The 57671-nt window shown below is 45.5% G+C and carries 52 protein-coding genes and 1 pseudogene (2 of these 53 cut by a window edge); 28 read left to right on the forward strand and 25 right to left on the reverse strand.

What is annotated here, in order from left to right; all coding sequences use genetic code 11:
- The 9 genes from HGH90_RS25815 to HGH90_RS25855 form a co-directional block, all read left to right on the forward strand.
- On the forward strand, positions 1–485 hold the 3' end of the coding sequence (locus tag HGH90_RS25815) for a glycoside hydrolase family 3 C-terminal domain-containing protein (protein ID WP_168762641.1). It extends 1699 nt beyond the left edge of the window; 485 of the gene's 2184 nt are visible here — the last part of the coding sequence; its start codon lies beyond the left edge, outside the window; it ends in the stop codon at positions 483–485.
- A 22-nt stretch (positions 486–507) separates the two neighbouring features.
- The gene (locus tag HGH90_RS25820; RefSeq protein ID WP_211172683.1) at positions 508–2595 is read left to right on the forward strand and encodes a beta-galactosidase; all 2088 of its coding nucleotides are present in this window, start codon (positions 508–510) and stop codon (positions 2593–2595) included.
- A gap of 23 nt (positions 2596–2618) precedes the next feature.
- Positions 2619–3521 (forward strand): alpha/beta hydrolase, encoded by a 903-nt coding sequence (locus tag HGH90_RS25825; protein WP_211172684.1) that lies wholly within the window; start codon positions 2619–2621, stop codon positions 3519–3521.
- 24 nt (positions 3522–3545) lie between these two features.
- Complete coding sequence (locus tag HGH90_RS25830; RefSeq protein WP_168762643.1) at positions 3546–5135, forward strand: GH39 family glycosyl hydrolase; 1590 nt, start codon at positions 3546–3548, stop codon at positions 5133–5135.
- A gap of 210 nt (positions 5136–5345) precedes the next feature.
- On the forward strand, positions 5346–7193 hold the full coding sequence (locus HGH90_RS25835; RefSeq protein ID WP_248277065.1) for a sialate O-acetylesterase: 1848 nt from the start codon (positions 5346–5348) through the stop codon (positions 7191–7193).
- 269 nt (positions 7194–7462) lie between these two features.
- Complete coding sequence (locus tag HGH90_RS25840) at positions 7463–8797, forward strand: family 43 glycosylhydrolase (RefSeq protein ID WP_169192212.1); 1335 nt, start codon at positions 7463–7465, stop codon at positions 8795–8797.
- 15 nt (positions 8798–8812) lie between these two features.
- Positions 8813–10411, forward strand: coding sequence for a glycoside hydrolase 43 family protein (locus HGH90_RS25845; protein WP_169192213.1), 1599 nt, complete (start codon positions 8813–8815; stop codon positions 10409–10411).
- 86 nt (positions 10412–10497) lie between these two features.
- Positions 10498–11712: an alginate lyase family protein gene (locus HGH90_RS25850; protein WP_168762647.1), complete on the forward strand. Its 1215-nt coding sequence runs from the start codon at positions 10498–10500 to the stop codon at positions 11710–11712.
- Between the two features lie 225 nt (positions 11713–11937).
- Positions 11938–14262, forward strand: a complete 2325-nt coding sequence (locus HGH90_RS25855) for a glycoside hydrolase family 127 protein (protein WP_169192214.1) — start codon at positions 11938–11940, stop codon at positions 14260–14262.
- Between the two features lie 180 nt (positions 14263–14442).
- Here HGH90_RS25855 and HGH90_RS25860 read toward each other — a convergent pair whose 3' ends face one another.
- On the reverse strand, positions 14443–14955 hold the full coding sequence (locus HGH90_RS25860; protein WP_211092885.1) for a lipocalin-like domain-containing protein: 513 nt from the start codon (positions 14953–14955) through the stop codon (positions 14443–14445).
- A 6-nt stretch (positions 14956–14961) separates the two neighbouring features.
- A complete protein-coding gene (locus HGH90_RS25865) occupies positions 14962–15528 on the reverse strand; it encodes a short chain dehydrogenase (RefSeq protein WP_169192215.1) in 567 nt (188 codons plus the stop codon).
- A gap of 50 nt (positions 15529–15578) precedes the next feature.
- On the opposite strand from HGH90_RS25865, the gene HGH90_RS25870 reads away from it, so the two are divergent.
- Positions 15579–16457 (forward strand): AraC family transcriptional regulator, encoded by an 879-nt coding sequence (locus tag HGH90_RS25870; protein ID WP_248277066.1) that lies wholly within the window; start codon positions 15579–15581, stop codon positions 16455–16457.
- An 88-nt stretch (positions 16458–16545) separates the two neighbouring features.
- Here the strand turns inward: HGH90_RS25870 and HGH90_RS25875 are convergent, their stop codons facing one another.
- Positions 16546–18204: a RagB/SusD family nutrient uptake outer membrane protein gene (locus HGH90_RS25875; protein WP_168762651.1), complete on the reverse strand. Its 1659-nt coding sequence runs from the start codon at positions 18202–18204 to the stop codon at positions 16546–16548.
- Positions 18205–18215: 11 nt separating this feature from the next.
- A complete protein-coding gene (locus HGH90_RS25880; RefSeq protein WP_168762652.1) occupies positions 18216–21383 on the reverse strand; it encodes a SusC/RagA family TonB-linked outer membrane protein in 3168 nt (1055 codons plus the stop codon).
- Between the two features lie 303 nt (positions 21384–21686).
- On the opposite strand from HGH90_RS25880, the gene HGH90_RS25885 reads away from it, so the two are divergent.
- Entirely contained in the window at positions 21687–22436 is a 750-nt protein-coding gene (locus HGH90_RS25885; RefSeq protein ID WP_168762653.1) for a DeoR/GlpR family DNA-binding transcription regulator, read from the forward strand.
- Here the strand turns inward: HGH90_RS25885 and HGH90_RS25890 are convergent.
- The 7 genes from HGH90_RS25890 to HGH90_RS25920 all read right to left on the reverse strand — a co-directional run bounded on the left by HGH90_RS25890 (position 22433) and on the right by HGH90_RS25920 (position 31899).
- Positions 22433–23308, reverse strand: a complete 876-nt coding sequence (locus HGH90_RS25890) for an AraC family transcriptional regulator (RefSeq protein WP_168762654.1) — start codon at positions 23306–23308, stop codon at positions 22433–22435. The two genes, HGH90_RS25885 and HGH90_RS25890, sit on opposite strands and share 4 nt — an antisense overlap.
- Positions 23309–23423: 115 nt before the next feature.
- The gene (locus tag HGH90_RS25895) at positions 23424–25019 is read right to left on the reverse strand and encodes a RagB/SusD family nutrient uptake outer membrane protein (RefSeq protein ID WP_168762655.1); all 1596 of its coding nucleotides are present in this window, start codon (positions 25017–25019) and stop codon (positions 23424–23426) included.
- Positions 25020–25037: 18 nt separating this feature from the next.
- Complete coding sequence (locus HGH90_RS25900) at positions 25038–28352, reverse strand: SusC/RagA family TonB-linked outer membrane protein (protein ID WP_169192216.1); 3315 nt, start codon at positions 28350–28352, stop codon at positions 25038–25040.
- Positions 28353–28572: 220 nt separating this feature from the next.
- Positions 28573–29751: a FecR family protein gene (locus HGH90_RS25905; protein WP_168762657.1), complete on the reverse strand. Its 1179-nt coding sequence runs from the start codon at positions 29749–29751 to the stop codon at positions 28573–28575.
- Between the two features lie 91 nt (positions 29752–29842).
- Entirely contained in the window at positions 29843–30448 is a 606-nt protein-coding gene (locus HGH90_RS25910; protein WP_168762658.1) for an RNA polymerase sigma factor, read from the reverse strand.
- Between the two features lie 381 nt (positions 30449–30829).
- On the reverse strand, positions 30830–31600 hold the full coding sequence (locus HGH90_RS25915) for an SDR family oxidoreductase (RefSeq protein ID WP_169192217.1): 771 nt from the start codon (positions 31598–31600) through the stop codon (positions 30830–30832).
- A 35-nt stretch (positions 31601–31635) separates the two neighbouring features.
- A complete protein-coding gene (locus tag HGH90_RS25920; protein ID WP_248277067.1) occupies positions 31636–31899 on the reverse strand; it encodes an SDR family oxidoreductase in 264 nt (87 codons plus the stop codon).
- Positions 31900–32016: 117 nt separating this feature from the next.
- Here HGH90_RS25920 and HGH90_RS25925 point away from each other — a divergent pair, with 117 nt between their 5' ends.
- From HGH90_RS25925 to HGH90_RS25935, 3 genes are all read left to right on the forward strand, one after another.
- Entirely contained in the window at positions 32017–32367 is a 351-nt protein-coding gene (locus HGH90_RS25925) for a winged helix-turn-helix transcriptional regulator (RefSeq protein ID WP_169192218.1), read from the forward strand.
- An 85-nt stretch (positions 32368–32452) separates the two neighbouring features.
- Complete coding sequence (locus HGH90_RS25930; RefSeq protein WP_247679811.1) at positions 32453–32782, forward strand: nuclear transport factor 2 family protein; 330 nt, start codon at positions 32453–32455, stop codon at positions 32780–32782.
- 41 nt (positions 32783–32823) lie between these two features.
- Positions 32824–33462 (forward strand): class I SAM-dependent methyltransferase, encoded by a 639-nt coding sequence (locus tag HGH90_RS25935; protein ID WP_168762662.1) that lies wholly within the window; start codon positions 32824–32826, stop codon positions 33460–33462.
- Positions 33463–33470: 8 nt separating this feature from the next.
- Here the strand turns inward: HGH90_RS25935 and HGH90_RS25940 are convergent, their stop codons facing one another.
- From HGH90_RS25940 to HGH90_RS25950, 3 genes are all read right to left on the reverse strand, one after another.
- A complete protein-coding gene (locus HGH90_RS25940; RefSeq protein WP_168762663.1) occupies positions 33471–34088 on the reverse strand; it encodes a class I SAM-dependent methyltransferase in 618 nt (205 codons plus the stop codon).
- Between the two features lie 78 nt (positions 34089–34166).
- Complete coding sequence (locus HGH90_RS25945; protein WP_168762664.1) at positions 34167–35027, reverse strand: helix-turn-helix domain-containing protein; 861 nt, start codon at positions 35025–35027, stop codon at positions 34167–34169.
- A gap of 84 nt (positions 35028–35111) precedes the next feature.
- Positions 35112–36086 carry an NmrA/HSCARG family protein gene (locus HGH90_RS25950; protein ID WP_169192219.1) on the reverse strand — a complete coding sequence of 325 codons (975 nt, stop codon included), beginning with the start codon at positions 36084–36086 and terminating at the stop codon, positions 35112–35114.
- A gap of 105 nt (positions 36087–36191) precedes the next feature.
- On the opposite strand from HGH90_RS25950, the gene HGH90_RS25955 reads away from it, so the two are divergent.
- The 9 genes from HGH90_RS25955 (at position 36192) to HGH90_RS25995 (ending at position 42327) form a co-directional block, all read left to right on the forward strand.
- Positions 36192–36569, forward strand: coding sequence for a winged helix-turn-helix transcriptional regulator (locus HGH90_RS25955; protein WP_211172685.1), 378 nt, complete (start codon positions 36192–36194; stop codon positions 36567–36569).
- A 183-nt stretch (positions 36570–36752) separates the two neighbouring features.
- Positions 36753–37175 carry a ubiquinol-cytochrome c reductase iron-sulfur subunit gene (locus HGH90_RS25960; RefSeq protein ID WP_169192220.1) on the forward strand — a complete coding sequence of 141 codons (423 nt, stop codon included), beginning with the start codon at positions 36753–36755 and terminating at the stop codon, positions 37173–37175.
- Positions 37176–37187: 12 nt separating this feature from the next.
- Positions 37188–37619, forward strand: a complete 432-nt coding sequence (locus HGH90_RS25965) for a thioredoxin family protein (protein ID WP_168762667.1) — start codon at positions 37188–37190, stop codon at positions 37617–37619.
- On the forward strand, positions 37612–38568 hold the full coding sequence (locus HGH90_RS25970; RefSeq protein WP_211172686.1) for an FAD:protein FMN transferase: 957 nt from the start codon (positions 37612–37614) through the stop codon (positions 38566–38568). The genes HGH90_RS25965 and HGH90_RS25970 overlap by 8 nt, the downstream gene beginning before the upstream one ends.
- Position 38569: 1 nt before the next feature.
- Entirely contained in the window at positions 38570–38791 is a 222-nt protein-coding gene (locus tag HGH90_RS25975) for a DUF4266 domain-containing protein (RefSeq protein WP_168762668.1), read from the forward strand.
- A gap of 16 nt (positions 38792–38807) precedes the next feature.
- Positions 38808–40028, forward strand: a complete 1221-nt coding sequence (locus HGH90_RS25980) for a DUF3570 domain-containing protein (protein ID WP_168762669.1) — start codon at positions 38808–38810, stop codon at positions 40026–40028.
- A 291-nt stretch (positions 40029–40319) separates the two neighbouring features.
- Positions 40320–41168, forward strand: coding sequence for a universal stress protein (locus HGH90_RS25985; protein WP_168762670.1), 849 nt, complete (start codon positions 40320–40322; stop codon positions 41166–41168).
- Positions 41169–41191: 23 nt separating this feature from the next.
- A complete protein-coding gene (locus tag HGH90_RS25990) occupies positions 41192–41488 on the forward strand; it encodes a zinc ribbon domain-containing protein (RefSeq protein ID WP_168762671.1) in 297 nt (98 codons plus the stop codon).
- Positions 41489–41505: 17 nt separating this feature from the next.
- Positions 41506–42327 (forward strand): universal stress protein, encoded by an 822-nt coding sequence (locus HGH90_RS25995; RefSeq protein ID WP_168762672.1) that lies wholly within the window; start codon positions 41506–41508, stop codon positions 42325–42327.
- Between the two features lie 7 nt (positions 42328–42334).
- Here the strand turns inward: HGH90_RS25995 and HGH90_RS26000 are convergent, their stop codons facing one another.
- The 4 genes and pseudogenes from HGH90_RS26000 to HGH90_RS26010 form a co-directional block, all read right to left on the reverse strand.
- Positions 42335–44701, reverse strand: a complete 2367-nt coding sequence (locus tag HGH90_RS26000; RefSeq protein ID WP_248277068.1) for a cation-translocating P-type ATPase — start codon at positions 44699–44701, stop codon at positions 42335–42337.
- A 111-nt stretch (positions 44702–44812) separates the two neighbouring features.
- A pseudogene (locus HGH90_RS32310) lies at positions 44813–45040 on the reverse strand (cation-transporting P-type ATPase); the annotation flags it as partial.
- A 26-nt stretch (positions 45041–45066) separates the two neighbouring features.
- A complete protein-coding gene (locus tag HGH90_RS26005) occupies positions 45067–45453 on the reverse strand; it encodes a DUF302 domain-containing protein (RefSeq protein ID WP_168762674.1) in 387 nt (128 codons plus the stop codon).
- 159 nt (positions 45454–45612) lie between these two features.
- Entirely contained in the window at positions 45613–46446 is an 834-nt protein-coding gene (locus tag HGH90_RS26010; protein WP_168762675.1) for a hypothetical protein, read from the reverse strand.
- A gap of 302 nt (positions 46447–46748) precedes the next feature.
- Here HGH90_RS26010 and HGH90_RS26015 point away from each other — a divergent pair, with 302 nt between their 5' ends.
- Genes HGH90_RS26015 through HGH90_RS26030 form a run of 4 tightly spaced genes read left to right on the forward strand, consistent with a single transcriptional unit; the run spans position 46749 to position 49759 of the window.
- Positions 46749–47144, forward strand: a complete 396-nt coding sequence (locus tag HGH90_RS26015; RefSeq protein ID WP_168762676.1) for a group III truncated hemoglobin — start codon at positions 46749–46751, stop codon at positions 47142–47144.
- Positions 47145–47186: 42 nt separating this feature from the next.
- Positions 47187–47906: an iron-sulfur cluster repair di-iron protein gene (gene ric, locus HGH90_RS26020; RefSeq protein WP_168762677.1), complete on the forward strand. Its 720-nt coding sequence runs from the start codon at positions 47187–47189 to the stop codon at positions 47904–47906.
- Between the two features lie 46 nt (positions 47907–47952).
- Positions 47953–48546 (forward strand): Crp/Fnr family transcriptional regulator, encoded by a 594-nt coding sequence (locus tag HGH90_RS26025; protein ID WP_168762678.1) that lies wholly within the window; start codon positions 47953–47955, stop codon positions 48544–48546.
- Position 48547: 1 nt separating this feature from the next.
- The gene (locus HGH90_RS26030) at positions 48548–49759 is read left to right on the forward strand and encodes a hypothetical protein (RefSeq protein ID WP_168762679.1); all 1212 of its coding nucleotides are present in this window, start codon (positions 48548–48550) and stop codon (positions 49757–49759) included.
- 6 nt (positions 49760–49765) lie between these two features.
- Here the strand turns inward: HGH90_RS26030 and HGH90_RS26035 are convergent, their stop codons facing one another.
- The 7 genes from HGH90_RS26035 to HGH90_RS26065 all read right to left on the reverse strand — a co-directional run bounded on the left by HGH90_RS26035 (position 49766) and on the right by HGH90_RS26065 (position 56596).
- Positions 49766–50131, reverse strand: a complete 366-nt coding sequence (locus HGH90_RS26035; RefSeq protein ID WP_169192222.1) for a group III truncated hemoglobin — start codon at positions 50129–50131, stop codon at positions 49766–49768.
- Between the two features lie 27 nt (positions 50132–50158).
- On the reverse strand, positions 50159–50926 hold the full coding sequence (locus tag HGH90_RS26040) for an ABC transporter permease subunit (RefSeq protein WP_168762681.1): 768 nt from the start codon (positions 50924–50926) through the stop codon (positions 50159–50161).
- Positions 50923–51633, reverse strand: coding sequence for an ABC transporter ATP-binding protein (locus HGH90_RS26045; protein ID WP_169192223.1), 711 nt, complete (start codon positions 51631–51633; stop codon positions 50923–50925). Before HGH90_RS26045 ends, HGH90_RS26040 begins: the two co-directional genes overlap by 4 nt.
- Positions 51630–52880: a nitrous oxide reductase family maturation protein NosD gene (locus HGH90_RS26050; protein WP_211172687.1), complete on the reverse strand. Its 1251-nt coding sequence runs from the start codon at positions 52878–52880 to the stop codon at positions 51630–51632. The genes HGH90_RS26045 and HGH90_RS26050 overlap by 4 nt, the downstream gene beginning before the upstream one ends.
- Positions 52870–53919 carry a nitrous oxide reductase accessory protein NosL gene (locus HGH90_RS26055; RefSeq protein ID WP_168762683.1) on the reverse strand — a complete coding sequence of 350 codons (1050 nt, stop codon included), beginning with the start codon at positions 53917–53919 and terminating at the stop codon, positions 52870–52872. Before HGH90_RS26055 ends, HGH90_RS26050 begins: the two co-directional genes overlap by 11 nt.
- 130 nt (positions 53920–54049) lie before the next feature.
- Positions 54050–56038 carry a Sec-dependent nitrous-oxide reductase gene (gene nosZ / locus HGH90_RS26060; RefSeq protein WP_169192224.1) on the reverse strand — a complete coding sequence of 663 codons (1989 nt, stop codon included), beginning with the start codon at positions 56036–56038 and terminating at the stop codon, positions 54050–54052.
- 60 nt (positions 56039–56098) lie between these two features.
- Entirely contained in the window at positions 56099–56596 is a 498-nt protein-coding gene (locus tag HGH90_RS26065; RefSeq protein ID WP_168762685.1) for a c-type cytochrome, read from the reverse strand.
- Positions 56597–56894: 298 nt separating this feature from the next.
- Here HGH90_RS26065 and HGH90_RS26070 point away from each other — a divergent pair, with 298 nt between their 5' ends.
- Positions 56895–57671, forward strand: partial view of an ABC transporter permease gene (locus HGH90_RS26070; protein ID WP_168762686.1) — the start only. The gene runs 1623 nt beyond the window's last position; the window shows 777 of its 2400 coding nt (coding positions 1–777); it begins with the start codon at positions 56895–56897; its stop codon lies off the right edge, out of view.

Raw genomic sequence — 57671 nt, forward strand, 5'->3', positions numbered from 1 at the left:
CCCTGGGTAATTTCCCAGGCAGAAACCTGCGTGTAAATTATGAAGAAGATATTTTGGTAGGCTATCGCTGGTTTGATACAAAGAAAATCGTTCCCCAGTTTCCATTTGGATATGGCCTTTCTTATACGGGATTTTCTATTGGTAATTTTTCTGCCGATAAAACCAGTTATGGAAAGGAGGAAACGATCCACGCAAAATGTACGGTAACAAATACAGGTTCCCGGGAAGGAGCAGAGGTAGTGCAGTTATATGCCAGCGATCCGCAGTGTGCTGTGCTGCGCCCGGAGAAAGAATTAAAGGCGTTTGAGAAGATTTTTCTCCGGCCTGGCGAAACAAAGACGATTGAGCTTTCAGTAAAAGTGGCTGACCTTGCATTTTATGACGAGGCAAAAAGATCCTGGAATGTAGAAGCAGGCGATTTTATTTTACATATTGGCAATTCATCACGCAATATTTCATCATCCGTGAATATTTTGGTGAAGTGAAATAATGAAGACAATCATACAAATGAGTAAGCGTATCATACTTGTTCTTGTAACAATTTTACTGCCGGGATGGAAAGCGCGCGCACAGCAAGCTGACCAATTTTTTCCTGCGAAAAACCTGGTTACTACCGGTATTTATTATTACCCCGAGCATTGGAATGAAAGCCAATGGGAGCGCGATATAAAGAAGATCGCTGATATGGGCTTTGAGTTTGTGCACCTTGCCGAATTTGCCTGGTTTAAAATGGAACCTGCGGAGGGGAAGTTCGACTTTGTATGGCTTGATAGGGTGGTGGCCCTCTGCGCAAAATATAATCTCAAAGTACTGATGTGCACTCCTTCAGCCACTACGCCTGCGTGGATGAGGACTAACTACCCGGAAACCTTCATCATGGATGGCCACTATATACGCGGAGAGCAGGGTACACGCGGCCTGGGGTCGATAGTGAACCCTGCCTACCGAAAGTTTGTAAAGACCATTGTAACGGAAATGGGCAAACGTTATGGGGCTAATAAAAATGTGGTGGGCTGGCAACTGGATAATGAGCCGGATGCAAAGCCTGACTATAGCCCTTCTTCACAAGAGGCATTCAGACAATGGCTGCAGCATAAGTATAAAACCGTCGAAGCGCTGAACACCGCCTGGGGAACGGCCTTCTGGAGTCAATGGTACAATAACTTCGACCAGGTGATCATTCCAAATACGAACCTGGTCGGCTGGTGGGGCAATAATCCCCATGCCCTGCTGGATTTTAAAAGGTATTGTGCAGATGTGCAAGGCGCATTTCTCGATTTTCAGGCGGATATATTACGGGAAAATATCTCGAAGGATCAATATATCACGACTAACTATACGGCGGTTTCTACAGGGGCTGATCCCCGGCGGACGAACAAGCTCGATTTTGCTACCTACACAGCGTATCCAAACGGAGGCACAAACAATATCGGGGAGCTGGGCTTTCGTTTGGGAAATAGTAAAGTAATTCTCTTTGCAGCGGAATATTATAAGTCAGTCGGCGGACTTTCTGGCGTGATGGAAATCCAGCCAGGCCCGGTCAACTGGGGCAGTTACAATCCGCTACTGCTGCCAGGCGCCGTGCGTTTGTGGCTTTATCACACCTTTGCAGCAGGAGGGCGACTGGCCAGCTCTTACCGGTTTCGCCAGATCAACTACAGTGCCGAGCAATATCATGCCGGTGTGATGCAAACAGATGGCATAACGCCTTCTCCCGGTGGAGAAGAGTATATGCAATTCATGAAAGAAATAAAAATCCTAAGAAAACAATACAAGCCGGGCGTCGTTATGCCGGAAAAGCTGGCGGCCCGCTCAACAGCCATTGTTTGGAACCTCGAAAACTACTGGACAATTGACCGGCAAAAGCAAACCTGGCAATGGGATACCTGGAATTACCCGGTTAAATTCCTGGAAATAGCTAAGTCACTCGGTGCACCGGTAGATGTAGTTCCGGAAACCGCAGATCTGTCGAAATATAAGGTTGTTATTGTACCTGCATACGAAATGGTGGATGGCGCTTTGATTAAAAAATGGCGGGATTACACAGCGGAAGGAGGCCACCTGATCGTTACCTGCCGTACAGGCACTAAAGATCGTATGGGACACTTTTGGGAAGCCGGCTGGGCGGCGCCTATGTCCGGCCTCATAGGCGCCCGGATAGAGGCAACTGACATGCTTTCAAACAGCGCTAAAGGGGATATCCTGATGAAATCAACGCACTACGGCTGGAATAACTGGGCCGACCTGCTGGCGCCGGAAAAAAATACAACCCTGCTTGCCACGTACAGCAACCAATTCTATAGCGGAAAGGCGGCCGTAGTAAAACATAAGATTGGCAAAGGCAGTGTTACCTATATCGGGGTAGATACCGATGATTCGAAATTGGAATCAGATGTACTACAGGATATATATAGCGAGGCAGGTGCTACTACGGAGCATTATCCGCCAGGAGTGTACGTTTATTGGCGGGATGGCTTTTATGTGGCGGTAAACTACTCTTCTGATAATTATGAAATGAAAGTACCCGGTCAGGCCAGCGTACTGATAGGAGAAAAAATGCTGAAACCAGCAGGAGTGCTGGTTTGGAGCGAGTAAAAATAACCTTATAAGAAAATATCATGAGTAACAGGTATTTGTTTATTTCAATTGTTTGTATGCTGGCCAGCCATATCTGCCTGGCACAAACGGATAAAGTGTCTTTACAAACAGACACAACACCCACATTTCCTAACCCGCCAGCTGGATTTAATGTACAACATAATAATGTGCCTCATGGGAAATTGACCGCTGTTCAATATGATTCAAGAACACTGGGAAAACGCAGGGAAATGAATGTGTATACACCTCCGGGATACTCAGCTGACAGGAAGTATCCTGTGCTGTACCTGTTGCATGGCCTGGGAGAAGACTATCGTCAATGGACAGAATGGTGCCAGGCTGATAACATTATTGACAACCTGGTGGCAGCCGGTAAAATACAGCCTGTAATAATGGTTTTTCCCAACTGCGATACCAGGCTGACAGTAACGGATACGGCCCGCGCCAATCGCTCGGGTAGAGCGGATGGGTTTGAAGGTTACGGAAAACCATTTGAAGAGGACTTGCTGAAAGACATCATTCCTTACGTCGATGCACACTATTCCACCATCAGTGACGCTAAACATCGGGCATTGGCAGGGTTATCGATGGGTGGTGGACAATCCTTAAATATAGGATTACATCACCTGGAAACATTCGCCTATGTGGGTGGATTTTCTTCCGCACCTAACACCAATAAGTTTGGTGGCATGTATACAGATGTTCCATTCGTGCCGGATATTAATGCAGCCAGGGAAAAACTGAAACTGCTATGGCTGGGATGTGGTACCAAAGATGGTCTTTTTAAGATCAGTGAAAAAGCGCACCAGTATCTTAACGAAATAGGTATTCGGCACATCTGGAATGTAGACGCTAACGGCCACGATAATACGGAATGGGATAATAACCTGTACCTGTTTTCCCAACATATTTTTAAACGATAGAAAGAAAGGTAAATATATTAAGAGATGAAAAAAGTGATCGTTTTTTTGATGTTCCTGCTATCCGCCGTAGCAGAAACCTTGGTGGCGCAAAGGATAAAAGATAAGCAACCAGCGGCTCCTGAGCGGATCATTAATATAGACTTCAATAAAACAGCCGGCCGGCTCAATACCCAATTTAATGAATGTGTTGGGGCAGGCCGGGCTAATGAAGGGCTTCGGGCAGACTGGCAGCAGCAGCTGGCTTATGTAAGAAAAGAATGTGGTTTCCGGTATATCCGTATGCATGGTCTTTTAACAGATGATATGGCGGTATATACCGAAGATAGTAAAGGAAACCCGGTGTATAATTATATGTACATTGATGTGTTGTTCGACTTTTTACAAAGTATAGGTATGAAGCCATTTGTTGAACTTGGTTTTATGCCCTCCGCGCTGGCCAGCGGCTCTAAAACAATTTTTTGGTGGCGGGGCAACGTCACTCCACCAAAGGATTATGAAAAATGGGCTGCGCTGGTGAAGGATCTTACCCGTCATTTTACTGAACGTTATGGTGCTGATGAAGTAAAGACCTGGTATTTTGAGGTCTGGAATGAGCCAAACCTGGACGGATTTTGGGCGGGGAGCCAGAGCGACTATTTTAAATTATATACATATAGCGCAAAAGCAATTAAGAGCGTTAATCCGTCTTATCGCGTGGGAGGGCCGGGAACGGCAGGAGCTGCCTGGGAACCGGAAATGATTGCCTACTGCGACAAAAATAATGTACCCATAGATTTTATAAGCACCCACGCATATGGGGTAAAGCAAGGATACCTCGACGAATTTGGTCACTCAGGGACGGTGCTCGATAAGAATCCCATGAGTATCAGTGGCGACGTGCTTCAATCCCGGAAAGAGATTGCCGCTTCCGCGATGCCTCATTTAGAACTTCACTATACTGAATGGAGTGCTTCCTATACTCCGGCAGATCCTATTCACGACAGCTACCATGAAGCGGCATTTGTGCTGCAAAAATTAAAACAGGTAGGTAATGCTGCCAACTCCATGTCATATTGGGTGTTTACCGACATTTTCGAAGAACCCGGACCCCGCTTTACCCCGTTCCACGGAGGCTTTGGTATGCTGAGCACGCAGGGTATTAACAAACCGGTTTTTTATGCCTATCAATTTCTGAACAAGCTGGGAAATATTGAATTGGTAAATAACGATGCTACTTCATGGGTGTGTAAAGATGCAACGGGAAATATGCAGGCACTGGCCTGGGACTTTACCAATACTCACCCTGGAGACTCTGTGCACAATCAGCAATACTACGTTCGTGACCTTCCTTCAAAATCGAAAGGAAAACTGAAGGTCAATATTGCAAATGTTCCTGATGGTACCTATGCCCTTGAAATTTATAAAGTTGGATACCATGCTAACGATGCCTATTCTACCTATCTCTCCATGGGAAGGCCTGCTCAACTCAACAGGCAGGAAGTCGAGCAAATAAAGCAGCAAAATGATGGGGCGCCGGTTGCCCGGGAAATTGTTACCGTGAAGGGTGGCAACTTCGCAAGAGAGCTGGAGATCCGGGAGAACGATGTTTTCTTCCTGAATATGATCAGATTATAATCATAACGGCCCCCGGGGCATTATCCGGTTGAGCGATCTGCCCGGGGACGCAAGATGAATAGTGAAATAGCATACGTAATTGAAAGAACAATGTTTGACTTATCAAAAAAATGCTGGTCAGGAGTAACACTCCTGGCTTTTATATTATTACAGTTTTGCCAGTTATACTGTTACGGACAGTTGTCCTTACCGAAAGTATTTGGGCATCATATGATTTTGCAAAGAGAGATGCAGATTCCTGTATGGGGTAATGCCACACCGGGTGCGCTGATTAAGGCGCAATTAGGAAAGATTGTCGCCACCGCGAAAGCCGGCCAGGATGGGAAATGGACGGTCCGTTTTCCCAAATTTAAAGCGGGTGGTCCTTACCGGCTCAAAATTACAGAGAACGGAAGAGCTGCGTCTGCCATTACCCTGGAAGGAATTCTTATCGGCGATGTATGGCTGGCTTCAGGGCAATCCAATATGGAATGGCAGGTACAACAAGCCATGGACGCCCGTAAGGAGATTGAAAATGCAAATTTTCCCCAGATACATTTTCTTATGGTAGATCATGATAAAGAATTAATGCCGCAGCCGGATATAGCATCGGGAAAATGGAAAGTTTGTGATACAGCCAGTGTAAAGGAATTGTCGGCTGTTGCTTACTATTTTGCCAGGAAAATTCAGAGGGACCAGAACATACCGATTGGCATTATTCAAAGCGCCTGGGGTGGTACGCCCGTAGAAGCATGGACAAGCCGCGAGGCGTTGCTTACTTCGCCGATCACCAACGGAAGAGTATCTGACGGGAATATGCCGGTGCCGGGGGATTTTATAAAAGATAGTTTGAACGGCATACGCTTCTGGGAGATGATATACCATCCGCAAAATGGTATGGATAAAATTATTCCTGTGCCGGCCTACAACGATGCAGGCTGGCCGGCGATGGAAGTTCCTGGTTTGCTGAAAGATGCCGGTATTAAGTCTTCAGAAGCGATGGTCTGGATGCGAAAGAAAATCATCCTACCGGCTTCATTTGCCGGGAAGGAGTTGATGCTTCATGCGGGGCACCCAGAGATGAACTATTCACTTTATTTTAATGGGGAAGAAATATGCACGAATGTATGGAATGCGGCGCCGGTGCATTCCTTTAGTATTCCGGGTAGATTGGTTAAACCGGGAGAAAATACGGTGGCTATAAGGCTAGCGGTGTTATGGGGAGGTGGCGGGTTAAATCCGCCGGCGGAGGAAATATATATTACAGATGGTATCTCCAAAGTTTCTTTAGCGGGGAAATGGCTGTATAAAGAAGATCTTGAACCAGCTTTGCCTGTGATTCATAACTACCATTATTTTCCGTCGCTGTTGTTCAACGCTATGATTCATCCCCTGATCCCTTACGGGATCAAAGGCGTTATCTGGTATCAGGGAGAGGCTAATGCACCCGCGGCTTACGATTACCGTACCCTGTTCCCGATGATGATCTCCGATTGGCGCGCGCGCTGGGGGCAAGGTAAATTTCCGTTTTTGTTCGTTCAACTGGCTAATTTCCACCGCGTAAAACCCCTGCCCTCAGAAAGCGACTGGGCTGAGTTGCGGGAAGCACAGACCTTAACATTATCCCAACCCAATACCGGGATGGCTTGTACAATTGATATTGGCGATGCTGACAATATTCATCCTGCAAACAAACAGGAAGTAGGCCGTCGCCTGGCCTTATTGGCAGATAAGCTGGTGTATAAACAACCTATCGTAGCTTCCGGCCCTTTGTTTAACGGGTTTAAAAAAGTGGGCAATAGTATCCGGGTTGATTTCATCCATACCGGATCGGGGTTATCCGCTAAAGATGGAAATTCGCTCACCGGTTTTACAATTGCGGGTAAAGACAGGCATTTCCAACAGGCGCATGCCGTTATCGAAGGAAACCAGGTTATTGTTGCTGCAGAAGGCGTTACAGATCCGGTAGCGGTGAGGTATGCCTGGGCCGACAACCCGGTATGCAACCTCGTGAATTCCGTGGGTTTGCCTGCTATTCCTTTCAGAACAGATAATTGGAAGGGCATCACTCAAAAGTAAAAGGGGACGGAACGTTACTGATTTTATTTCCAGGCATTTCTTTTATTCGCAAAATAAATGTTAAAATGACATTTAAATTTTTTAAGATTGCAGTCTGTTGACTATTAATAGAAGCATAGGTACAGGTATCAATGAGCCGGAGCTATTTTTGAGGCAGGCGTGTTTTCTTAAATTTTTTGCGAATAAATCAGAATATCTTGAATAGAAAAGCTGTCGTATTTACCCGGTTATATGGGATAACTCTTGGGGTATTGTGTTCCATAACTGTTATGGCACAGTCAAATCCTTTTGGCAAAGCCCTTATCCCGGACATGATTGCGGATGCCAGTATCCAGGAGATAGATGGCACGTTTTATTGTTATGCAACAACCGATGGCTATGATGCGGGGCTTAAGACGTCCGGGCCGCCTGTGGTATGGAAGTCGAAGGATTTTGTGCATTGGAGTTTTTCTGGGATTTGTTTTCCATCAGCAGCAGGACAGCTATACTGGGCGCCGAGTAAAGCCATTGCTGCGAATGGCAGGTATTACCTGTATCCTACAGTTAATGGATACATGTATGCCGCAGTTTCCGATTCACCAGGAGGGCCTTTCCATCTTGCTAAAGGACCTGACACGTTTATAAAACCGTATTCGGCTAACACTTTGCTGAAGTCGCAATCGTCCCGCCCCCCGGTTGGAATAGATGCGGAAGTTTTTATAGACGACGATAAAAAAGCTTATTTATTCTGGCAATTAAGACATGCAGCCAGGCTATATGAAGATATGGTATCCGTTGACACAAATGTAGCTATCATTGAAACGCCGCACAGGGGCTACTCTGAAGGACCTATCTTTTTTAAACGGAAAGGTATTTATTATTTTCTCTATACACTCGGTGGCGATGAAAAGTACCAATATGCGTATGTTTCTGGTAACCTGTCGCCGCTTGGCCCCTTTGACACGCCTAAAGGAAATGATATTATTGCGACCACCAATTATAAACGCCAGATCTTCGGGCCTGGACATGGTTGTGTTTTTAATGTGCAGGGCACCGACGATTATTATTTTGTTTATCTGGAATATGGCCGGGGGAGTACCAATAGGCAAACTTATGTCAATAAGCTATACTTCACAAATGATGGCGCCATCCAGCCTGTTGATCTCACTATGGAAGGGGTTGGGGCGCTTCATAAAATAAAGTCCGACATTCCCCGAAAAATTAAGCATGCTCTTGCATCCAGTATCCGTACCGAACTAAAAATCAACCCGGCAAAAGATTCTTCATTTCAGCGGGTCGAGTATTTTGCACCTTCGTTTGCTTTTGATGGAGCAAATGGCTCCCGTTGGATGGCTTCGCAGAATGATACCGCCTGCTGGTTGATAGCGGATTTGGGAAAAGTTGACTGGATCAAACGCAGCGACATTTACTTTGTTCGCCCTACAGCCGGACATTCATATATATTGGAATCATCTGTTGATGGGAAACACTGGACTGCCTGTGGCGGCCATCATGACGTAAGGATACAATCCCCGCACTCCGATGTATTTAAGCTCAAGGCACGTTATCTCCGCGTCAGGATTACAGAGGGGGTAGAAGGTATCTGGGAATGGAGCATCAACTAAGTGGAAACAAAATCGATGAAGAGAAGCATATTTATATCGCTGCTGTATTTTGCATTACTGCCTTTTAGTGTATTGGGTCAGCAAACCGGCAAATGGGGCGACCAGGGGAACGGAACTTACATAAACCCCGTTATTCCAGCCGATTTTAGTGACCTCGATGCCATACGTGTCGGAGATGATTTCTATGCCATATCCTCCACCATGCAGTATGCTCCGGGTATGGCCATTTTGCATTCGCGGGATCTTGTCAACTGGAAAATAATCAGCCATGTAGTCAACGACCTGACACAAATCAACCCAAACCTGAACTGGAATAAAATGGACAGCTATGGGAAAGGTATCTGGGCAGGTTCCATACGATATTACAAGGGTAAATTCTGGGTATATTTTGGTACCCCTGATGATGGATTTTTTATGAGTACAGCAGAAAATGCAGCGGGACCATGGACGCCGCTGCACCAGGTGTGGAAGGTGTCAGGCTGGGATGACTGTTGTTCTTTCTGTGATAAAAATGGACAGCTGTATTTCATTGCTACCAACTTTGCGAATGACCCAAAGAATAACAAGAAGTATAATATACATCTCTTTAAAATGACTTCCGATGGCAAAAGCTTATTGATGGAATCAGATAGCATTATTCATCAATCGCCGGGGAGTGAAGCCAATAAATTGTTCAGGATAAATGGGTATTACTATCATCTGTTCAGTGAGGTAAAAGCCGAAGGGCGGGTATTGATGATGAAACGTGCAAAAAACATCCTCGGGCCCTGGGAAATGAGGCAATTAAACCACGTAAACAAAGCGTTGGATAAAGAGCCTAACCAGGGAGGACTTATAGCGTTGACCAACGGTAAGTGGTATTTTTTTACGCATCATGGCACCGGCGATTGGGAAGGCAGGGCAGCCAGCCTGCTGCCGGTTACCTGGCTGGATGGCTGGCCGGTTATTGGGCAACCGGGTAGGGATGGGATTGGCTCTATGGTTTGGAAGGCTCCTAAGCCAATTAATATTCCAAACATGGAGAAAGGTATATCTGCCAATGATGACTTTGATGCACATATTTTGCAGCCGCAATGGGAATGGAACTACCAGCCAAGAGCCGATAAATGGTCATTGACCGAACATCCAGGCATCCTGCGATTACATGCTTTTATGCCGGTAAATCAAACAGGTAGCAATATCCTGCTGAAAGCCGGTAATACAATCACCCAACGAAGTTTTCGCACCACTTCAAATGAAGTGACTATTAAGATAGACATCCATGGAATGTGCAATGGCGGCTATGCAGGGCTCACTCATTTTTCAACGGCAATGACCTCCTGTATTGGAGTAAAGCAATTCAATAACTCCCGGTATTTAACTTATACAAGTCAGAATAAAGATAGTATCGGGCCGGAAATGAAGAATAATATTGTGTGGCTGAAGTCAGTCTGGGACTACCAGGGGGTTAACAGTTTTTTTTATAGTGTGGATGGTAAATTGTTTTTACCATTTGGAGAGAAGAACCAGCTGACCTGGGGAAGTTATCGTGGCGACAGGATTGGCATTTTTAATTTTAATACAGCGCAGGAGTGTGGTTTTGTAGACATCGATTTTTTCCATTACAAGTATTAAAGTAATTATTTCCAGGCAACCACCCTTAGCAGTTTATCGTATAGGATGAATATTGTCATTTTAACATTTATCTAATTGAAAAACCTATGAAACTAATGAGAATGAGTACCATTGGGAGCGTGCTTTTATTTTTTATCGTAACATCCTGTAGGAAGGAAATGGCTGATGCCGCAGGGAAGCTGGCATTAAACAATCATGATACGGTATTTGTGCACCCGGGGTTACTGCATAAACAAGCTGATTTCGACCGCATGAAAAGCAAGGTGGAGGCAGGAGCAGAACCATGGGTTTCCGGTTGGAACCGCCTGACCTCCAACTCACATAGCGGCCTTGGCTGGCAGCCCAACCCGGCAGATACCGTTTACCGCGGCAGTGATGGCGTTCACCGGGAGAACTACGGGCAATTATATAACGATATTGCGGCGGCTTATGCAACCGCTTTGAGATGGAAGGTTTCAGGTGATAAGTTATATGCAGAGAAGTCTATTCAAATCATGAACGCGTGGTCAGCCAGGTTGAAACGCATCGCAGGCAACAATGATGCTAACCTGGCCGCAGGATTATACGGTTACCAGTTTGCCAATGCCGCAGAAATAATGAGAAGTTATAGTGGCTGGGCTCCTGCGGATTTCAGGAGATTCCAGCAAATGATGCGGAACGTTTTCTATCCCATGAATCATTCCTTCCTCACAAGAAGGGAGAGGTGTATGAGCCATTTCTATGCAAACTGGGATCTGTGTGTTATGAACTCCATTCTCGCTATAGGCGTGTTGTGCGACGACCGTGATCTATATAATGAAGCAATCGGCTATTTTAAATATGGCGCAGGAAATGGCGCTATCTCCCATGCTGTTTATTTTATTCATCCCGATGGCCTGGGGCAGTGGCAGGAAAGCGGCCGTGATCAGGGACACACTACACTTGGTATTGGTTTGATGGGAACATTTTGTGAAATGGCCTGGAACCAGGGTGATGATATGTATGGTTATGATAACAACCGCTTCTTGAAAGGAGCAGAATATGTGGCTGCCTATAATCTCGGCGACTCGGTTTCCTTTAAACCCTATACCAATTGTGTGGGCGTTGTACAAAACGTTATCAGCAGCGGTAGCCGGGGAAATACCCGCCCCGTTTGGGAGCTGGTGTATAATCACTATGTGAACCGCAAAGGACTGGCAGCTCCTAATTGTGCGCGGTTTGCCCAAAAAGTGCGGCCAGAGGGCGGCGGCGGAAATTATGGGCCCAACAGCGGAGGCTTTGATCAACTGGGCTATGGCACATTAACTTTCTCGCTGAAATAAATAGCCGTCCTGTTAAGACTGGATAACCTGCCTGGCGGGAAACTGGTTAATAATCTTACAAATAAAAAGGATACCAGTGCGGGGAAATCTCCCTGTACTGGTATTTTGCTTATCTGCCGGAAGACGAATTTCCCTTTGCCGGTAACGCTTATACATAATTGTTCAATATTTACTTTGAATAAATAAAATTTAATTGTTAATTTGACAATTATTCCACGTGCGTATATGAAAAAACTGTTCATTTGGCTGCTGGCATATATTCCTGTTAATGTAGCCGCTCAATCCACTCAATTGCAAACATTTGCTCCGGGCGAGGTCCGGCTGCTACCCGGGCTTTTCCTGGATGCTCAGCATACGGATGAAAAATATATGTTGTCCCTGGATCCCGACCGCCTGCTGGCTCCATTTCTGAAGGATGCGGGAATCGCCGTAAAGAAAGAAAACTATAGGAACTGGGAGAGCTCCGGATTGGATGGACATATCGGTGGACATTACCTATCAGCCCTTTCATTGATGTATGCTGCCACCGGAAAGCAGGTATACCTGCAGCGGTTGCATTATATGCTGGACCAGTTGGAACATTGTCAGCTAAAGAATGGCAACGGTTACCTGGGAGGAGTTCCAGACGGGAAGAAGCTCTGGAAGCAGGTGGAGGAAGGTAAAGGAGATGCCGTTACCAAAAGATGGGTACCCTGGTATAACGTGCATAAAACAATGAACGGGCTATTGGATGCCTGGACATTGACAGCCAGCACACAAGCCCGCGATATGCTGCTGCGGCTTTGCCGTTGGAGCCGGGAGGTGACCAGGAATCTCAGCGATGAGCAGATGCAACTGATGCTGCAGACAGAATTCGGTGGAATGAACGAAATTTTTGCCGCAGTTGCAGCGCAAACCGGCGACACTACCTGGCTTCAGATGGCCAGGCGTTTCACCCATCAGAAATTACTCGAGCCGCTCAGCAGGCATACAGATGCGCTTACCGGCTTACACGCCAATACCCAGATCCCCAAAGTGGTTGGCTTTATGCGAACCGGGATAGTAGGCCAGGATACCGTATTGGAAGATGCTTCGGCATTCTTTTGGAACACGGTGGTAACACATAGAAGTATCTCCATAGGAGGTAATAGCGTACGTGAACATTTCCATGCTGCTGATAATTTCCGGGCTATGCTGGAAAGCCCTGAAGGACCTGAAACCTGCAACAGCTATAACATGCTGAAACTAACCAGGCTGCTTTTTTTGCATCATCCTGACCGGAAGTTTATCGACTACTATGAACGCACGCTCTATAATCATATTCTTTCCTCCCAGCATCCCAATGGAGGTTTTGTATATTTTACCCCCATACATCCTATGCATTACCGGGTGTATTCTACCCCCCAGAATGCGATGTGGTGTTGCGTGGGAACGGGCCTGGAAAATCACGGGAAGTACACGGAGCTGATCTATGCTCATTCGAAAGATTCCCTTTATGTAAATCTGTTTATTCCTTCCGTGTTACAATGGAAGAGCAAATCGCTGAAGGTGGTGCAAGAAACCCGGTTTCCATTGGAAGAGAGTTCGTCGTTGAAACTCACTTTAAAAAAGCCGGAACTATTAACCATAGCGGTGCGCGTGCCAGAATGGGTGAACAATAAGATGCCTGTTACCGTTAACGGCCAGCCTGTTATTACCACCGCAGCGGCTTCTGGTTATGTATTTATCCGCCGCACGTGGAAGAATGGCGATCTGGTGAAAATCCATCTTCCTATGGAAGCACGTACAGAAGGTTTGCCAGACAGTACTCATTGGGTTTCCTTTTTGTATGGACCGATTGTACTCGCTGCAGCCACCGATACGCTCAATATGCCTGGTTTATATGCAGATACCAGCCGTTGGGGCCAGATTGCACACGGGAGCCTACGTCCGATGTCGGCTGCTCCGGTGCTGAAACTGGAGGGGCCGGGGCCTGTCAGGTTACAAAGTGCAGGCAAACCGCTGGAATTTACTGTGAATAATTTCCTCTCAGGGACAACCTTTAGTCAACTCAAACTGATACCGTTTTATAAAATACATGATAGCCGGTATATGCTTTACTGGCCTTATGCTGGCCGGGCGGAGCGTGGCAAATTGCCGGGCCAGCAGGAAGAGGAATGGCTGCACTTAGACAGCCTCACGGTTGACAGGGTGTATGCCGGTGAACAACAGCCTGAGGCTGACCATCAATGGGAGGATGGGGGCAGCACGACTGGCGTTTTGGAGGATCAGCATTTCAGAGTAACATCGTATTGGTTTGCTTATACCCTGCAAGCGCCCGCAGCTGGAAGGTATCAATTATACGTCCGTTACCGGTATACTAATGCCGCCGATTGTGGAAGTGTTATCATAGGAAACAAGAGCCTGGCCGAGCTATGTGGGCAGGCCAACCACGATATGAATGATCAGGTCAAAGTAATGGATATCTCCAGTCAGGTAGGCGCTGCGGCCCCGGTAAAAGTAATTTTTAAGGCTGCTTCGGGCAGGGCTACGCCGCGCATCATGGAGGTGAGGCTGCTAAAGGCTTTATAGATGATAGGAATCACCAGGTGATTGTTGCTGAAATTATATCCGCCATTCTAATTTCAAACCTATTATCATTAAATATGGTTGAGCTGCTGCAGCAGGTTCCTTAAGGAGAAAGAGGAACCAGGAAAGTGCAGGAAAGCGATTGGAGAAACGCTTTTCAACAAACTTTTCGCTGCAGTGAGCTTACCAATCTTTCCTCCATACCACTTTTGCCACGGCTGCTCCCCCGCTTGTAGGCGTAGTAACCGTATATGTCAGCAGGTTATTTTTCAATGAATAGGTACGTACCTGCGCAACGCCTTCCCAATTTGGATAAAATGCATGTTGAATATTGAATACAATTATTTGTTTGTTTGCATCAATAGTATAGGTTCCAAAATGGGAATTATTTCCTCGCACTAACGTCGCATTTTCTTCCGTTGTAGCTTTATCTTTGTCATTGGCCAGCACTTTATTTCGATTAACCTTTAGTATCTGGATCGCGTACTTTCCTGTCTTTGTAAAAATGAGCATTCCAGCGGGATGTTCGCCATAGGGAGAAACTTTACTGCCATCAGCATTTATATTTTCAACTGAGATAAGCGACCATGTGCCCCAAAATTGCTCCTGGCTTTTATAAATTGTCATTCCTTTCTTATCCTGTCCCTGTACAAAAGTGAAAAACATCGTAAAGATGAGAAATCCTATATGTTTCATGATAAATTATTGTTTATTATAACCAACTCTTATAATTTCCCCATTTATTGGTGTTTCCAGACATTTTTTATAAGCGGCTATTAATTCATCTTCACCAATATCCGAAACCTTAGAAGGGCTGATAACATTCAGTCTTATTCCCCTGGGCATTTCCTGTGCCGCCGCCATTACGAAGCTATTGATTGCTCCATTGACAAATGCTTTCCCCGACGAGCCCTTAGCAGGCAATTCACCCATTTTCCCGGAGATAAGGGTGATCGAACCATTATCCTCCAGGCACTGTATGCCGGAAAGCACCAGGTTGATCTGTGGCCATAGCTTTTGCTGGATACCAACCATGAAATGCTCCTTATTCATTGTAGACAGGCTACCTGTAATACTATCGCCAGCAGTACAAATAATTGCGTTAACATTGGATACCTGTTTAAATAAACTTTCCAGGGCGGCTGCTGAAGAGATATCAGCCATAATAGCCCCGGTGTTTCTTCCTACTGTGATGACGTCATGCTCTTTCATAGCAGCGCTAACGATCTTACCAATGGTGCCGGCTGCACCAACCATTAAAATTTTCATTTTATTTGAATTTATATTGACAAAAATATACAAGGAGGCTATTATTGTAGTTGTACATTATTGCGCTAATTTTGTATTTTTATAACATGGGGCGGGAAACTTTACACCAACAGTATGAAATTGAATGGAAGGAATTAGATTGCTTCGAAAAGCCTTTTAAGCGCAATAATTTCTTTGAACTGATCTATGTGATGGAAGGCACCGGCGTGCAGTTTGTCAATAATCACCAATTTAATTACCGGAAAGGAAATCTATTTTTATTAACCCCACAAGACAGTTACTCTTTTGATATTGATCAGAAAACGCGTTTCTTTTTTCTAAGATTTAATGAATCATATATTAAAGAAAAATCGGGCAAGGATCAGGATACGGTAACGCATGTAGCGTATATTTTACAAAATGCCAGCCACAGGCCGGGATGCATCCTAAAGAATAAGGCTGACAAGCCTTTTATTTTTTCACTGGTAAATGCTATTCTTGATGAGCAGACCAGGCAACAGATCTATTACACGCGTATTTCGGAACAAATTGTTAGTACCATCATTACTGTTGTAGCAAGAAATATTGCGTTAAAACTGCCCAAGAATATAAAGGAAAATACAGGTGAGCCTATTTTGGAAATATTGAATTATATACAGGTAAACATTTTTGAACCCGGGAAACTCAAAACTAAAAATTTAAGCCGTCACTTTAATATTTCAACAAATTACCTGGGCCGGTATTTCAAAACGCAAACTGGTGAAACATTACAGCATTATATTACTCATTATAAGGTCAGATTAGTGCAAACGAGGCTATTGCACAGCGATATGCGTATGAGTGAGATCGCCTACGAGCTTGGATTTACGGATGAAAGTCATCTAAACCGCATTTTTAAGAAGTATAACGGGATAAGCCCTACGGAGTTTAAAAGAGCGGGAAAAAGATAAAAGTATAAAATGTAACAGTGCCATTATACAAAGCATCCGTTTCAGACGGTCGTCCGAAACGGATGCTTTGTATGAATGACGTATGCTGTTACCAGCCGGGATTCTGTGATAAATTACCAGATGGGTACAAGGCTATTTGTCCGCTTGGTATTGGCTGGAAATAATTCTTCGGATCAATGAATGTGCGTTGAGCAGTGGTGGCGGTATAGGGCGTAATATAGCCGTCGGCATCTCTTAACACTTTTCCATTGTCGGGCACTTTAGCGCCGCGCCAGATATCTTTGTTGCTGGTGTTCAAATAGCTGCCTTTGGCCCAGCGCATCAGGTCCTGGAACCGGAAGCCATCGAATAATAATTCTGTTCTTCTTTCTCTCCTGATTTCCCAGATGAGGGAAGGTACGGTTGCATCTTTGGCGGGATCTGTATAGGCGGCTCCATTCACTGCTACTTGTAGCGCCCCTTTATACTGCAATGCAGGGATAGCTGCGCGAATGCGAAGCAGGTTAATGGATTTGTCGAGATCTGCCTGTGAAAAAGTGTATTGACCAAGATTGTCCAACTCAGCTGCGGCTTCCGCATAGTTTAACAATACTTCGGCCAACCAGAAAATAGGGGCATCTGTATCGTTGTAGGGAGCCAGCACATTGGCCACAGCGGGTTGCAGGAATTTAGCAGGGCGATAACCGGTGCTGCTGCTGCGGCCGCTCACCAGGTTGCCATTGTAGCACAATACGGTATCAATGGACTGGAGCAGGCGTTTATCCCTGTTGGCACGGGTATTTTTCAGGTTGTCATCGCCTTTGTAAAGCGGCGATAGCCCGATGGGCAATCCATCCGAACAGAGGAAGGCGTCAATGGCAGATTTGCTGGGGCCTGCCATGGGTGTACTGCTGGTCAGATAACCTATTAATGAGTGGGTAAGATACCCCGGCAGGTATTTTTTATATAGCAGCACTTCCTTGTTACCAGCAAGGTCAAGCGAGTTATAAGTAGTTACATAATCGGCATTTAACACGGCGCCGGATGCCATCACTTTTTCGCTGGCATCTTTGGCTGCCAGCAGGAATTTGGCGGCGCCCGTCAACTGTGGGGTAGTATGATATTTACGCCAGGTGCCTTCGTACAGGCATATCCGCGATTTAAGCGCCAGGGCTACATTCCGGTTGATGGTGTTGTCCAGGTCTTTTACCCGGATATTAGTGGTGGCAAAATCCAGGTCAGCCAGTACACTGTCCATCACTACGGTGCGGGGATCGCGGGGTTTATAGATGTAGGCAGTGTCGCTGATGTCCATCGATCTTCCTATCCAGGGCACATCTCCGTAATCTTTCACCCGGTTGAAATAGACGAGGGCGCGGAAAAAACGTGCAACGCCCTTCCAGTGATTCTTAGCTTCATCTGAAATAGGTACCTGGTCTATCCGCTCCAGCATGATGTTGGCTTTGCGGACGTCTTTAAAGTCCCAGGCAGCAGAGCTGGCAGGGACATTTTGAGTGAATTTTGTGAAAGCTGTGCTCGCCTGGTCATCAGAAAAAGAGGTGAAGTAAAAATCACCAAAGCTATTACCATTGCCATAGCCCAGGAAGTTTTCATAGAATGGCCAGTTGTACGACCGGATATTATCTTCCGACCGCCAAAAGGTGTTGTCGTCAAACTGATCGGGTAAGCCTTTGTCTACATATTTTTTACAGCCAACAACTGTTATCAGGACTGTCAATATAGCTGGTAAGAATATACGCTTTTTCATGGGTTGTTAGTTTAAAGGGTGACCTGTAATCCAAATGACCAGGTTTTTTGAAATGGCCATGTTCTGCCGAAGATGTTTCCTTCGCCGGTAGTGATTTCCGGGTCCAGTGGCACGCCTACGTTGGAAATGGTGGCAATGTTTTGTGCGCTGCCGTATATCCGTAATCGTTGCAGGTGGATTTGTTTGGTTATACTGGTGGGCAGCGTATATCCCAGTGTGATATTTTTCAGCCGCAGATAGGCGAGGTTCAGCAGGTATTTCGACTGTGGATAGAAATTGTTGCCGCCGGATAATAAGCCGGAGATCTTACCATTGGCATTGCCGGGATATGGCCGCGGATAATAAGCGTTGGTATTTGTAGGCGTCCAGTAATCCAGCTGGTGTTCATACATGATATCACCGGCGCGGTACAGGGGCAGGGTTACATCTCCGAGGCCCCAGTAATTTACTTTGCCGACGCCCTGGAACAATACATCGATATCAAATCCTTTGTAGGTGCTGCCGAGGCGAAAACTGTACTGATAACGGGGAAGGGAGTTGCCAAGTAGTTTCAGATCGCCGTGGTTGCTGCGGGTAACCTTGCCTCCGTCGATGACGCCGTTACCGTCGAGGTCTTTATACTTAACATCGCCGGGGCCAAATACGAAGTTACCATCTGCCAGTTTCGACTGGTCGGGCAGCTTACTGAGGTCATCATCTTTCGTAAAATAACGGTCTGTTTCAAACCCCCATATGTCTCCGAGCATCTTTCCTTTATAGTTCAGGGATAATAATTCGGACGGGTTATTCCATTCTGTAAACATTGTTTTGCTGTCCCAGAAAGCAACGGAGCCATAGAATGCCCATTCTTTTGTGATATTATAATTAGCATCTATTCCAATTTCGTAGCCGCGGGTGCGAAGGGCGCCATCATTTTCACGGGGGGCATCTGTACCAAAGGTGGCCGGTACCGCTTTGTTGGTAAGCATATTATCGGTATTACGTTGGTACCAGTCAACGGTAACGCCTATATGATTATTAAACAAACTGATGTCGGTACCAATATCGAGAGAACGTACTCTTTCCCAGGTAAGGGATGCTGCTACCGCACGGGGAGCCCCTACGCCGGAAGCATAGTTCCCACCATTCATCCAGTTAACCTGCGTATTGGTGGTCATGGCAGGGACGTACCATTTTCCGCCCATGTCCTGGTTGCCGAGGGAACCGTAAGATGCCCTGATCTTCATATCGGACAACACCTTTTTGAAAGGGTCCATAAAGCGTTCTTCTGTAAGGCGGTATCCAACAGAGGCCGATGGGAAGAAGGCCCACCGGTCGGCCAGCGGGAAAGAGGAGGCGCCATCGTATCTGCCATTCAATTCCAGTAGCCACTTATTTTTGTAGCTATAGTTGATTCTGCCAAAAAATCCTGCATACGCATTGGCCAGGTGACTGCCCGATACAAGCTGGTCGCCGCTGGCCAGCGGAATTTCCGCTTTAGTCGGATCCAATGGGTTGCGGCGGTAGGCGCTGTAGTTCAGTGTATCAACATCTTCCGCATTGATGCCCGCAATAAATTTCAGCTGGTGGTCGGCGCCCAGCTTTTTATCGTAGGTAGCATACAGGTTAAAGGTGTTCACTTTATAGTTGCCGGCGGCATAACCTACCACATCCTGTGAGGCTGAAGCAATATTGGTAAACGGCATACCGGCAGCCCAAAAATCCCATGCCATTACCTTACCGCCTACTTCATGACGGGTAATGTTATCGCGGCCGATCGTATACTCTGCGCGAACGTTCAGATCTTTTGTCACCTTCAGGGTGGCGCCGAGGTTTACGCGCGTATAATTGTCGGTAACGGTGCTGGTATTGGCGTTTGCCAGGTATCCCGGCGTGTGGTGGAAATATTTTCCCTGGTAGGTGCCATAGGGGAAGTACGCTCCCCAGCGCCACATATATTGAAAGTAGTTTTGGTATTGGTAGGGATAGTCGTATTCAAAGTTGCGGTACATCATGCGTACGTCCAGGTCCAGCCATTTGGTAACAGATGCGTTGACACTACCGGTGATGTTGTATTTTTTTACGTTATCCGGATTCATTTTCAGGATGCCGCCGGAGTTGCTGAATCCGCCGGACATATAGTAGGATATCTTTTCACTGCCGCCTTGTACGCTGATGTTTTGGATTTGCTGCGGTGTAAATTTTTTTAGCATCATATCTTTCGCATCCCATACCCGGTAGAAATAAGACGGGCCGCCATTGGGATCAATTTCAAAATCTTCTCCCGGCACCATTTCAATGCCTTTGCGGTTATTTGCGTATTTCTGCTGCCAATTTTGGATACCGTCACGTAGCTTGAGTAGTTGCATGCCAAATAACTCGGGCGAGGTAGTACCTGCACGCACGCCGGCGTCGTATAGCCCTGTCAGTTCTTTTACAGGGTCTGCAAAGTTGGGCAGGGCAGTAGGGGTACTCCAGGCGAAATTGTTGGAGTAACGTACCCTGGTAGGCATATTGCGCAGGCCTGTTTTCGTTTTGATCAGCACTACTCCGAAAGCGGCGCGTGCTCCGTAAATAGAAGTAGAGGCAGCGTCTTTCAGGACGGAGATGCTTTCGATGTCGTCGGGGTTGATCATGGTGAGGTCGGGCGTTTCTACGTTATCGACCAGGATCAGCGGGCGCCCGCTTCCGTTCACAGAGCCAACACCACGAATGTTGATGGCAGGCGATTGGGTAAGTCCTCCATTGGAATAGGTGATATTGAGGCCGGGTACAATCCCCTGCAAGGCTTTGGATGGATCCGTAATGGGCCTGCTTTGCATGGTTTTAGCAACATCTACGGTGGTCACAGCCCCGGTGAGATTAGCTTTTCGTTGGGTGCCGTAGCCTACCACTACCAGCTGGTCCAGCGAATGTTCATCAGGATCCATTGCGATCCGGTATTCTTTTGCAATGCTTAAAGGAAGCGTCTGTGATTTGTAACCCACAAATGTTACCTGTAAGGTGGTAATGCCAGCGGGTACCCGAAGGTTGAATTTTCCTTCTGCATTGGTAACAGTACCGGTTTTACCGGCTAAAATAGTGGCGCCTATGATAGGTTCCTGGCTGCTTTTATCTATCACGGTACCGGATATACTTTGGGCCCATGAACCGGCACAAAACAGCAGGAAGGCGAAAGTGATAAGTATCCTTTCTTTCATATTGGAAGGGTTTGAATTTTGGTTGAACAAGCGGTAATGCTAACAAAATGTTGAATTACAATATTTTATTGCGTACAAGTTTAGATTTTTATTGGTCTACAGGTTGCTACCTCACGTTACTTCGCTGCAATTTTGTTGCAGGTATTTGCGTTTTAATGCATGAATATAAAACACAAATGCGATATTTTGTATTAATAATTGTTTAAACGCGTTTTTATTATATTTGAAACCTGCTAAAACACGCATAATCAGATTGGATTACTTTTTTTTAAATTTGTGCCGGTTTAAAAACATATTCCGCTAATGTTGAAAGACGAACGTCAGGCCTTTATCATGAGGCAGATCAATCTCCACAATAAAGTATTGTCAACAGATATCAGCGCTATGCTGAACATTTCGGAAGATACGGTGAGGCGTGACCTGAAAGAGATGGCGGAGGAGGGGAAGGTATTAAAAGTACATGGCGGCGCTATCAGCCGCTCTTTTCATTATCCGTTTAATGCCGATAATGCTGTGTATGCCCAGGCAGCCAAGCAACAGATAGCCCAAAAGATCATTAAGCTCCTGAAGAATGATATGGTGGTACTTACCGGCGGAGGCACGACCATGATTGAACTGGCAAAAAGTATCCCCGACAACCTGCGCGCCACTTTTTTTACGATCAGCCCACTGGTAGCACTGGAACTGGTGGAACACCGCAATCTTACCGTTATTAGCATTGGTGGCCAGCTTTCCCCCAGCTCACATGTACATATGGGCGCAAGTGTGATCAACCAACTGGCAGATATTAAAGTGGACCTTTGCCTGCTGGGCGCCAACGGCCTCTCCGTACAGGATGGAATGACAGACTCTGATTGGGAAGTAGTGCAGGTGAAAAGAGCCATGATCCGCGCTGCCAAAAAATTGGCGATCATGAGCATCGCAGAAAAACTGAATTCTTCTCAACGCATGAAAGTATGCGACCTTAACCAGATCAACTATTTGATCACTGAACTGGCGCCGGATAATCATTTTCTTTCTCCTTACCGGCAACTGGATATGGAATTGCTTTAATCAATTTCCTGGAATGCCCGGTACTGTTTTAGAAACTTGTTGGGAGGTAGTCCTTTTACTTCTTTAAAATGCTGGTAAAAATTAGAGAGGTTATTATACCCGCTTTGATAACAGGCCTCTGATATATTATAGTTACCCGTCAATAATAGTTTAGCAGCATGAGAAATACGTATATCTTTTAAAATCTCGACAAATGTTCTGTTGGTTGTTTTTTTTAAATAACGGCAAAAACCACTGGCAGTCATGTGAATGGCCGCTGCCACCTCTTCCAGGGAGATCGTATTCCTGAAATTCCGGTATATATAATCAAAAACCTGCGTAATCCGCTGCTCCTGCGCGGCCGTTTTCCAGATTTTTGAAAGAGGGGAATCCAGCACGGTATAGTCTTTCGAATTCGCCAGCAGATCCAGCAGCGCTATCATCCGGATAATTTTTAGAAAGCCCGTAGCTTCCAACAACTGCTGCAGAATTACCCGGGCGCTGATAATGGTATCTCCGGTAAACAGGATACCTCCCAGGGCCTTATCAAACAATATGTTTAATTCCTTAGCTTCCGGCATTTCCAGGAATTCCTTACCCATAAAATAAGGGGAAAAGTGTACGATGTAAGCGGTGGGAAGTTGGGTGTGATCCTGTTGCCGACGGGATTGCCAGCAATGCGGCAGATAACTGCCTAAAAGTGCCAGCTGCGGCCCGTTAATATCAGCCATGTGATTCCCGATAAGACTTCTTCCCCGGCAGTTCTCCAATAATATAATTTCAAAGTTTACATGGCTTTGAAAGGTATTGCACGCGGTCATTCCGAATATATCTTTCTTCACCGTAAATGATTGATCTGGAGGAAAGGTGAAACTTTCATATAAATATTTCATATCAACGGTTGATAATTTACCGGAGTAAACAAAGAAGCCGGTGCTGACTTGACCCGGCTTCTTTGTACGTCGCGCAGCACTATCACTACATGCGCCATCTTCCAGCATTCACGGACTAGTAATTGGGATTTTGTTTCAAGTTTTTATTCAAATCGATTTCCTTTTGAGGGATAGGCCAGAGATAGTGTTTGGCGGGATCGAAATTGCGTGGGCTGCCCACCGTTATCCTGGATGACGGGTCGAGCGTCAATGCGCCGGTGCTCGGGTCTACCGTACCTTTCAGGGAACCGGTCACTTGTCCCTTGATGACTTCTTCTCCAATTTTCCAGCGTTGTATATCATACCAGCGTAAACCTTCCAATGCAAACTCCACTCTACGTTCACGCCGGATCAGTTTCCGGAGGCTGGCCTGGTTGTTATAGACGGTGCGGTCTACAGCCGGCATTCCCGCACGTATACGTACTTTATCGATGGCTTCATACACGGACGCATCTATCTGTCCCGCTTCTATTTTCGCCTCTGCATAGGAGAGGAGTATTTCCGCATAGCGAATAACGATGAAGTTCAATCCCACATTCCAGATATCATCAAAATCTTCTGATAAATGGGAGATAAATTTCTTGCAGATATAACCGGTAGGCGGACAGTTACCGTTCTGATAATAATCAGGCGACTGTTCTCCCAGGGGATCGAAATAGCTGTTTTCCCATTTTAACCCCGGACGCAGTATTGTGGCATCCAGTCGTGGGTCCCGGTTGGTATAAGGTTGTACGGGATTATACCCGGAGGCAGGGTCGTCAATGGTTTTGCCGTTCTTCATTTCATACGCATCCACCAGGTTTTGGGTGATGGCAACAGAGCTTTGCCCGCTCTTGGAATTCGGGGGCAGCACGCCGAGGCCATCAAAGGTGTTGTATGTTTTCAGGTATTGTATATCGAGTATTACTTCTGAGTTACCCATCGCTAAAGGACGGAACAGATCACTGTAGTCGTTATATAAATCGTAGGCGAAAGGAGAAGACATGAGCTGTTTACAGGTGGCAATACAACCTGTGTAATCATTATTAAACAACTGGATACGTGCGGCCAGGGCAAGTGCCGCTCCCCGGGTAATCCGCCCCTGGTCTGCACTGGCGTAATTCAATGGCAGATCGCCGGCAATGGTATTCATTTCCGCCAGCAGGAATTTTATTATTTCCTGCCGTGGTGTCTGACGCACCAGGTTGGCGCTGTCTATTGATACGGTATGCAATACCAGTGGAACATCGCCATATACCTGGCTCATAGCAAAATATTGATAATCTCGCAGGAACCTGGCTTCTGCTTTCATCCTCTTTTTCAATGCCGGATCGATAGGGGCATTGTCAATATTTTCGAGGAACCAGTTGCATTTTTGAATGGTCTTGAAATCCCATCTATTGGCAGATCCTGTGTTTACGGGAGTGGCGTTACCTTGTGTTACTGGCTCATAACCTTCCCAGGGATATTGATCGTATTCGTTGTCGGTAAAGCAATCGTTGTAGATAATATTGTAACCGCTCTCCCAGCCATTATAGCAGCCGTTGAGCGCGGCCGTGGCGTCGCTGACGGAAGTCCACAGGGTGCCATTACTATAAGCATCCAGCGGGGCCTTGTTGAGAAAATCTCTTTTACACCCTGCCAGTGTCACTACAGCGATGGATAAGCCAGCTATTATTTTGTTACATTTCATGATCATGATTTTTGTTGATTAAAAGAGCACGTTTATCCCAACGGTATTAATTTTTACTTGGGGATAGCTATAGCCTGATTCAGCCTGGGGAGCTTCCGGATCTACCCACTTATAAAAATTGGAGAATGTCAGCAGGTTTTGACCGCTGTAGTAAACCTTGACATTATTAAGACCGATGCGGTGTACCCATTTTTTGGGCAGGTTGTAGCCTAGTTGCAGATTTTTGAGACGGAGATAGGAAGCATCCCTTATCCAGAAAGAGGATGGCATATTGCTGGGTCCATTGTTTTTGTAAGAAAACCACAAGCGGGGGAAAGTAGTGGAATGATTCTCCGGCGTCCACCGGTCAAGAAAGGCGGTGGTGGGTTTATTACTGTTGGCGCCTACACCACCCAGCATGTTGGACTGCACATAATTCTTTACACCGAGCGCTCCCTGGAAGAAGGCGCCGAAGTCAACACCTTTCCAGTCGAGATGAAGATTAAACCCGAAAGTAGTTTTAGGAAAATAACTGCCCAGGTAGGTCCGATCGGCGCCGTCTATCTTACCGTCGTGGTTGAGATCTTTATACATGAGATCTCCCGGAGCGATTACGCCGCCTGTTTGCTTGGCGTGTTTGGCTACTTCTTCTGCTGTCTGGAAGATACCTTCACAAACATAGCCATAGAAGGCATAAATCGGGAACCCCACCTGCTGGAAGGTACCACCGCTGATATAGGGGCCGCTTCCTTTGAGATCGGTGATCCGGTTATTGATAAAAGTAGCATTGGCATTTATGCTGTAGTTGACTTCGTGTATATGTCCGTTGTATCCGGCAGAAAATTCCCATCCCTTGTTGGTGACAGCGCCGGCATTCTGATAGGGTGCGGAAAGGCTGTAAGGCGCTCCTATAGGCAATTGCAGTAAAATGCCTGTGGTGTTACGGATAAAGTAACCTCCGCTGAAAGTCAATTTATGCTGTAGCAGGGACGCATCCAGACCGAAATCAGTAGTGGCGGTGGTTTCCCAGGTGATATCTGCATTAGCGCCGGTAATTGGTGCTATCCCCGAAGCGATGATGTGATTAAAGGAATAATCCTGTTGGGGAGATACGGTTGAAATAGCGGGGTAGTTACCCACCACGTTCTGATTGCCCAGCTTTCCCCAGGTACCCCTCAGCTTCAGGTCGGAGACCAGGTCTTTCAATGGCTCAAAGAAATTTTCCCGGGCAATATTCCATCCGCCGGAGAAAGAGGGAAACAGGCCCCATTGGTTTGACGGTGCAAACCGGGAGGAGCCATCATAGCGCAGACTGGCTTCAAACAAGTACTTTTCATCGTAGTCATAATTGAACCGTCCGAAGAAAGACCGGAGTGCTACCTCGTTGGTCAATCCTTTGCTGGTTTGACCTGCTGTTGGTCCCGCATTTATCTGTGAAATAGCATTATTCAGGAAATTTTCCCGGTACATGGAATTTTCCCGGTATGTGGTTGATTCCTGCGACCCTCCGCCCAATAAGCCAAGATGATGAGCCCCCAAATGCGTGTTATATTCGAGTATCGCTTGCAGGTTGGTATAGGAGGTGTTGTCGTAGCTGTTGGTAAGGTTATTAGGTCCCTGGTATTTTGTTGGCCGTCCGGAGTTTGGGTCATAGAACTGGATATCCTTTACAAATTTCTCTCCCTGGTCTATATTAAGCCTGTATCCAAAGGTGGGCTTGAAATGGAGCCCTTTCGCCAGCAGGATGTCTGCACCTGCATTTCCCGTCAGGGTATAGCGTTGTGTGCGGTTAAACGAACCCAGCTCCAGCGAGGCGATGGGATTTCCGTTGGGGCCATAGCCGTAGTACCCATTGTCGAATTTATAAGGTACCACATTAGATATCTGGTTGGCGACAAAGGTGATAAGCGACAGGCTGGAGGCGCCGGGGTAGGAGCTGATTGGCTCATTGAACGGGGAGTAGAGATAGCCGATGTTGGCAAACACACTGGCTCTTTTACTGATATTGGAACTGATGTTTACACGGGCAGTGAACTTTTTATTATTGGTTCCTTTGATGATCCCTTCCTGGTCGAGATATCCCAATGAAACCATGTATTGCGTTTTTTCATCGCCTCCGTCCAGGCTCACATAGTGGTTGTGTTGTATGCCGCTGCCGCGGTACAACAGGTCCAGCCAGTCGGTATTGGGATGCGCGCCGGTTTTATCGCTGCCGTCGCGGAACTGCTGTATGTCTTTGTCGGTCCATTTCACCGGAGCGCCTTCGTTCGTAAGGGCTTCATTATAGAATGCTGCCTGCTGCCAGGATGGGAGAAATTCGGGCAGCCTGGTGGCATGCTGTTTACCCAGGTAGGCATCGTACCGCACCTGCAGCTTTCCTTTTTTCCCTTTTTTGGTGGTGATGAGCACCACGCCGTTTGCGGCCCTGGAACCATATATGGCAGCCGATGCGGCATCTTTCAGTACAGAAACAGATTCGACGTCATTGGGATTTACATCGCTCATGGAGCTGATCAATCCATCTACCACTATCATGGGGCTGCTGTTACTAAGTGTACCTATCCCTCTGATTTTGATAGTGCCTTCATCTTTTCCCGGCTGACCGTTGCTCTGCATAACGGTTACACCCGACATGGTGCCTTGTAATGCGTTGGTCACGTTGGTCAGGGGCCGGTTATCCAGTTCCCTGGAAGTAATGGCTGATATGGATCCTGTCAGGTTGGTTTTCTTTTGTTTGCCGTAGGCTACGATCACCAGTTCTTCCAGCGCCTGGCTGGCAGCACTCAGGCGTATCTCCAATGGTTGGGTCGCGCCATTCACACGTAGCTGTGCGGTGTATTTTCCAAAACCGATGAGGGATACTTCGATGGTATAATCACCTTCGGGAACCTTCTCCAGGAGAAATTTTCCCTGGGCATCGGCAGCCATCCCTTTCTGGAAATCTTTCCCTTTCAGTAATACAGAGGCACCCACCAGGGCGGTTCCTTTTTGATCTGTTACTACGCCGGATACCGGGAAAAATAGACTGGCGGCGGCTATCGAAGCCACAGGCGTTATTTTATCTGTATTTCTGTTTACCACGATTACCTGGTTGGTGATCTGGTAAGACAGCTGTTGGAAGTTCAGGCATTCCGATAGCACCTTCTCCAGTGGCGCATTCTCTTCGTGTAATGTAACGGGTTGGGCATTGTCGAGCAATACCTTCTCTACCATAAATGAAAGACCTGTTTGCTGTTTGATGCGTTCAAACACCTCTTCGAGCTTACAGTTCTTTTTGTTGATAGTCACCCGCTGGGAAAAGGATTTGGCGCTAATAGGTAACGCGGCGGCCATTAGCCAGACAGTAAGTTTCATGATCGTACATAGTTTTAAGGGCCAATGCGGGGAAACGCTTTGGCCTGATGCAGTAAACTTCATAACTTAGTATGGTTTTGGGTTGAAATGTGAAATAATCCGTTTTATCATTTTGCGATTTGCCCGAAATGTTAGCCGGTGGTGAGTTCCAGTCACCCCGGCTTTTTTATGGCATTTTGGTTGATTACCCTGTCATCGGCGTTTTAGTTTGATTAGAAAATTATTTTGGTCCCGGCATGACAATGATCTTCCTGCCATCGATCCTGAAATGAACATGATGGGTTACCTCCAGGACCTCTAATAGTTGCGATACATTATGTTGCCGGGGAATTACACCATAGAATTTATTTTGCGGAATGGCTCCCTGGTAAACAATTTCTACATCATACCAACGGGCCACCTGTCGCATAATAGAGGCGATATCCGTATCATAAAAACGGAATTCACCTTCTTTCCAGGCCAGCACTTCTTTCATATCGGCCGGTACGATTCGGAAGTTATTTTCTCCGTTGGGGAAGATGGCCTGGAGACCGGGTTTGAGCTGCTGGCTGCTTTCCCGGCTGACAACTTTTACCGCACCGTCTACCAGTGTTGTTTTGATGCTGCTTTCGTCTTTATAGGCCATTATATTGAAGGTGGTGCCCAGAACGAGCACCTGCATGGCGCCGGCATTAACTTCGAAAGGTACTGCTGCATTTTGTGCCACTTCAAAGAAGGCCTCGCCATCTATGTCAACTTTTCTTTTATTCCCGGAAAAAGATAAAGGGTATCGGATAGAGGAGGCGGCATTGAGCCAAACACCTGTTCCATCGGGAAGGGTAACATGATATTGGCTTCCCGGCGGAATGGTCAATGTATTGTACGTATCACCCGATTTATTATTTCCGCTTCCCGTGTAGGAGAGGGAGCCATCCTTGTTCTTTATTACCTGCATGGTACCCTGCCTGGCTATAGTACCGGTTGCCTGGTCATTGAGCAGGAGGTGTTCGCCATTGGACAGCGTCAGCACAGCCTTATTATTTCCGGCTGTTACAGTTACATGGGGTGTGATAACCGGCCTGACTTCGGCTGTTTTGTGCGTCAGTAAACGAAGCCCGAGTAACACCAACATCGACGCGGCAATTTTTCCCCAGTTATTTTTCAAGACCGCTATCACCCGCCGGTTCACCGGTTGCCCGTGTTTTTCCAGTATGCGTGCCAGTATGCCGTTTCCATCAACATCGGCCGTGGTATCCTGCTCCGGGACATTACCCCAGGCAGTTTTGATGCTTTCGGGAAAGTCGGCTGCAGCATCCATGGAGTGTATCAGCATCCAGAGTTCATCCAACTCCACCGTTGTGATGGAATCAGACAGGTATTTGTCGAATAAAAGATGTAAACGTTCTTGTGGGTGGTTCATGTTAAATTACCTTCTGTAACCATAACAGACGTAAAAAAGAGAAGGTGGTAGTATCGGGGTAAGAAAAAAAGTGAATTTGCAGTGAGTGGGTTCAAAGAATATCCAGGATCAAGCCGTCTACTCCGTGCCTGCGGAGGAACGCCCGGATGGATTTGATAGCATTGGACATCGTTTTTTTAACCGTGTGTGGCGACATGTTTAATTGCCGGGCAATTTCCTCATGGGTGAGTCCCTGGTCCCGGCTGAGGGTGAAAACGAGCTTGCGTTGAGGCGGCAATTGATGAATGGCCTCGCGGAGCAATGCTTTGTACTCTTTTTCTAACAGGTATCCGTCGTCTATTTGGGAGGGATACCGGTTCAATTCTAATGCAATTAATGCCTGTATCTTTTTTTCTTTTGCGGCAAACCGGAAGAAATCAATGGCCCTGTTGTAGGTTACTTTAGACAGGAAGGCATCTACATTTTCAATGCTGGAGGCTACCGCCCTGTTGATCCAGAACCGGGTGAATATTTCAGAAAGCAGTTCTTCGGCTGTTTCCCGCGATTTTGTAAGACGAAGGAGGTAGGTGAAAACTTTTCTCCAGTAACGTTGATATAATGCTGAGAATGCTCTTTCATCCCCCAACGCGATTCGTTCAAGCAGTGATGTTTCATCTGCCGGCACGTTTATCATACTATGTAGGGGATGTTCATTCATGATAATGGTCTGTTAGCGGCGCATACTATTTTTTCTGCATGGGAGCAGTTTCGGGAAACACACCATTTGTTAGTTGCAGCGGGTCTTGTAGCAGGAGTGAGGTAAACTGGGCACCTTCTTTCATATCACGTATTATAAGGTTTCATTTATATTGTTCACTAATCATTGTACACTGTTCCTCCATTGGTCATGGAAAATGAAACGACTTTGGTTGATATTGGGTAACAGCGGATTTGATGCCGGCTGTAACGGGGGTAAAGATATCAAATTTCGGACAGCCTGGGCGAAATGGTCAATATTGCATAGGTATTAGTCAATATCGTTGTATTGTGGGAGGTATTGGGGAACAAACATGAATGAGCTACGAACTTGGAGGTGATATTAGTTCATCAGGCTGATATTAGTGAGACCACCATCTGAAAGAATCTCCGTACCCACTATAAAAGCTGAATCATCTGATGCCAGAAATACCGCTGCGTTACCGATATCAGCCGGAAGTCCCTGTCGGCCTACAGGTGTAATATTTATCCAGGTTTGTTTCACCTGCTCCAGCTGTTCCTGCGGTACAATTTTTCCGAAAACGGGTGTATCAATAGAGCCCGGCGAAAGTGTATTCACCCGTATTTTTCTTGACAATAAATCCAGCGACAACCCTTTGGCCAGCGATATGATGGCCGCTTTGGCAGCACTATAAATAGTCATTCCAGGTACGGCGCGATGCGCAGCACTGGATCCAATCAGTATAATAGAAGCACCGTCGTTTAAATAGGGAAGCGATTTTTGTACCGTGAAGTAAGCGCTCTTCAGATTCAAATCCATATAGCGGTCATAGTTTTCTTCAGTCACTTCGCTGATGACAGCCATTGGAAATCCGTCTACAACGCCGCCCGCATTTACTACCAGCGTATCAATTTTTCCAAATTGATCAGTAGTCTTTTGGAATATATTTTCCAGATCATCAATATTTGTGACATCGCCCTTAATGCCAATAAAGCCAGTCCCGAGCGCATCTGTTGCACTTGCCAATGTCACTTCATTTCTCCCGGTGATGGTACCAACAGCGCCTTCGTTCCTGAATGCTGCTGCAATGCCGAATCCTATACCACTGTTGCCACCGGTAATTACCACTACTTTGTTTTTTAACTTATCCATCGCTGTTAATTTTAAATTTATAATATTTGAAAAATCTAGATACCGTAAATACCTCCTGAAACTGAAATTTTCTCACCGGTACTCCATGCAGCATCATCGGATGCAAGAAATACGGCTACTTTTGCAATATCTTCCGGCTGTCCGGTGCGACCAAGCGGTGTAGTAGCCACTAATTTTGTTTCAGCATCACTGCCAATAAAGCCCGCTGCATGTGAACCTTCCTGGATTGCAAGTAAAGATCCCCAAACATTAATTGACTCATATTGGTAAATGCCAGCATTGTTTATCAGGATAAACAACGATCCAAAGGCCTGCTGGGTTTCTAATTTCTTCAGCTGCTAAGGTAGATCAAGTTGATTTATTTTGGTAACTTTGTATCTAAAAGTAACAGTAACCTTGAGGTAACAAAGTAACTTATGGAGTGCCAAAATTTTGAAAAGGAACACAAAAATGAAATGAGGGCTGTCCAGGATTCTATGGACGTGCTAAATGGGAAATGGAAAATATCTATTATCTCTTCTATCTGCTATTATAATAAAAGAAGATTTTCCGATATCCTGGGCGATATCGACGGCATTTCCAACAAAATGCTGAGCAAGGAGTTAAAGGAACTGGAATTAAACAAGCTGGTTAAACGAACCGTTTTAAACACACAACCTGTAACTGTTCAGTACGAGCTTACTGCACATGGGAAATCCTTGAAAACCATCATCAATAACCTTACGGATTGGGGCAAAAAACATAGGCAGGAAATTCTCGGTAAATAGCTTTTGGCATTATTGATTGTCTCAGAAAACATCTGTTTAAATGTAACATTAGCCACGCCATATGAGTTTAAATAATAAAGCGATTTTGGAAACAGCAAATGCAATGATTACCCGGGGCGATTATGAAGGATTTCTTTCCTCCTGCACTGATGATACTACCTGGACATTCGTAGGCGACAGGATACTGCGGGGAAAGGAGGCCGTCCGGCAGTATATGGCGACGGTATACGAAGAGGCGCCAAAGTTTATCGTCGAAAACATGATCGCGGAAGGCGAGTTTGTGACGGCCATCGGAAAAATCAGCATGAAGAACGAAAACGGGATACAGGTAGATTACGACTACTGCGATGTCTGGCGGTTTCAAGATGGTAAGATGGCGGAGTTGAAGGCCTTTGTTATCGGAACTGAGGCATGATGACAGCAATAACGGGTTAATATTTTAAAACTGACATCCATATGAATTCACAGGATAAAATATTGCATTGCTATAACCTCGTAGCGGAAGACTACGCCGTGGAACGCTGGGACGAATTGTCCAAAAAGCATGTTGACCGCTTGTTATTAACCGAATTTGCCTCGTCCAATAAAGACGCGGGGTTATGTGCCGACTTTGGTTGCGGACCCGGACAAACAACAAGGTTTCTGTACGACAATGGCTTAAAAGACATTGTGGGCATTGATCTTTCTCCGGCCATGGTTAATGTTGCGCGGAGGCTTTCTCCTCAGATAGACTTTCAAACAGGCGACCTGCTGCATATCGATTACCCTGCCGGGCACCTTGGAAGCGTGCTGGCATTCTATGCCATCGTACATTTTACTCTCGACCAGGTGCAGGACTGCTTTGCAGAGATAAACCGGGTATTGAAAACAGGAGGGAACTTTTTATTTTCTTTTCATGTGGGAGAAGAAATTGTTCATTTTGACAAAGCGCATGACAAGGAAATAGATGTGGATCTATGCTTTTTTAAAACAGCAGATATCTTAAAGCTACTTGGAGAAACAGGTTTTACCATCATTGATGCCATAGAGAGATATCCCAATGAAAATATGGAATATGCCACCAGGCGTGGGTATATCTGGGCTGAGAAAAGGTGAACGTCAGGTTATTCAACCGGCTTCCTGCCTACAAACCGTAATACAATGCCGCGGCCGTTATGAAAAATGCCTTCACCCTGTTCTACCTCTGTTTCTTCCAGCAGTTGTATATCGTAGCTACCGAAACATTGCAGCAGTTCCTCCGTAGAGTAGAGGTTTTCCGCTCCTTTGGGTCCGCCCGCAGTGGGATTGACTTGCTGGTATTTTACATGTTGTTTGCTGTATGCTTCGAAGATCAGGTAACCACCGGGCTTTAGGGAGCGGGCTATGCGCTGCAGCAGGAAAGATTTCTGGTCTGGCGGAAAATGCGCAAAGATAAGCCCTATGGCATCGAATGCTGATTCGGGTAGACTCAGCGCTGCGATGTCGCCCACCAGGTATTCCAGGGTAGTGCCTCTTTCGGCGGCCAGTTGCAGGGCTTTATTGCGACCTTCCTGGCTCAGGTCGCAGGAAGTAACGGTCCAGCCGTTTGCCGCCGCATATACGCCATTACGGCCTTCTCCATCAGCCGGCATTAATATAGACCCGGTAGGGAGTTGGTTAAGCTGTGCCTTGAAAAACTCGTTAGGCTCCTTGCCATAAACGAATTCCTGTCTTGAGTAGCGTTCGTCCCACATGTTTTGCATCGTAGATAGTTATTGTTCTCTACAAATTTACCGGATGTATACTGTCGGAAGTAGGACTAAAACCTGGATTAATAGGACTTATTTGAAGTTACTGCGAAAAGCTTCGGGAGAGAAGCCGGTGTTTTTTTTGAAAAAGCGTATGAAATAAGATACGTCCTCGTAGCCCAGCATTGAGGCCACCTGGTTTACCTGGTTGGAGGTGGCGAGCAGGTGCCTGCGGGCTTCAAGGATAATCATGTCATTGATGAGTGTTGAGCAACTTTTACCCAATAATGTTTTAGTAACGGTATTCAGCTGGTAGCTGCTGAGGTGCAGTTTCGCGGCGTAGAAAGCCACCTGTTTATGTTCTGGTAGATGTTTTTCTACCAGTTCCAGCAATTCATCCAGCCGTTCCTGCATGTATTCTGGCCGCTCATCTGACGATTGCGGCTGTCCGCCTTGTCGCAGCAACTCCAGGAACATAATATCCAGCGCCGATTTTATCGCCTGCTTGTAGCGTTCCTGCTTTTCGGTGTATTCGCGGTGGATTATTTCAAGCAGCTGGTATAGCCGGCTGAATGGTGCCCGCTCCATAGGAAAATAGTTCCTGTTGCTGACACTTCGCAATACTTGCCTGGCAGCCCTTTCAGCCGGGGCATAGAAATCATCCGTAAAATGGAGGAGGTAACCCCGACTGCCATTATCCAGGAATAGCTGATGTATCTGCCCTGGCCGCATAAAAAAGACAGTACTATCTTTAACAGGGTAGGGTGTAAAATCGATCGCGTGTTCACCACTGGCTTTTTCCAATACCAATATGTAGTAGAAGGAGTGCCGGTGCAAGGCCTGCAACATATCCTGCCCCTCCATAAAGTCTTCCAGGGGCCGCATGCTGAAGCCACCGGAGAACCCAGGTTCTTTGAGCGCTTCATTGATATATCGAACCGGGATCTTATGCATTCCTGCAAATTAGGGAAAGTTGTTTGATATAACAATTGCGGATGCCCGTACACGGCCTGTTTGGGAGGCACGCTCGGTTGCAGCTCAATACGTAAATCTCTTTCCGTTCCATCCCGTGCTGCGAAGAAATTGCTCCCAATTCAGGGTATCCGGGTTTATTTTCCTGCTCCACGTTAAGTCACGATCTTCCCTGAAATATCCATATTCCACCGCATATTCCACCATCCCTGTCAGTTCCTGCACCAGAGGTTCATTGGAGCCGAATGCCGGGAAGTGACCGAGGAGCTCCTCCCGCGAATAGGCGGAGCTGTATACAGCTTTCTGACCGGTTACGCTGACAAATGTATCCACCATTTGTTGCGGAGAAATCATATCGCCGATAACGGGAAGGGACTGTCCTGCATACTGGTCAGGGTTAGAAAGGATCTCTAAAACGGCTGGCCCGGTGGCTGTGAGCGGATCAACAAACGGTGCACGAAAGTCTTTCGGCAAATAAATAGGAAATACCAGGGTATCGCCCCGTAAGATAGGCGTATAAAATTCCATCAGGTTGGTGTAAAAGAAGGCCATGTAAATAAATGAACTTTTAACAGGCAGGGCGCGGATATAGGCTTCGATTTTAGCCTTATCTGTAAAGTGTGGTGCAAACTTTTTCCCGCCGGTGCGTTCATCTACATTTTCCAGGCTGCTGAACACAATATGAGGCACTTTTGCTTCTACCGCGGCATCCGCCAGCTGTTTGCCTAATTCAAACTCATGGATGGCCGGTGGCACAATGTTAGGTGTCATGAGGAAAACCCCATCAGCGCCCTGGAAGGCCTTGGCAAATGCTGTTTTGTGCCCGGGGATAAGCGGTATACTCACCAGCTCAACTCCTTGCTGAGACAGGGAGAGCGCTTCCGGGGAGTTGATACGGCGTGTAATACCCCGTACCCGGTACTTTCCGGCAGCCAGCAGGCTACGGGCTGCACTTAATCCTTGTTTGCCCAAAATACCTACGATCGTAATAAGCGGTTTATCTCTTTGTATAGCGGCGCTGTTTGCTTTTAAATTGGTCATCACGTTATGTATTTATTAAACTATAAATATTATAGTTGCAAAACTATTTTTAGTAGAATACATTTGCAATAACTATCCAAACAGATAGTATCAAAAAACATTAACATGAGAACTGAATGTATTAGTGATCAAATAAAGCTAAATGGCAGGCTTTACCCTTGTACGGTAAGTTTAACCATGGATTTGGTGGGTGGAAAGTGGAAGGCAGTCATCTTATACCATTTAAAAGACGAAGCAAAAAGATACCATGAGCTCCGCAAAGAAATGCCGGCGGTGACGGAAATGACGCTGAGCTTGCAGTTAAAGCAACTGGAGAAAGACGGCTTGGTAGCAAGAAAAGTCTATGGTAAAAAGCCGCCTGTCAAAGTAGTTTACAGCCTGACGGATTTTGGCGAAACCTTCATTCCTGTGCTGGAAGCGATTACCACCTGGGGAAACCAGGTGGTGAAGGAGAAAGGCGAATTTGTGGCTGTAGGGGAGTAGGCGAGTCCCGAGCTGCATTGCCGAACTACAGAATTGCTTCAGAATCATCTTTTACTTTGCCAGACATATAGCCATTAAATAAAAACCGCCATTAATCTACACTTATCTGTATACTAGCCATAAAGCCATCCTCATTAATCCCATTCATTTGTTTGGTCATATTGCTAAAAAGTATAAACGGGAATGAATAGAAACGAATTTCTGGCTGCGCTAGGCATAGGTTCTGCTTCGGTGATCTTAACGACATGTCTGGGATGTTCTAAAAGTTCAGGAGGAGTTACTCCTTCCGATCCACCGGGAAACATTGACTTTACATTGGATTTGAGAGCATCGGCCAACGCAGCACTACTCACTAACGGAGGATTTCTCTCCGCCAATGGTGTAATAGTGGCTAAAACCTCTGCTGGTGCTTATATTGCCGTACAGCAGTCGTGTACACATGAAAGTTATCCATTAAACTACCAGGCCTCCAGCCATCAATTTTATTGTAATAACCATGGCGCCACATTCAGTGAGGATGGAAGTGTCATTAACGGACCGGCAAGCCGCTCCCTCACGGTGTACAAAACACAGCTCACGGGTACCTCTTTACGTATTTACGCTTAAGCATCTAATTATATGAAATTATTAATCTCCCTGTTATTGATCTTTGCAGGGCCTGGTGTGAATTGGTCAGGGAATTTCCAGGAAGCTCAAACCACGGCGCTAACATCCCATAAAGTAATCCTGGTTAATTTTTCAGGATCCGACTGGTGTGGCCCCTGTATCCGCCTCCGGCAGGAAATCCTGGAGTCGAAGGTTTTTGAAGATTATGCCGCTTCCCATCTTTTACTCGTACGGGCAGACTTTCCCCGCCAGAAGAAAAATCAATTAAATAAGGCGCAGGTACAGCTTAACGAAGCACTTGCAGATAAGTATAACCCAGAAGGAAAGTTCCCCTATACCTTACTCATCGATGAAAATGGAAAGGTGTTAAAAGCCTGGGATGGCTTTCCGGGAGTGACACCTGAGAAGTTTGTGGGGGAAATAAAAGCCATAGTGCATGATTGAAACTGATTATCCGGCAATTGGGCCACAATTGCACAGGCAGGTACTGAAACTCATGGGCAACCGTTTCGAGTTCAGTGTGGTGTGTGATAACAAAGAAGATGCTACAGCGCATATTCAGGCAGCTATTGCTGAAGTAAGCCGTATCGAGAAATTACTGACCACCTTTAGTGATGATAGTCAGACCAGCGAAATAAACCGATGGGCAGGAATAAAGCCGGTGAAAGTTGATAAGGAAGTATTTGACCTCATCAGGCGGTCATTGAAAATATCCTCTCTTACACAGGGAGCTTTTGATATCACTTATGGCGGTATTGATAAAAGCCTCTGGAATTTCGATGTAAATATGAAGGCCTTACCGGATCCTTTGTTGGCAAAAAAATCCGTCCGGCTGATCAACTACAGGAATGTCGTGCTCGATGAGGTAGCGGGAACAGTATTGCTGAAAGAAGTGGGTATGCGGATTGGCTTTGGCGGTATTGGCAAGGGGTATGCGGCGGATCGTGCCAAAATGGTGCTGCAGGGCAGGGGTATTACAAGCGGCATCGTCAATGCTGCCGGAGATCTTATTACCTGGGGAACACAGCCCAATGGTAAGCCGTGGACGATTGCCATTGCCGATCCGGATCATTCCGGCATGCCCTTCTCAACCCTTAATATCAGCAATATGGCTATCGCTACTTCCGGCAATTACGAAAAGTACGCCGTGATAGATGGCCGGAAATATTCGCATACGATTGATCCTTCCACCGGGTTGCCGGTTACAGGAATAAAAAGCGTCAGTATTATCTGCCCCAGTGCAGAACTGGCAGATGCAATGGCCACACCGGTAACGGTGATGGGTATAAAAGTGGGCCTTGATCTCGTTAATCAACTGCATCACATGGCCTGTGTAATCATAGACGAACACCATCATATTTTTTGCTCCAATAATATAAACATTAAAAATTGATATGCATAGAAGCGTTGGCCTGATACTGATTGCCGCCTTCCTCTCTTTGGTTTACAGCTCCTGTACCACGGTGAAGGCCTACCAGAAGAATAAACTGAACGACACGGAAATGGACCTGTCGGCACGAAAGTCACAGAAATTTGAGCAGAGCTTCCAGTTATATAGGGAAGGCGGCTCCGGCGCCAACGGCGGAAAAAGCGGAGGTGGCTGCGGTTGTAATTAAACTTTAAATGGGGTAAATGAAACGACTAAACTTTGGGATATTGGCTTTATACCTATGTATCCTGACTTCGCAGGCACAAGCGCAGCAAAAACAACCGGCAGATACGTCTAACTATCAATCCCGGAAACTCACTTTGGATGAAGTCAACATTGTATCTGCCTATTACACGCAGGATGGTAATAATTCCGCGGTAACGGGCGGTATTGGTACAGAGAAGCTCACAGACTTTGCTAATACCTTTGACATACAGCTTTCAAAATTCAACAAACAAGGACATAAACATACCTTCCTGTTTGAACTAGGGATTGATCACTATACGTCTGCATCTTCAGACAAAATAGATCCTCATAGTATATCTTCTGCTTCCAGTTCAGATACGCGAATTTATCCATCCATAAACTGGACTAATTCAAATGTAAAAACCGGCAATGCTTTTGGAATAACGGCTTCCTACTCTCACGAATTCGATTACCAGTCATTCGGTGGAGGAGTGAATATCACCAGGGTTTCAAAAGATAAGAACCGGCAATTTGATTTCAGGTTGCAGGCTTTCCTGGATAGATGGAAGGTGATATTGCCTGTTGAGCTGCGGCCGCCCGGTTACGGTTCCGGATCGGAAGGGGATCAACGTCCCCTGGACTATAAGCCCCGGAACTCCTTCAGTGCGTCGTTTGGCCTATCGCAGGTAATTAATGAACGTACGCAGATAATGCTGGTAGTTGAACCATCCTATCAGCATGGGTTGCTGGCCACAAGGTACCAGCGGAATTACTTCACCGATGGGTCGGAACGGATAGAGAACCTACCAGACAATCGTTACAAGCTGCCAATAGCTATACGGCTTAATTATTTTCTGGCAGATCGTTTTGTTATACGAACTTTCTACCGCTATTATATGGATAGCTGGGGAATCAGGGCGCATACCGCCGAAATTGAAGTGCCGGTTAAGCTAACCTCTTTTGTATCGTTGAGCCCATTTTACCGGTATAATAATCAGCAAGGCACACGCTACTTTGCTCCCTATGGTCAGCATAATCCCGGCGACACCTTCTATACCAGCGATTACGACCTGTCTACACTTCATAGTAGTTTCTTAGGAGGCAATATCCGGTTATCACCTCCCAAAGGCGTTTTTAGCTGGCAGCATTTTAACGCGCTGGAGTTAAGATATGGTCATTACATGCGTTCCACCGGTTTAAATAGCGATATAATAACATTGGCGTTAAAATTCAAGTAATTGTTTAACTGAAAATCCACTCCCCGGGGGAAGATAAAATGAATCGGCAAAGCCCGCAAATACCTTATTTGCGGGCTTTGCTGCTGTTATCCGCAGCTTGCTGAATAATGATACCCTAACCACGTGACGAATAAAACATAATAGATATGTTACATATTTTATCAATTGTGCTAGAAGTATTTCCTATGATTAGATGCTGACTATGATGTTAATGACGAAAATCAGGGGATATGCTAACGTGTATCATATATTGCTTTTCTGCCTGGTAGTACTTTTGGTAAAAACACTGTCATGCAAAAGATCGCGGCGATTTTTGATAGTTTCAGATTTTCAGAAAGTACGCTTCATTATGCCATTTGGATAGCGAAGCATCAGCGGGCACATTTGACCGGTGTTTTTTCGGATGATTTGACTTACAATAGTTTTAATTTATACCAGTTGCTGAAAGAAGGTACAGACCAGGCTATTATCACGCAGCTGGAAGAGGAAGATGAAGAAAAACGTAAGGCTGCAATAGGAAAGTTTGAAGCTGCCTGCCAAAAGGCCGGGATCGCATATAGTGTTCACAGAAATAAAAATATTTCCCTATTAAGTGCGCTGGAGGAAAGTATTTATGCAGATTTACTGGTAATAGATGCCAAGGAGACATTTATACACGATGTTAGTAAGCCACCCACACGCTTCGTCCGTGATTTGTTAACGGATGTGCAATGCCCTGTGCTTATTGTGCCTACGCAGATTTTGATCCCCCCGGTTTTTAGCGATGTAACAAATGTTGTGCTTTTATATGATGGGGAACCGTCTTCTGTCTATGCAATAAAAATGTATAGTTACCTTTTCTCTTCCTGGCAATCATTACCTACCACCGTGTTGTCGGTCAACCCGGAAGGAAATCACCTTGAGAATAAGCATTTGATAAAGGAATTTATCAAGAAACATTTCCCGGACGCAATATACAAAGTAATGGAAGGGCAGCCAGAGGAGGAGATTGTAAATTATTTGCTGGGCCAACAGGAGGGAACAGCAATTGTGCTGGGCGCTTACAGGCGAAGTACTGTTTCCAGGTGGTTCAGGAAAAGTATGGCGGATGTATTGATGGAGGCATTATCATTTCCTTTGTTTATAGCGCATAACAAATAACATTCGCACGTAAATTAATTATTATGGAAAATAATACAGTCTGTCAGAGTTGTAGTATGCCGTTAGATAACGTAGCGCTTCGGGGTACAGAAATGGATGGATCACCCAGCGGTGATTATTGTAAATATTGCTATCAGTACGGAGCGTTTACACACCCCGGTTGGGCGCTTAATGATATGAAAGCGCATCTGACCAGGATGATGGATAAAGAAAAAATGCCGGAAGACATATTAGAGGCCGCCATCAACCGGTTGTCGCATTTGAAAAGATGGACCAATAATAACGTGGATACCGATCTGCATAAACAGGATGGATTTTAATATCAAAATATATAGCTATGAAAAAAGTATTATTAGCCATGGATGGTGCGCATTTCTCGAGAGGCGCATTTGAATTTGCTTATAAGTTGAATGATATAACACCTTTACTTTTGATCGGTACCTTTTTGCCCAAGATGGATTTTTCACCATCCTGGAATGAGGCGCTTCTTTCCGGTTCTGTTTTCGAGCCTACTTTAGAAGGGTACAGCGATGAACTGGTAAAGGAGAACATCGCTCTTTTTGAGAAGGAGTGTGTTCGGAAGCACATTGAATACAGGGTGCATAAAGTAACGTACTACGCTTCTCTACAGGATTTAAGAAAGGAAACGCGTTTTGCTGATCTGCTGATTCTTGGTAGCGAAAAATTTTATGAGAACAGAGGCACCGAAACTCCCAACGAATACCTGAAAATGGCGCTACATAGCGCTGAATGCCCGGTACTATTGATCCCGGAACATTCTTATTTTCCGGAAAATATTGTGCTGGCCTATGATGGCAGTGAGCAGGCTACCTTTGCTATTAAATCTTTCTGCAACCTGATGCCAGAACTTTCCGGGAAGAACGCTATTCTTGTATATGCTGTAAATAATGAAAACGCTGAAATACCCGATATGCAACTGGTAGAAGAATTAGTGGCAAGACATTTCGTTAATCTCACTATTCACACGCTGAAAGGTGCGTCCCCCAAGCATTTCGATGCCTGGATTGCAGGAATTGAGAAACCAATGTTGGTATGTGGCTCCTATTCCCGCACAACGCTTTCAGAATTATTTAGGAAAAGCTTTGCTACAGAAGTAATAACAGGCCATGGAATGCCAGTTTTTATTGCGCATGAGTAGCATAACATTAAATAGTCCATTTCCATTTCTTTAAATATCTTATAATAACTACGGGTAATATCGAGTACAATAATATAATACTCCAGTTTTGCCAGCTAATTGAGGTGATTTCAAGCGCCAATCGTACCGGCGTTGTCCAATAAGCTGCCAATGACAGGATAACGCACGCCGCTATCGCATACCATATGGCTTGATTGCGAAATACATCCGTTTTGTGGAAAGGTATTTTCCGGTTAAAGGTCATATTGAATGCCTGCAATAGCTGCGAAAAAATTAAAGTATAAAAGAGAATGTTATTATAAACCGCATATCTTTGTTCATTGTCATGAAATATTAAATAGCTGGTAGCCACAGCCGAGAGGGTGGTAGCAGTGATGATAAGGGAATAAACAAGTATAGCCATCCATCTTTTTTTATCTATTATTGGCGTTCCCGGTGGATATGGCTTCCGTTGCATAATTTGGTCACCGCTGTAGCTCACACCCAGTGCCAGTGCAGGCATAACATCTGTCACGAAATTAATGAACAGGATCTGTAGCGGGAAAAGCTGAAAAGGCAGGTTAAACAGCGCACATACTGTAAATATAAGTAACTCGCTTAGGTTACAGGATAATAGGAAAATCACGTATTTCCGGATGTTTTCGAGAATGATCCTTCCTTGCCTCACGGCGGAGACGATAGACGTAAAGGCATCATCTTTCAGGACCATATCTGCTGCTTCCCGTGCTACCTGGGTACCTCTTTGCCCCATGGCAACGCCGATGTCAGCTTTTTTCAATGCCGGGGCATCATTTACGCCGTCGCCCGTCATGGCAACTATCATTTTTTCATCCTGTAAAACGGTAATCAGTTGTTGTTTTTGCTCAGGGCTCACCCTGGCAAATATGGTACTGTTCAACCACCTTGCCCGATCAGAAACCGTTAGCTGATCATAAGGTTTCATGGCGCTGCCAGACATCACTTCTTCCCAGGAAGTGGAAATACCCAATTGTAATGCAATATTCTTTGCAGTTTCAGGATGGTCGCCTGTTATCATAATGATCCTTATGCCGGCTTTTTTGCACTCTTTGATCGCTTCGGTTACGCCTTCTCTTAGAGGATCACTAAATCCAATAATTCCTGCCAGCGTTAAGTCATGTGCGAAATGTTGTTCGGGTGCTAATGTTTCGCGGTAGGCAAATGCCAACATCCGGAAACCGGATTGCGCATGCTTGGTGGCAATGGCTTTCCATTGTTCTTTTTCTTCTTCTCCCATTTGACTTTTTCCATTTTCAGCCTCCTGGAAAGTACAGTACTTCAATATCTCTTCCACTGCGCCCTTGGCGGCCACATAATAATACCGCCGCGGACCCTTTACCTCGTGACGCGTAAACATGACCCTTGTTTCCGAAGAAAAAGGGAACTCGTCAATTTTACTGAATTCCTGCCAGTATTGATTGAATTTTATACCTGATGCATACACCATTTTAAGCAGCGCAATCTCCAGTGAGGATCCGGAAGTAGTTGAACCGTCCCCGCCCGGTTGATAAACCGCCGTATTGCATAACACCGAAATTTTGCAAAGATGGTCGTAGGCAATTGTCCCGGAAATACGCTTGTTTTCCATCCAATGTATAGCTATGTCCGCGGTATTAATTTGCACATGCGCTGAAAGATCTGGAATATGAATTAGCGATACTTCAATATCATTTTTGGTAAGCGTACCTGTCTTATCCGTACAAATAACATTTATTTCGCCCAGTGTTTCAACGGCAGACAGCTTTTTAATGATGACCTTATGTTTAGCCATTCGCAGTACGCCAAAAGACAATACCAGCGTAGTTACAACGGGTAATCCTTCTGGAATGGCCGCAACTGATAATGCTATTGCTAACTTTATCACTTTCGTGACAGGCGTTCCATAAAAGAAACTACCAGTAAGGATTATAATAATTGCCGCCAACGTTATCCAAATCAGTTTTTTACTTAATTGCCGAACCTTTATCTCTAACGGCGTCGCCGTCTGTTCCGATTGTTGGACAATATCGGCCAGCTTTCCAACCTCAGTTTTTATTCCTGTATTTACAACTATGGCAAGCCCATTTCCTTTTGTAACCAAAGTTCCTTTATATAACATATTATGTCTTTCGACTAAGGGCGTGTTTTCTGGCAGTGGGTTACATGTTTTATTTACCGGAAATGATTCGCCCGACAGCATTGATTCATCGATTTGAAGTTGCTTTGAGTTGATAATTCTTGCATCGGCGGTTATCATTCCACCAGTTTCAACAAAGAGTAGGTCTCCCGGCACCAATAGTTCAGATTTTATTGCTATCATTTGTCCATCCCGGATTATCCTTGCATGGACAATATTTAATTTTTCCAGTGCTTTCATGGATCGGTGTGCCTGGTATTCCATCAGGAATCCGACAACAATATTCAATATAATTACTATTAGTATCGCAAATCCGTCCAGCCATTCCCTGAAGAAAAAAGAGAGAATAGTGGAAATGCCCAGTAATAGCGTGAATGGACTGGTAAATTGTCGTAATAATATTAATAGTACCTTATTCTTTTTGGGTTTGACAACATTGTTGTAGCCATATCTCGTTAACCTTTTTGCGGCTTCTTCCTCTGTTAATCCCAATTGGGCATCTGTTGCACAAACTTTTGCAATAGTATCGGCGTTCAACGCCCAATATTTGTTGCTTTCTTCATTTTGAGGTGACAACATTTTCCCTGTTTATCATCTTAATAATATTATACCTTTTGCAGCACCCTGCTTAACGATAATTTGGCTGTTGCAGCAATTGTTGTAAGGCTGTTGTTATTGCTTTGCCGGGCCATTTCTTCCGGGTCAGCAATGCATATCTCCACCTTCCCGTCGTCATATTGCTGTATCACTACGTTACAGGGGAGCAATAAACCTATTTTCCCGTCGGCAGATAATGCTTGGTACGCCAGTTGTGGATTGCAGGCGCCCAGGATAATATAATCTCTGAAGTTAACGTCAATTTTCTTTTTTAAGGTGTCTTTTACATCTATTGTAGTGAGAACACCAAATCCTTCACTTTTTAATGCATCTGTTATTTTTTCAATAGCTTGGGAAAATGATAAAGCAACTGTTTTACAAAGTTGTGAATCCATAAAATGATTATTTTATTAACCAAATGTTTAATAAAAATGTTAATGGCACAATGACTCTGATCAGCGTATCGGGTGATATCTGTCAGGAAAAGGGGAGGATGACCATTGTTGTTTTTGAGGGCTATTGTACGCCAATAGCCCTCGTAATCTTTAGATATATTAATTGCAGCTATACCGTATGTTGATAAACGAGTAGGTGCCCAGCTCAATGAAGTCAGCAAGTGAAGCTCCGGGGTCCAGCACCCTGCCATTTTTTAGCGGAGCGCTTATACCGAAGACAAGCGGAAGCCCATGTTTATTATAGCTTTCCGCTTTTATGGGATTATTCAGGCTGTACATCCTGTCGAGGAATTGCCATACGGGATGTGTCAGATGCATATTGACTTTATTATCGTAACCGCTAATGATAAGGCTATCTCTTTCAGGGAAAGCAGCCGACTGATACACCACCTTTACAAGATTTCCTTCCCCGTTATAGGTGTAGTACCTGGTAAGCCTGCCGTAGATCCAGCCTATGGAGTCTATTGTTTTCGTTATCCTTCCCATTTCATCATATTCGAATGCGGCATAGCCGCGAATAAATAAGTTAGGTACAATGGGAGAAGGCCGGGGAACGTCTCCCAACAAGCCGAATTGAAAAATGCTGTCAAATACAATCCTGTTACCGAGATAATAGTAGCGGTGCCAGGTTTCAAATTCACTGCTATTGGGGTATAGTGTGATGTAGTCTGTAAGCCGGTTGTTTTTGTCATACCTGAACTGGTAATTTGGGAACCCGGTGCTTGGAAATGCCCTGGTGACAGCTATGGGATTACCTGCCATATTGTAGGAAAAGAATATGGTATCAACAGGCCCATTAAAGTTGCCGGTAATACTTAGAATATCGCAATGTGGTCCGGGAAAATGAATGCCTGGTTCTTTCCTGCAGCCGGTGTTAAGGAAATTGATAATGACAATGTAAATAAAGAGCTGTGTAAACGAGATTTTGGTCATAAAAATGAGATTTAATTGGGGTGTTAAAATGACTGAACCTGGCGAATAGGCGCTTTTTCCAATTGGCTGACATTGCTTTTCCGTGCGTCTGCAAAATTATGGTAGTACTAACAGGAGACAAATGATCCTGATCATGTTTATACTCATTTCAGGCTCCGAGTGCCGGAGAGAAAACGCATGTTTAATAAAAGACAAATTTGTCTTTTATTATTTTCCGTATTAACTTTGTGAAGTCCAAAAGAGGGAAAACGCCCTGGATCGAAATTTTTTTTTGTAGTAATCGGGGAAAATGCTAATTTCTTATGAGTTTAAAATGCGAAATAACCAAAATTGAAGATATTCAGCTATTGGTAGATAGTTTTTACTCAGCTGTTCGGGAAAATGAATTACTAGGCCCTATTTTTAACAGGATTATACAAGACCGGTGGCCGGCCCACCTTGAGAAGATGTATCGCTTTTGGCAAACGGTGTTGCTGGAGGAACATACCTATAACGGCAGTCCGTTTCCGCCCCATGCTGGTTTACCAGTCAATAAACAACATTTTGATACCTGGCTGTCGATATGGCACCAAACCATTGATGAGCATTTTGAAGGCGCCATTGCGGATGAGGCTAAATGGCGGGGCGTTAAGATGGCCGGGATGTTCCTTTCCAAGATCGAATATTATAGCACCACCGGCGGAAGGCCCCTGGTATGATATATATGACGTTCATGTTTACATCAACTAAATAAAAGTATTATGGATATCAATCAACAAACCATTGTAGGGGAGCTGGTAGCGGCCGACTACCGTACGGCAGCCGTTTTTAAAAACCGTGGTATTGATTTTTGTTGCAACGGTAACCGCAGCATTGCAGATGCCTGCGAGAAAAAACACCTGGATGCCGGCAAGCTGATCTCGGATTTACAAGAGGTAGCCGCACAGACCGGCAGCGCCACAGCCGATTACAACACCTGGCCGCTTGATCTGCTGGCAGATTATATAGAGAAAAAACATCACCGCTATGTGCGGGAGAAAATCATGGAAATAGCGCCATTCCTGCACAAAGTAAGGAGCGTGCACGGTGAAAGTCACCCTGAACTGAAGGAAATCGAGATCCTTTTCCAGGAGAGCGCAGAGGAGCTGACCGCTCATATGCATAAAGAAGAATCGGTGCTGTTCCCATTTATCAGGAAAATGGTTGCAGCGGGGAAAATGGCCGTCCACGCCCCCTTTGGAACAGTACAACATCCCATCCATGCCATGATGCAGGAACATGAAAATGAAGGGGAACGTTTCCGCCGCATAGCAGTACTTACCAATAACTACACGCCCCCTGAAGATGCCTGTAATACTTACAGGGTTACCTATTCGTTGTTGAAAGAGTATGAAGCAGATCTCCATCTGCATATTCACCTCGAGAATAATATCCTGTTCCCCAGGGCCATTGCCCTGGAACAGCAACAATTAGCCTTATAGATAACTGCTGCTTCAAAAAAGTATTCTTTCGTATATCCCCAACTATATGCAGATAGATTACAATATACTGATTACGTACGGTGGCGTTGCCCGGAAGCTCCCCAAAGGCGCTATCATTTTTCATGAAGGGGGAACTCCTCTTTTTTATTACCAGGTAGTGGAAGGGTCTGTAAAGATATTTACCAGCAACGCCGACGGCAAAGAATTAATCCAGGGCGTGTTTTCGGCTGGACAAAGCTTCGGCGAACCGCCCCTGATGGTGGGTAAATGTTACCCGACTACGGCGCAGACCCTCACCCCAAGCGTGGTCATAAGAATTGCCAGAACGAACCTGCTCGAGATTTTAAAAACATATCCCGATATCACTGAGAAGCTGCTCTTTACCTTCGCAGAACGTATTTACAATAAATCAACAGCGGCCCAGGTATGGGTAAGCCCTACCCCCGAAGAAAAGATCATGCTGTTTCTGAAACATTTGAATGTTCATCTTACCACCGCTACCACAGACCTTGTACCTTACACAAGGCAGCAAATTGCCGACTTTACAGGACTTAGGGTAGAAACTGTTATCCGTACGCTCGTCCGCATGAGCAAGAAAGGTATGGTGAAAATCATCGATCACAAATTATATTACCAGTAATATGGACAGCCCGCTTGCCGGAAAATGGTTTCGATGGGGATTATTAAATTTGGCGGTGGTCGCCCTGTACGGTACCTTAATGCGTTATAAAATTGCTTTTTCCCTACCGTTCCTGGAGCAAAATAACCTGTTGCATGCCCATTCGCATTTTGCTTTCAGCGCATGGATAACCCATGTATTATACAGCGGACTTGCCCTGGTGATAGCTCCTTTTATTACGTCATCGCAGCAGAAAAGATATAGACAGTTGATTATACTGAACCTGGTATGCTCATTCGGTATGCTGATAGCATTTACCGTGCAGGGGTATAAGGCGGTATCTATTTCCTTCTCCACGTTGGCTATTGTTATTGGGATGGCATTTGCCGGTATCTTTCTCCGTGATACAAAATATCTTCCTGTTGCACATCCTGCCAAACCCTGGGCAATAACCGGGTTGTTACTGAACGTATTATCTTCCGCCGGACCGTTTTTCCTGGCATATATGATGGCTACCAAAGATATTAACCATCGGTTTTATCTGGGTTCGGTGTATTATTACCTGCATTTTCAATATAACGGCTGGTTCTTCTTTGGAAGTATGGCGCTTGCGGCAGCCCGGTTTCCTGCTGTTTTTGAAGGAGCTAAAAAGTATTTCCGGGTGTTTGTGATCGCTGTTATCCCTACTTTTTTTTTATCCATGCTATGGGCTAAATTGCCGTTCTGGCTATATATTGTTACCGTTGCAGCTGCTGCACTGCAGTTGTTGGCATGGATTATTTTTCTCAGGAAATCCTGGCTAATCTTCCGGCAGCAACCATCGGGCTACCCAGGATGGATCAATTTTTTATTCTGCGCGGCTACCTGGGCGCTGACGATTAAATTTCTATTGCAAACCATTTCTGTCATACCATCCCTCAGCCAACTGGTGTTCGGATTCCGCCCGGTTGTTATCGCTTATTTGCACCTGGTTTTACTGGGCGTATACAGTCTTTTCCTCATTGGTTATATGCTCGCCAATGGCCTTATAAAAACGGGTAAACGCACAAAAACCTTTTCTTTTGTATTTTTTTCAGGGGTACTCTTCAACGAATTGCTCTTAGCCGTACAGGGATTCGCAGCTTTTTTTTATATACCGGTTCCACAGATCCGTGAGATGTTATTTGTTGCGGCGTTGATACTATTAGGCAGTGCCACAGCGCTATTTTTTTCGCAGGCTGGCCGGCGGCGGTAGCCGTGGCTATATCTTTTGTTGCATTACCGCCGCAATGGCTTTAGCGCGATATTTCATCTTGTCGGCATTAGGACCGGAGAAATGAGTATCAATGGTTTTGTCAAACAGCTCCAGCCACCGGCTAAAATGTTCCGGTTTGGTTCGATGCTGCAAATGGATTTTACGATGTGTATCCAGCGGATTCCCTTCATAATCGCCGGTGTAGAATAGTACATTTTCCCAGAAAGCACACATAGTAGGAAGATGCGCTTCCCAGTTAATGGCAACTATTTTGGTAAAGAAGATGCCTACTACAGGATCTGACTTTATCCGGTCATAGAATTCATATACGACGGCCCGGATGTCTTCTTTATTGGTGATATCTGGTTTCATCGGTTGGAAATTTAGCTGCCAGTAGTATTATAAATCCCGCTTATTAAATTTTCTCAGGGAAAAGTAAAACGGTACCACTACCCACAAGGTAAGCAGGGAGAAGGAGAGTAATAACCCCCAGTTGTTTCCGAAAAAATGCTGGAAGATAGCCCCGGTATAACCCATCATGGCCGATACGTCCAGTCGCAGCAACATCAGTATGCGACATAGATCCACGGGACTTAACGCACTCAATATCACGATGGGCTTTTCGATCGGATAATCGGAAAACTGGAAAAACAGGAACAATACCAGCCCATCGAATAGCAGCGCGAAATACAGCCAAAGCATAATGGAGATACCGATGCCCTTGGCTTTATCTCTGGTGAGAATGCTGGCCAGGAATGCAATGGCGACAAAAATTACAGAGAGTAACGAACCTGAAACGATCATGATCAATGCGGTGGCCAGGTCAGTAAAGATTAACAGGGGAATGCCGATTCCTACGATGTAGGCCACTGTCATGCTCACAGATAAGCCAGTGAATAATGCTTTCCAAATCATACTTCGCTTTACAGGGTGGCTCAATAATAGCTCAATAAACTCCGTACTATTGTATACGTAGATGGTGGCAAATAGTACTGATACAAGCGGCACTGTCAGTAATACTATATTAAGAACGGTGACCAACCCTTTGGCAGCATTGTCCTCCAGGCTAAAAGCGCTCCACGACAATAAGGCCAGCATTATCGTGTAGGCGATCACAATTTTTGTTTTCAAAATATCCAGTGCTACATATTTTAATATACGTATCATACGGTTTGTACTTTTAACAGGTGAACAATGGACTGGGCAATCGTATCTTTGCCGGTATCTCTTTTTAGTTCCATTGTAGTTTTGTGTAACATCAGTTTGCCATCCTGGATGAAAATGACCTGGCTCACAATGCCTTCCAGTTCGCTCAACAGGTGGGAGGTAATAAGAATCAGGCAGCCAGCTTTTTTGGCGGCAATGATTTTTTCTTTAAGTATTTCAGCTGCAACCGGATCCAGCCCGGCAGTGGGCTCGTCCAATATGAGCACCTGGGGCCGGAACATAAAGGTGAGTACGGCGCTAACTTTTTGTGTTGTGCCGCCACTGAGTGTGCGCATTTTTTTGTGGAGCATCTTGCCAATCTCAAATTGCTCATACAGGTCGTTATCCAATGCTTCATTACTGTTGCGGATACCTTTTATCATGTCAATTACCTGGCCGATGGTCATGTTTTCCGGGTAGCGGCCAATCTGCGGCATATAACCGATATGTTTCCTGTATTCGTTATTGTTCTTTATATTTTGACCGTTGAAGATAATGTCCCCTTTTTCAGGTAACACCATGCCCAGTATGGATTTAATAAGCGTGGTTTTGCCACATCCATTAGGACCGATAAGCGCAATACATTGCCCTTTTTCGAGCTTCAGATCCAGGTTATCTAAAGCTGTTAACTTGCCAAAACGCTTGGTGATATGTTTTATTTCAATCATAATTTGTAAGGAATCATGCGCGGAGTATTATCCACGAAGTTTTCGGGGGTAAGGCTCGGCATTATTTTTTCTGATTTATCCAACAGGTTTACCATGAAGCTCTGATAGAGCAGCATGGCGGGCGGGTTCTTTTCTACAATCACTGCATATAAACTGAGCGGATGAAAAGGAACATCCCCGGTTTTATCTTTATCCAGGTCATAACCCTGGTATTTATCCCAGTAGTTTTCGCTGAAGTGATTGAGGGTCAAAGAGCCGTTGGTAGTGACATCGAAAGTATTGCCGATGAAGTTATTTTCCCTGATGACGTTATCCATACAATTGGCCTGCATCCGCATTCCCCAACCATTTGCACGGAAGATATTGTGTTCAATAGTAATGCGGTTGGAGCCATCGAAGAAAATGCCGGTAGTATTGCGCAGGAATTTATTGCCGGAGAGATAGCAATCTGTCAACTCTTTAAATAATACGCCATAGGCCGCGTCGCCCCAGTTTTCTTCAAATGTGTTATTTATCATGGTCACTCTTTTGGTAAACATGACTGCTACGCCGGCGCCGTTGTTTTTAAAATAATTGGTGATATAGGCGTCGTCGTTGGAGAACATAAAATGCAGTCCATAGCGGAGGTTATGGTGAGAGATATTCCGCCAGATGACGGAGTGTGTCACAAATTCAAAGTAAATACCATCTCTATGGCCGGCAATACGATTGCCAATTATTTGCAGGCTGTCGCCCTTCCAGCAGTGGATGCCATTACCCGATTCATGTTCTTCTTTTTGAGAAGCCGTTATAACATTGTTTTTGACAGTACAGTGCGTGGAATATTGCAGGTATACGCCAAAGTAGTTATCAATTAAAACATTATCTTCTATCAGCACGTTTTTTGCGTCGTATACTTTTATAGCGCCGGGATCGCTCATAACGGCGCGTCCTGAATGCTGGAGCTGGAATCCCTTAATCGTTACATCACTGCTTTTTACGGAGAGAATTTCGTATTTCAATTCACCATCCAGCACAGGCATACCGGCGCCCGAAAAGCAAATGGGTTTATCTATGATCAGATTACCTTCCCGGTAGATGCCTTTAGTAACGATAACGGTATCGCCATTCCGGCACGCAGTGAGCGCGGCTTTGATAGTGGGGTAGGGCTGCCCTTTCCCCGCATAACGTGTAGATGCCCATAAACGCGAGGTGCCTGCGTATAATAGCATTATCAAAGCAAGGGAGCAATATAGTTTACTGTTCATGATCATGGTGAAGACTGTCTGAAGAAACAGCGGTACATAATGTTTTCCAATCTACGGCGCTGGTTCCATACCTGGAGGCCTGCGTATCGGCGGCAGATTTTGTGGCGAATGCGGCGATATTTCCTCCCATTGGGCTTCTCAGCGATTCGTGTACAACATACCATGCGGTGGTGGCGTCTATCAATTCATGCTCCTTTTCAAAGCTTCCGGTATAGTAGTTCCCGATATATTCCTTTCCCATTCCGGAGACGTAGCTCAACAGGCAATGCATGTCGTCAAATTTATATACCCGGCCTTTCCGGGTAGTTACTTCTCCCATGAAGCGGCCGTCGGAGATAGACATTTTGCAGAAGTCGCAGGCATCTTTGTGAAGATTAATGGGGTCAGGGCCGTTATGGCTGCAGGAGGTCAGTATAAACAGGATACTTATTGCGGCGGCTGCACTTTTGGGATTCCTGCGCAATTGCCTTAGCGCGCCGGCTTCCTTCAGCACCGCTATGAGCAGCAGCAGGCCAGCGCCAACAAACAACCATCCACCGATGTACGGGACAGAGTAGGCGCCAAAGTTGAGTAATTGTTTAAAGCCGATCAACGGTGGCTGGTAAGCCATGCCCGGTACTTTGATGGCAGCATTGGGATCAAGGTGATGGCCGTAGTCATATTCCCATTTCCAGAAGTCAGCCATGGCAATAATGCCGAATAATACAAATGCGGCAAAAACAATGTATAGTCTTCTTTTCCTGAAGAAGACCGCGGTTGCAGCAAACAACAGTGCAAAAAACACAATGATATATGGTAAAACGGTGAATTCAATGAAATCTGCTGTATGCAATCTTTTCATTCCTATATAGTGGTTCAGGCCATTGATAATATCTATATCGCCGGCTATTTTATGCGCCCATATCCGCAAACATAGCCCTTCCGGGTATTGGGGAGCATCCAGGTAAATGCTCCAGATTGGCACAAACAGGGAGGCGGCCAGCGATAATGCTGCTGCAAAAAGCAGCATCCTGGATATGATTGAAGGTTTATTTTCCATAAGTCTTTTTTTTGCACTCAGTTGAGGCGCGGTAGTCGTTACCGGAATAAAATCCGTTTAAAAAGGGCAACAGGGTAGTAGTTCTTGTTGCCCTTTTGTGGGGTAGACCAGGATAGTAGATCTTTCGCCATTATTTGGCAGCCGTAAGGTTGTTTTTAAGTTTATCTCCCAGGCTATAAGTTAATGGCACGCTGCTTCCTTTTGGTGAAACCCGTACGTATCCCTGCATTTCCTGGTGGAGGGCGGAGCAGAAATCGGTACAGTAGATAGGGAATATGCCTGTTCTGTCGGGTGTCCACTTTAATGTTGTGGTTTCACCTGGCATAACGAGTAGTTCCCCATTGGCGGCGCCTTTAACGCCAAAGCCATGCGGCACGTCCCAATCCTGTTCCAGGTTGGTGACATGGAAGTATACTTCGTCGCCCATTTGTACACCTTCGATATTATCCGGGGCAAAGTGCGAACGTATAGCGGTGATATATACATGTACCTGGTTGCCCTGGCGCACCACTTTAGCTTCCCCTTCTCCTTTGGTGGCATAAGGGTGTTTGTTGCTGTTGATATCGAAAATCTTGAGCTGTTTATCTTTTATCAGGGATGCCGGTACCGCCTGCGCATAGTGGGGTTCGCCGATAGTAGGGAAGTCGAGAATGAGCTGCATTTTATCGCCGCTGATATCGAACAGTTGTGCGCTTTGTGATAATTCGGGCCCCGTGGGCAGGTAACGGTCTTTGGTTATTTTGTTGTAAGCCACCAGGTATTTGCCAAACGGTTTCCTGGTATTACCGCCCGGAATCATCAGGTGACCCACAGAATAATAGGTGGGTTGACGGTCTAATACTTTTAAGTCCTTGATATTCCATTTCACTACTTCTGACGAAACAAAGAAGGACGTATAGGCGTTGCCGTTTCCATCAAACTCCGTATGCAAAGGGCCTAGTCCTGGTTTTTTCACTTCGCCGTACAGGGCCGCTTCATACTTTATTACAGGTAAACCGGCATATTTTTCAGGCTCAAATGCTTTGTCGGCAATGGCTTTCTGTATTTTATCGTAGCTGAAAACGGGTAACAGGGCAGCCAGTTTACCACTGCCTACTATGTATTCCCCGGTTGGGTCTACGTCGCATCCGTGAGGTGATTTAGGACAGGGAATAAAGTAAACAATATCGGGAAACTCGGATACATCCAATACCGTTACTTCATTTTCCATTTCACTGGTAGCGGTATGTGTTTCTTCATTGTATTTGTTGTGGGCGTATTTTATAGACTGTTTTTTACCCTTACCTGCTTTTACGTATTCTTCAGCCTTTTTCCAATTGACGGCCATGATAAAGTCCTTGTCCCTTTGGGATGCGTTTACTTCCAGCAGGGTGTTGGCCTGCTCAGAGTTATAACAGCTGAAGAAGAACCAGCCATTTGATTTTCCTTTACCGGCGCGGGCCAGGTCGAAATCTACGCCAGGAGTTTTTAACTGGAAGGCAATGGCCATATTACCGGTGTTTTTATCTACGCTGACAAAGCTGATATGACCTTTGAAATTTTCTTTGTAAGAGCTGATGGGCACGTCGCCAGCTTCGCCGTCTTCGGGTACACTAAAGCGGGTGCCGGCTACAATGTATTCCGAGTTTTCGGTGCCAAAGGGGGAGCTGTGGTTACCAGCACTGTTAGGCAGTTCGATAATTTCAGCGGTACGGAATGTTTTTAAGTCTACCCGGGCCAGTCGCGGTGTGTTGTTACCATTTACAAACACCCATTTTCCATCTGCTACACCATCGGTCATCGACATTTCTACGTGGTGCAAGTCGTCCCAGGGAACAAAGCCATGGGAGGTATTCAGCATGGGCTTGGTTTCCTCGCTGTATCCCCACCCTTTCTCGGGATCTACAGAAAATACCGGGATAACCCGCAGGAGGCGGCCGCTCGGCAAACCATATACGGCCAGCTGTCCGCTGAAACCGCCTGAAACAAAGCTGTAAAATTCGTCGTATTTGCCGGGAGCTACGTAGGTTTTGGAAGCGGCATCGCCGCTTACGGCATTGCTGGTTCCTTTCGGCTTGCATGAAGTAATGTACAGTGCCGCAGCGGCAAGCATACAGATAGACAAATTTCTGGTAGACATTGGTATATAATTAAGTATGAACATTGAAATAGGAGGTAGAACGTGGGTTCAACTTTCTATTTATTTTGCGCCATCATTCTGGCGCATGAACTCAACAATATCTCTGGCTTCCTGTTCTCCCAGGTTTTGATTGGGCATACGCACCAGGCAGATCTCCAATTGAGCCTGTACTTCAGGGTCTTTGTTGATCATCGGATCGGGATTGGTGATAAAGTTCATGATCCAGTGGGCGGGGTGCCTGCTGGTAACACCTTTCCAGCCAGGTCCCACCAGTTTTTCTTCGCTGGTTTTGTGACAGGAAAAGCACTTCGTTTCTGCGATCGACTTGCCTTTGGCAGCCATTGCCGCGTCGAGTGCGCCCACGGTAACATTGCTGGCGTCATATTTACCTTCACCACGTTTGGGATCATAGGAGCCAGGATCGGTTGCAGCACTTTTAGGCTGTTCAGATGACGCGGTAGTAGTGGTGGCGGATGCTGATTCATGGCTGCTGCTTCCGCAAGCCGCTATCACTAGCGCGGCTGCAATGCTTAGGGTTGTGATGATTTGCTTGTTCATGTTAGGTGCTTATTTTACCCAAAAGTAGCCCGCACCTGTCAGGTGATTTTATGACTGGAATCATAATACCTTGGATATTTTGAAGGTAACTTGCTGCATTTTAACACGTTTGTAAATGCACTTTCTCCTGAGCCGGGGCGAAGGCTTTATATAAGTGAACAGTTCCTGTATCAAAAACGTACACTTTTAAAATTTATACAATTCATATTTTTCTTATTTACATAGTAATAGGTAAGTGGCATTTTTCTTGGCGCCCGGCGACAGGTCATTCTTGTTCAACTTTAATATGATATCCGCTATGTTGAAAAACTATCTGAAAACAGCCTGGCAAAATTTACGTGGAAATAAAGCCTATGTCGCCATTAACACGGTTGGGTTAGCGGTAGGCATCGCCGCCTGCCTGCTTATCTTCCTGTTAATCCAGTATGAAACAAGCTTTGACAATTTCCATAAAAGTAAAGAACGCATTTACAGGGTGGTATCCGCCACCCAAACCCCGCAAGGCGTGAATTATTCGAAAGCCAGCGCTTTTCCTGTGGCAGAGGCCCTGCGAATAGATTACCCGCAATTGGAGCACGTTGCCCGTGTATATGGAAGAGAGAACAAACAGATAACGTTGCCCAATGATAAAGTGGGTGCAACGCAAAAGAAATTTAAGGAGAACGTGTTTTTTGCCGAACCTGAATTTTTCGACATATTTAATTTTCCGTTCCTGGCGGGTGATGCAAAAACGGCCCTATCAGAGCCTAATACAGTGGCGCTTACTGCGGAAAGGGCCAATAAGTATTTCGGAGATTGGCATACAGCCATAGGGAAATTCATTAAGTACGATAATGGCCAGCTTTGTAAGGTAACAGGTATCCTGGCAGATATCCCGGTTAATACAGATTTCCCGTTACAGGTGGTGTTTTCCTTTAAATCTGCCGGACAGGAAGACATTTTAAGGGATTGGGCAGGCCTCGACGGATCTTTAAACACGTTTGTCGTGCTCCCCAAAAATATGCCGGCACAACAATTCGATAATGATCTTAAAGCCTTTGTAAAAAGGCATTCCCCTGTTGAATATGCCAACCAG

Origin of the sequence: Chitinophaga sp. Ak27, assembly GCF_012726295.1 — a bacterium.
Taxonomy (GTDB): Bacteria; Bacteroidota; Bacteroidia; order Chitinophagales; family Chitinophagaceae; genus Chitinophaga.

What these genes read in the sequence shown, in the direction of transcription:
- HGH90_RS25990 (WP_168762671.1), top strand. Translation starts at nt 41,192, where the DNA reads ATGGAAAATAATACAGTCTGTCAGAGTTGTAGTATGCCGTTAGATAAC.
- HGH90_RS25900 (WP_169192216.1), bottom strand. Translation starts at nt 28,352, where the DNA reads ATGAAACTTACTGTCTGGCTAATGGCCGCCGCGTTACCTATTAGCGCC.
- HGH90_RS25935 (WP_168762662.1), top strand. Translation starts at nt 32,824, where the DNA reads ATGAATTCACAGGATAAAATATTGCATTGCTATAACCTCGTAGCGGAA.
- HGH90_RS25895 (WP_168762655.1), bottom strand. Translation starts at nt 25,019, where the DNA reads ATGAAATGTAACAAAATAATAGCTGGCTTATCCATCGCTGTAGTGACA.
- HGH90_RS25940 (WP_168762663.1), bottom strand. Translation starts at nt 34,088, where the DNA reads ATGCAAAACATGTGGGACGAACGCTACTCAAGACAGGAATTCGTTTAT.
- HGH90_RS25970 (WP_211172686.1), top strand. Translation starts at nt 37,612, where the DNA reads ATGATTGAAACTGATTATCCGGCAATTGGGCCACAATTGCACAGGCAG.
- HGH90_RS25915 (WP_169192217.1), bottom strand. Translation starts at nt 31,600, where the DNA reads ATGGATAAGTTAAAAAACAAAGTAGTGGTAATTACCGGTGGCAACAGT.
- HGH90_RS25995 (WP_168762672.1), top strand. Translation starts at nt 41,506, where the DNA reads ATGAAAAAAGTATTATTAGCCATGGATGGTGCGCATTTCTCGAGAGGC.
- HGH90_RS26025 (WP_168762678.1), top strand. Translation starts at nt 47,953, where the DNA reads ATGCAGATAGATTACAATATACTGATTACGTACGGTGGCGTTGCCCGG.
- HGH90_RS25820 (WP_211172683.1), top strand. Translation starts at nt 508, where the DNA reads ATGAGTAAGCGTATCATACTTGTTCTTGTAACAATTTTACTGCCGGGA.
- HGH90_RS26065 (WP_168762685.1), bottom strand. Translation starts at nt 56,596, where the DNA reads ATGAACAAGCAAATCATCACAACCCTAAGCATTGCAGCCGCGCTAGTG.
- HGH90_RS25880 (WP_168762652.1), bottom strand. Translation starts at nt 21,383, where the DNA reads ATGAAAGAAAGGATACTTATCACTTTCGCCTTCCTGCTGTTTTGTGCC.
- HGH90_RS25965 (WP_168762667.1), top strand. Translation starts at nt 37,188, where the DNA reads ATGAAATTATTAATCTCCCTGTTATTGATCTTTGCAGGGCCTGGTGTG.
- HGH90_RS25885 (WP_168762653.1), top strand. Translation starts at nt 21,687, where the DNA reads ATGTTGAAAGACGAACGTCAGGCCTTTATCATGAGGCAGATCAATCTC.
- HGH90_RS25955 (WP_211172685.1), top strand. Translation starts at nt 36,192, where the DNA reads ATGAGAACTGAATGTATTAGTGATCAAATAAAGCTAAATGGCAGGCTT.
- HGH90_RS25980 (WP_168762669.1), top strand. Translation starts at nt 38,808, where the DNA reads ATGAAACGACTAAACTTTGGGATATTGGCTTTATACCTATGTATCCTG.
- HGH90_RS26030 (WP_168762679.1), top strand. Translation starts at nt 48,548, where the DNA reads ATGGACAGCCCGCTTGCCGGAAAATGGTTTCGATGGGGATTATTAAAT.
- HGH90_RS25890 (WP_168762654.1), bottom strand. Translation starts at nt 23,308, where the DNA reads ATGAAATATTTATATGAAAGTTTCACCTTTCCTCCAGATCAATCATTT.
- ric (WP_168762677.1), top strand. Translation starts at nt 47,187, where the DNA reads ATGGATATCAATCAACAAACCATTGTAGGGGAGCTGGTAGCGGCCGAC.
- HGH90_RS25925 (WP_169192218.1), top strand. Translation starts at nt 32,017, where the DNA reads ATGGAGTGCCAAAATTTTGAAAAGGAACACAAAAATGAAATGAGGGCT.
- HGH90_RS26035 (WP_169192222.1), bottom strand. Translation starts at nt 50,131, where the DNA reads ATGAAACCAGATATCACCAATAAAGAAGACATCCGGGCCGTCGTATAT.
- nosZ (WP_169192224.1), bottom strand. Translation starts at nt 56,038, where the DNA reads ATGTCTACCAGAAATTTGTCTATCTGTATGCTTGCCGCTGCGGCACTG.
- HGH90_RS25985 (WP_168762670.1), top strand. Translation starts at nt 40,320, where the DNA reads ATGCAAAAGATCGCGGCGATTTTTGATAGTTTCAGATTTTCAGAAAGT.
- HGH90_RS26000 (WP_248277068.1), bottom strand. Translation starts at nt 44,701, where the DNA reads ATGAAAGCACTGGAAAAATTAAATATTGTCCATGCAAGGATAATCCGG.
- HGH90_RS26045 (WP_169192223.1), bottom strand. Translation starts at nt 51,633, where the DNA reads ATGATTGAAATAAAACATATCACCAAGCGTTTTGGCAAGTTAACAGCT.
- HGH90_RS25905 (WP_168762657.1), bottom strand. Translation starts at nt 29,751, where the DNA reads ATGAACCACCCACAAGAACGTTTACATCTTTTATTCGACAAATACCTG.
- HGH90_RS25825 (WP_211172684.1), top strand. Translation starts at nt 2,619, where the DNA reads ATGAGTAACAGGTATTTGTTTATTTCAATTGTTTGTATGCTGGCCAGC.
- HGH90_RS25830 (WP_168762643.1), top strand. Translation starts at nt 3,546, where the DNA reads ATGAAAAAAGTGATCGTTTTTTTGATGTTCCTGCTATCCGCCGTAGCA.
- HGH90_RS25845 (WP_169192213.1), top strand. Translation starts at nt 8,813, where the DNA reads ATGAAGAGAAGCATATTTATATCGCTGCTGTATTTTGCATTACTGCCT.
- HGH90_RS25840 (WP_169192212.1), top strand. Translation starts at nt 7,463, where the DNA reads ATGGCACAGTCAAATCCTTTTGGCAAAGCCCTTATCCCGGACATGATT.
- HGH90_RS26005 (WP_168762674.1), bottom strand. Translation starts at nt 45,453, where the DNA reads ATGGATTCACAACTTTGTAAAACAGTTGCTTTATCATTTTCCCAAGCT.
- HGH90_RS25960 (WP_169192220.1), top strand. Translation starts at nt 36,753, where the DNA reads ATGAATAGAAACGAATTTCTGGCTGCGCTAGGCATAGGTTCTGCTTCG.
- HGH90_RS26050 (WP_211172687.1), bottom strand. Translation starts at nt 52,880, where the DNA reads ATGAACAGTAAACTATATTGCTCCCTTGCTTTGATAATGCTATTATAC.
- HGH90_RS25865 (WP_169192215.1), bottom strand. Translation starts at nt 15,528, where the DNA reads ATGAAAATTTTAATGGTTGGTGCAGCCGGCACCATTGGTAAGATCGTT.
- HGH90_RS26015 (WP_168762676.1), top strand. Translation starts at nt 46,749, where the DNA reads ATGAGTTTAAAATGCGAAATAACCAAAATTGAAGATATTCAGCTATTG.
- HGH90_RS26040 (WP_168762681.1), bottom strand. Translation starts at nt 50,926, where the DNA reads ATGATACGTATATTAAAATATGTAGCACTGGATATTTTGAAAACAAAA.
- HGH90_RS25875 (WP_168762651.1), bottom strand. Translation starts at nt 18,204, where the DNA reads ATGAAAAAGCGTATATTCTTACCAGCTATATTGACAGTCCTGATAACA.
- HGH90_RS25850 (WP_168762647.1), top strand. Translation starts at nt 10,498, where the DNA reads ATGAAACTAATGAGAATGAGTACCATTGGGAGCGTGCTTTTATTTTTT.
- HGH90_RS25945 (WP_168762664.1), bottom strand. Translation starts at nt 35,027, where the DNA reads ATGCATAAGATCCCGGTTCGATATATCAATGAAGCGCTCAAAGAACCT.
- HGH90_RS25835 (WP_248277065.1), top strand. Translation starts at nt 5,346, where the DNA reads ATGATTTTGCAAAGAGAGATGCAGATTCCTGTATGGGGTAATGCCACA.
- HGH90_RS25975 (WP_168762668.1), top strand. Translation starts at nt 38,570, where the DNA reads ATGCATAGAAGCGTTGGCCTGATACTGATTGCCGCCTTCCTCTCTTTG.
- HGH90_RS25950 (WP_169192219.1), bottom strand. Translation starts at nt 36,086, where the DNA reads ATGACCAATTTAAAAGCAAACAGCGCCGCTATACAAAGAGATAAACCG.
- HGH90_RS25910 (WP_168762658.1), bottom strand. Translation starts at nt 30,448, where the DNA reads ATGAATGAACATCCCCTACATAGTATGATAAACGTGCCGGCAGATGAA.
- HGH90_RS26055 (WP_168762683.1), bottom strand. Translation starts at nt 53,919, where the DNA reads ATGGAAAATAAACCTTCAATCATATCCAGGATGCTGCTTTTTGCAGCA.
- HGH90_RS25855 (WP_169192214.1), top strand. Translation starts at nt 11,938, where the DNA reads ATGAAAAAACTGTTCATTTGGCTGCTGGCATATATTCCTGTTAATGTA.
- HGH90_RS25860 (WP_211092885.1), bottom strand. Translation starts at nt 14,955, where the DNA reads ATGAAACATATAGGATTTCTCATCTTTACGATGTTTTTCACTTTTGTA.
- HGH90_RS26010 (WP_168762675.1), bottom strand. Translation starts at nt 46,446, where the DNA reads ATGACCAAAATCTCGTTTACACAGCTCTTTATTTACATTGTCATTATC.